Origin of the sequence: Kitasatospora sp. NPDC002227 (genome assembly GCF_040296285.1) — a bacterium.
Classification (GTDB): domain Bacteria; phylum Actinomycetota; class Actinomycetes; order Streptomycetales; family Streptomycetaceae; genus Kitasatospora.
In genome coordinates this window covers 1-57,313 of the sequence record NZ_JBEOWY010000004.1, presented here as the reverse complement: position 1 = coordinate 57,313, position 57,313 = coordinate 1, and the positions used below count along the sequence as shown (strand labels likewise).

Genomic DNA, 57,313 nt, shown 5'->3' with positions numbered 1-57,313 from the left:
GGGCGCTGCTCGGCGGGGAGTTCGAGCAGGTCGGCCTGCTCGGCGGGCTTGCTCTTGGAGCGCTGGATCTGCTTGGTCTGGCGCTTCTGCAGCAGCATCTGCACCTGGTCCGGCTCCAGCAGGCCCGGGATGCCGAGGTACTCCTCCTCCTCCTCGGAGCCGGGGTGCGCCTGCATCCCGAACTCCATGGCGTTGTAGAGCACCCGGTCGAAGACCGCGTCCGAGCCCAGCGCCTCGTAGGAGAGCTCCTCGCCACCGCCGTCCGGCCCGTCGTTGGCCTTCTCGGCCTCGGCGAGCAGGCGGTCCTCCTCGTCGAAGAGACCCTCCTCGCCCTCCTTCTTGGGCCGGTCGAGCACGTGGTCGCGCTGCAGCTCCATCTCGTTGGCGAAGCCGAGCAGCATCGGCACCGAGGGCAGGAAGACGGAGGCCGTCTCACCGCGCTTGCGGGCCCGCACGAAGCGGCCGACGGCCTGGGCGAAGAACAGCGGGGTGGAGATCGAGGTGGCGTACACCCCGACCGCCAGGCGCGGCACGTCGACGCCCTCGGACACCATCCGGACCGCGACCATCCAGCGCTCGTCGCTCGCCGAGAAGTCGGAGATCCGCTGCGAGGCCTCGGTCTCGTCGGAGAGCACCAGGGTCGCCTTGTGCCCGGTGATCTCGCGGATCATCTTGGCGTAGGCGCGGGCCGCGTTCTGGTCGGTGGCGATCACCAGGCCGCCCGCGTCCGGGATGGCCTTGCGGACTTCGGTGAGCCGCTTGTCGGCGGCCCGCAGCACGTTCGGGATCCACTCGCCCTGCGGGGCCAGCGCGGTGCGCCAGGCCTGGGCGATCAGGTCCTTGGTCATCGGCTCGCCCAGGCGCGCCTCCAGCTCGTCGCCGGACTTGGTGCGCCAGCGCATGTTGCCGCTGTAGCTGAGGAAGATGACCGGGCGCACGACGTGGTCGGCCAGCGCGTGCCCGTAGCCGTAGGTGTAGTCGGCGACCGACTTGCGCAGCCCGTCGGTGTCCTGCTCGTAGGTGACGAACGGGATCGGGTTGGTGTCGGAGCGGAACGGCGTACCGGTCAGTGCCAGGCGCCGGGTGGCCGGCTCGAAGGCCTCGAAGCAGGCCTCGCCCCAGGACTTGGAGTCACCGGCGTGGTGGATCTCGTCCATGATCACGAGGGTCTTGCGGGCCTCGGTGCGGTTGCGGTGCAGCATCGGGTTGACCCCGACGCCCGCGTACGTCACCACGATGCCCTGGTAGTCCTTGGACAGCGGCCCCGAGGAGTACGCCGGGTCCAGCCGGATGCCTATCCGGGCGGCGGCCTCGGCCCACTGCTTCTTCAGGTGCTCGGTCGGGGCGACGACCGTGACCTGCTGCACCAGGTGGTTGTGCAGCAGGTACGAGGCCAGGGTGAGCGCGAAGGTGGTCTTGCCTGCGCCGGGGGTCGCGACGGCCATGAAGTCGCGCGGCTGCTTCTCGATGTACCGGTCCAGCGCCCCCTGCTGCCAGGCCCGCAGCTTGCCCGCCGTACCCCAGGGGGCACGGCCCGGGAAGGCCGGGGAGAGGTGGTGCGAGGAGGGTGCGCCGGCAGCCTTCACGGGGCTGTGCGACTGGGCATCCGAGAACAGCGGAGCCATCGGGGAAGCGGGGGCAGTACTCACGGTCTCCGAGGGGGTCTTCGCAGGTCAGGGCCATGATCACGGCCAACCTTGCGGGCGGTTGACGGTCGGACAACCCGCCTAGCCTACCGGCCCGCCCCCGCCCGCGAACGCCGACACGAGCCCGGCCCGGGCGCCCCCGGCGGGCCCGGCGGCGCTGACCTGCGCAGTCCCCGGGCCCCTCGGTTCGACGCGGCGGGGACGCGAACGTCACACCGGCCCGGGACGTGACGCGCATCACCCGGACGGCCCCCGGAAAGCGGGTAAGAGCCGCGCCCCGGGCGACTCTCAAGGCTGCGAGAGCTTCATCCGGCGCAGCCGCCCCAGGCGGCGCACCGGATGCGGGAAGTCGTCGTCCGGGCGTCCGCGCCCCCGGGAGGAACGCATGTCCACGGTTGTCGAGCAGATCGTCCAGGCCCGGCTGATCCTCTCCGCCCAGCGCTCGGCGCTGCTGCGGGTCACCCTGCGCTACGGCAGCGAGGACCCGCTGGCCGTCCGGATGCTCTTCCCCACCGAGTACTCCCTCGACTCCGAGACCGAGGGCGACGAGATCACCTGGGTCTTCGCCCGCCACCTGCTCGCCGAGGGCCTCGACGCCCCGGCCGGCCTCGGCGACGTCCACCTGCGCCCCACCCTCGGCCGCCGCGTCATGGTCGAACTCCGCGCCGCCGAGGGCCTCGCCCTCCTCCAGTTCGCCGCGGCCGACCTGCGGCGCTTCCTCTGGCACAGCTACGTCGCCGTCCCCGAGGGCACCGAGACCGACCACCTGGACCCGGACCGCGCCCTGGCCGAACTGCTCGGCAATGCCTGATCACGCCGAGAGCTTGCGCATCAGCCGGACCCCCTGCCCGGGCGTCATGTGCGGCAGGTACGCCTTGCCGATCGCCCGGGTGATGCTCCCGAGCGCCGCCGGGTCCGGGTACGCCATGTACATCGGCCGGTACTCCGGCTGGAACTTCGCCTTGAAGGCCAGCAGCGACCGGAACCCGTACACGGGCTCGAGCACCTTCCCCATCCAGTCCAGCATCCGCTGCAGGGCCGTCGCCGTCCCGCCCCGCTCGGCCCGGGCCAGCGGGGCGCCCGACAGGCTGAGGAACCGCGCCCCCTCCTCCTGGAAGCCGAGCGCCGCCGAGGCGATCAGGAACTCCATCACGCCCCGGAACCCGTCGCTGCGCCGCCGCATGAAGTCCAGCGTCCACCCGACCGGCTCGCCGTTCTCGTACACCGGCATCCAGCTGGTCAGCCCGTGCACCGTCCGGTCCGCGTCCACGGCGACCAGCACCCGCACCGCCGGGTCCTCCAGCTCGGCCAGCCCGCCGAGGGTGAAGCCCATCTCGGGCAGCCCCTTGTCGGCGACCCACTCCTCGGAGATCGAGCGGACCTGGTCGCGCAGCCCGAGCGGCGCCTCGGGGTAGCTCCACCACTCGGCGGTGATGCCCTGCTTGGCGGCCTTGTTGAGCGAGGTCCGGATGTCCTGCCACTTCTTGCCGGTGAAGGCGAGCTCGGCCAGCGGCACCACGGTGTCCTCCGCCACCTGCAGCGAGCGCCAGCCGAGCGCCTCGGCGGCGGCCAGCGTCCGCGGGGTGACGCTGTAGAAGCAGGGCGTCCAGCCCCGCGCGTCGCAGTACCGGGCGAACCCCGCCACCGCCCGGTCCCGGGCCTCGGGCTCGCCGAACGGGTCACCCGTGGTGAGCGCGACGGTGGCGAACACCCGGTACGCGACCGCCGCCCGGCCGCTCTCCTCGAACCAGTAGTGGTTGCCGTCCCAGGTGCTCAGGAAGGAGAGCGTCGAGCCGCCGTGCTCGGTGAGCAGCGCCCGGGCCCGGGCGGTGTCCTCGGCCTCGACGTGCACCACCGGCCGCCGGAAGGCCAGCAGCAGCGCGACCAGGGTGACCGCCCAGAAGGCCACCCCGCAGTAGATCTCCAGCGACTGCGCGGTGCCGCCCGCCGCGATCGGGTAGTCCGGCACCAGGTCGTTGTAGGCGGGCGGCAGCAGTTCGGAGGGCAGCCCGCGCAGCAGCGCCCCCAGCGTGGCGTCCGGCTCGTACTGGTCCCGCACCAGCCAGCCGATCCCGACGTACGCGCCGCAGCTCAGCACCAGCGCCGCGCCGACCACGGCGGCCAGGCGGCGCAGGTCCCGCCGGGGCAGCCGCTGGTCGAAGCGGCGCCGGGTGGCGAGCAGCAGCGCGAGCATCAGCACCGGCAGCAGCAGCGCCTCGCCGATCAGCTCGAGGAGGTAGCGGGCGCCGCCGTCGTTGGCGAAGTCGTCGTAGTTGAGCACCAGCACCCAGCAGAGCACCGCGATCCAGGCCAGCTCGGTGACGGCGGTGACCAGCCAGGCGAACCGCAGCCCGCGCCGCAGCCCCTCGCCCAGCACCAGCAGCAGCCCCGGCACCAGGGCGGCCATCAGCAGGCCCGGCGAGTGGAAGAAGCGGTGGACGGAGTGCGCGCGGGCGCAGGCCCGGGCGGACTCCTCGCAGGCGGCGCCGACCTCGTCGGCGGTGGGTACGTGCGAGTAGTAGAGGTCGCTGAAACTGGCGAACGGCCCGGCCGCGTCCGCGTACAGCGAGGCGACCAGCGGCCCCAGCGCGGTGGCGGCCAGGCACAGGGCCACCAGCACCCGGGTCTCGGTCCAGGAGACCGCCCGGGGCACCTTCAGCTCCCCGCGCCGCGGCCAGGCGGCCAGCGCCAGCCCGACGGCCACGGCCCCCACCCGGCAGACGGACTGCAGGTGGCCGACGTACAGCAGCATCACCAGCGGCACCAGCACGACCAGCAGCAGCACCCGGCGCCGCCAGAGCACGCTGAGCCGGGCGGCGACGGCCGCGGCGAGGGCGAAGACGCCGACGGTGGGCCCGACCGCGATGTGGTCCTTGATCTGGTCGGTCCACTCCAGGTCGGCGGCGATGCCGAGCCGGACGGCGGCGGTGCCGAGCAGGGTGCCGAGCACCTGGCCGATCAGCAGGGCCCCGGCGGTGAGCGGGCGGCCGAGCCGGTGCTCGCCGAGCGGGCCGAACACCAGGAGCAGCAGCGTGGTGATGAGGTACGAGCCGATCCCGGAGCACCAGAGCACCGAGGTGACCGGCGTCCACCAGTGGCCCTCCCGCAGGGTGGGGATGCCGACCCCGATCTGGTCCAGCAGGTGCACCGAGGGCCCGGCACCGAGGCTGCCGGTGGCGCCGCCGACCACCCACAGCACCACCACGAAGGCGATGGTCAGCGGGGCGGCCCGCAGCTGGGTCCACAGCGGCCTCAGCACCCGCACCCAGCGGAGCCACCCCCGCTCGGGGCGGGGGCTGGTGGGAAGGGGCTCGGTCATCGGATAATTCCCGTCTGCTGGGCGAGCCAGGTCAGGTTGTCGCCGAGGCCGGCGCGGAAGGTGTTCCAGTCGTGGCCGCCGGGCACGGTCATGAACTTCGCCTTCATCCCGGCCTTCACGGCGGCGGCGTAGACCTTCTCGGCCTGCGGCTTGTACTCGCCGTCACTCGCGCCGACCACGAAGGCGGCGGCGGTGTCGGGGAAGCGCTGCCGGGCCATCACGTGCAGCGGGTCGACGGCGTCGAAAGCCGCTTCGTCGCCGCCGAAGGCCGCCTGCACGGTCTCGCCGTGGCTGCCCAGGGTGGGCTCCTCCTGGCCGGAGATGTCCAGGAAGGAGCCGTAGACCTGGGGTGCGTTGACGGCCAGCTGGAGCGAGCAGGTGCCGCCGAGCGAGAGGCCGCCGATGGAGCGGGCGGTGCGGCCGGTGGCGGCCTGCAGGTTGGCGGTGATCCAGTCGGGTACGTCCTGGGCGAGATAGGTCTGCGCCTGGGCGATCTTGGAGTTCATGCAGAGGCTGTTGCCCCAGATCGAGCCGGTCTGGTCGGCCACCACGACGATCGGGGCCAGCCCCTGGTGGGCGGCGGCGAAGGCGTCCAGCTGCTCGGGCAGCGAGCCGGAGTTGATCCAGTCGGCGGGCGAGCCGGGCTGGCCGGCCATCAGGACCAGGACGGGCAGCAGCGGCCGGGGGTCGGCTTGGTAGGCGGGCGGCAGGTAGACGTACGCGTCGCGGGCCTGGAAGCCGGACTTCACGCCGGGGATCGGCGAGGTGGAGACGGTGCCCTTGGCGGGCAGGTTCGCGGGCTTCTTCCAGACCTCGGCGAGCACCTTCCCCGGCGGCGTGGTCACCACGGCCGAGGCCCGGCCGGTGCTCAGCTTGCCGGTCTTCTCCAGCCAGGGGGCGAGCAGCACCCGCAGGGTCGGGTACTGGTCGTAGAAGCGGTTCACCTGCGAGGCGGACATCAGCAGCACCAGGGCCGCGCACAGCAGGGTGGTGCCCCGGCGGCGCCAGGACTGCCTCCGCAGCCGGAAGGCCGCCAGGACCAGGCCGAGGATGCCCAGGCCGATCCAGAAGGTCACCTTGTGCGGCAGCCCGTCGGGCCAGGGCTGCCACCAGTCGTCCACGGTGAACTGCAGCAGGGTGGTCAGCACGGCCGTCAGCAGCAGGGCCAGCGGCAGCCGCACCAGCCACCAGCGCGGGGAGCGGGAGACGGCCAGCGCCAGCAGGGCGGCGAAGCCGAGGACCAGCACGAGGGTCGGGATCACGCCCTCGGTCAGTGACCAGTCCAGCGGGTTCCACCCCGCGAGCTGCCGGTTCATCGGTGTCTCCTCCACAGCTCGTCAGGCCGGTACGCCGCGCACCAGGTGGGCGAAGACCACGACGTTGCCGTCGTAGCCCTCCTGCGCGCTGTAGCCCCCGCCGCAGGTGATCAGCCGCAGCTGGGAGCCCCGCCCGGGGCCGTACACCTTCTGGTCCGGGAAGTCCTTCTTCGGGTAGACCTCCACCGCGTCCACCACGAACCAGGAGGTGCCGTGGTCCGCCCCGGCCACCTCCAGCTGGTCGCCCCGGCGCAGGCTGCCGAGGCCGTAGAAGACGGCGGGCCCGTCCCGGGTGTCGACGTGGCCGGCCAGCACCGAGGTGCCGCGCTGACCGGGGGTCACCCCGCCGCGGTACCAGCCGGCCAGGTTGCGGTCGGTGTCGGCGGGCGGCTCCAGCCGGCCGTCGGCGTCGAGGCCGAGACCGGTGACGGGGGCGTCGACGCCCAGCCGGGGGATCCGGATCCTGGTCGGCACCGCGCGATCCCGCGGCGGGGCGTAGACCTGCGAGCCGACCGCGCCGAGCGCCTGGTCCGCGCCGGGCAGCGGCGGCAGCCGGCCGCCGCTCAGCAGCCAGGCCCCGGCGACCAGCGCGGCCCCGGCCGCGATCGTCCCCGGCCAGAGGCTCCTGCCCGCCCGGTGCTTCCCACTCTCCACTCACGTCAGTAGACCCACCGCGACGGGGAGCGGCACCTCCGGCTACCCCGAACGGGTCGGGCGGGCCCGGCGCAGGTGAGGCCTGGTCAGGAAGCCCTCGGCCAGGGCGCCCGCCACCGCCACGGCCGGCAGCTCGGAGGGCTTCTCGTACAGCAGGAAGCGCGGCTCCCAGACCGGCTGGTACCTGGCGTTGGCCCGGTAGAGGGACTCCAGCTGCCACCAGCGGGAGAGGAAGCGCAGCACCGAGCGCAGCAGCCGCAGCACCGGGCCGGCCCCGATCCGGGCGCCCTGCTCGAAGACGTACCGGAACATCGCGAAGTTCAGCGAGACCCGGGCGACCTCGAGTTCGCCCGCCCCGGCCCGCAGCAGCAGCTCGGTGACCAGGTACTCCACCAGGCCGTTGTCGGACTCCCGGTCACGGCGCATCAGGTCCAGCGAGAGGCCGTGCGCGCCCCAGGGCACGAAGCTGAGCAGCGCGCAGGTGCGGTCGTGCTCGTCCCGGCACTCCAGCATCAGGCAGTCGCCGTCGGCCGGGTCGCCCAGGCGGCCGAGCGCCATCGAGAAGCCGCGCTCGGTGCGGCCGTGCCGCCAGGCGTCGGCGAGAGTGGCCAGCTCGGCCAGCTCCTGCGCCGGGATGTCCCGGTGGCGGCGCGCCACCGCGCGGTAGCCGGCCTCGTGGACCCGGCGGTGGGTCTGCCGCAGGGTGCGCATCGCACGGCCCTCCAAGGTGAAGCCGGCGGGCTCCACCACCGCTTCGCCGCCGAGCTCGAGGGCCCGCAGCCCGACCCGCCGGTACGCCTGGCCGCCCCGCTCCCCCGCGCCGGTGACGGCCGGCACCCAGCCGTGCTGGCGGGCCTGCTCGCGCCAGCGCTCGATCGCCTGCGGCCAGGCCTCCGGATCGCCCAGCGGGTCGCCCGAGGCCAGCGAGACGCCGTTCACCACCCGGTGCAGCACGGCCGCCTTGCCGCTCGGCGAGAAGACCGCCGACTTGTCGCGGCGCAGCGCGAAGTACCCCAGCGAGTCACGGCCGCCGTGCCGGGCCAGGAGCTCCCGCAGCCGCTGCTCGTCCTCGGGGCTCTGCTGCTCGGCCGCCCGCACCGAGCGGAAGAAGACCCGCAGGGTGATCAGCATCAGCGCGGCGCCGAGCCCGTTGATCGTCAGGTCCACCCAGCTGGGCAGGTCCAGGTCCGAGTACTCGATGACGCCCGACTGGGTGACCAGCCGGAGCCCGACGTACTCCGCCGCGTCGCCCCAGCCGGGCACGTAACCGGCGTGGGTGGCCCGGACCAGGGCCGCGCAGAAGGCCACCACCGCCGCACCGCCGACCACCAGGACGGTCAGGCCCAGCACGACGTTGCCGCGCCCGCCGCGGGCGTGGAAGGCCGGGCGGCCGAGCAGCAGGGCGGCGAGCAGGCTCAGGGTGAGGCCGGCGGAGACCCAGTTGAAGGGGTGCGCCCTGTCCTCCGGGAGGGTGAGCAGGGCGGCCAGGAAGAGCGCACCGTAGCCGCCGGTCACCACGGTGGCGACGATCCAGGCCGGCCGCTTGCGCCGACGCACCATCACGGCGAGCAGGCCGGTGAACAGCGCGGCGGTGAAGCCCGAGGTCACCAGGACCGGGGTGAAGTACTCCCCGCTGTTCCTGCGCTGCACCTCCTGGCGGAACGGCTCGATCAGCCCGGTCACCAGGTTGAGCAGCGTGGCGATCCGCAGGTACCACTCGGCGGCGCCGGCGCACCGGCCACGCCAGGCGGGCAGCGGGGGCGGGACGTACGGCTCCCAGACCTCCGGCTCGGGCGGCGGCACGGTGGAGACGTCGGGGGTGCCGGCGATCGCGTCGTAGACGGCCGTCTTGGCCACGACCAGGCGGCGGTGGATCCGGGCCTCCCGGCGCTCGGCCCGGGCCAGCCGTTTGGGGCGGGAGCGGTAGCGCCAGCGGGCCCAGGGGCTGCGCGGGCGGGCCAGGCGGATCGCGCCGACGGCGGCCAGCGGCCAGAGCATCACCCCGAGCACGCCGGTCCAGAGCTTGCCCTTGACCAGGCAGACCATCACCAGCGCGAGCACCAGGCCGGCCACCGTCAGCTGGCCCGCCGTCAGGCCGCCCTGGAAGCCGCCGAAGGGCAGCTCGCCGAGCAGCAGCAGGGCGATCAGCGCGGCGGTGAGGATCACCGCGTCCACCGACTTGCGGCCCTGCTCCTTCCAGTACACGTCCTCCAGGTGCAGCACCAGGGCGAACTCGTCGAGCACCAGCCCGGCGCCGATCCCGAAGCCGAGCCCCAGCCAGTCGCGCAGCGGCCCGCCGTCCCCCCGGACGGCGAAGGCTCCCACCCCGCCGAGCAGCATCAGCACCTGCCCGAAGACCACGTGGTGGATGTGCAGGCCGCCGGGCGTGACGTTGCCGGGCCACCAGCTGGTGCCCCGGCGGATCATCCGGACGCTGAACCGGATGAACAGGAACGCCCCGATCAGCCCGACCAGCAGCAGGAACAGCGGCTGCCGCCCGGTGTCGGCGATCCGCTCCCGGTACGCGTCAAGGACTGCCTGCCACATCGCCGGTCACTCCTCGGGACGGACTCTGGGCACCGACGCTACCTCAGCAAGATCCACCGGCACGGGAGCGCCGCTACTCCGATCGGCGGTGCGTGCGGCGCGTCCCGGTACTCGGTCGAACATCCGGGCCCGTCCAGCCGGACTGTTCGTCAACTCCGTGCCATGCTCGGTAACTCATCCTCGGTAATTCATCTGATGAGCGGCCCGCCGGTGGGCCGTCGGCCGCACGACCAGAGGTGGACGTGACCATGGACGCACTCTCCCGCAGGACTCTGCTCACCGCCGGGGCCGCCACCGCCGCCACCCTCGCGGCCGGCTGCGGCTCGGCCAGGAGCAGTGAGGGCGAGCAGGCGGCCCCCAGCGCCGCGGCCGCCCCACCCGCCCACCCGGCGAGCCCGAGCCCCGCCCCCAAGCCGCCCGCCACCCTGATCGGCGACGGCTCCACCTCCGACACCGGCCCGCAGCCCGGCCAGCCGAAGGCCGTACCCCTCAAGGCGGGCGAGCGGCCGCCGCAGTTCGTGGTCTTCTCCTGGGACGGCGCGGGCGAGCTCGACAACAAGCTCTTCACCCGGTTCCGCCAGCTCGCCAAGGACCACAAGGCCTCGATGACCTTCTTCCTCAGCGGCATCTACACCCTGCCCGAGGGCAAGAAGGACCTCTACCACCCGCCGCAGCACAAGATCGGCGCCAGCGACATCGGCTACCTGAGCGACCAGCACATCCACGACACCCTGCAGCAGATCGGCGCCGCCTGGCTGGAGGGCCACGAGATCGGCACCCACTTCAACGGCCACTTCTGCGGCGCCAACGGCGGCGGCCGGTGGTCCCCCGAGGAGTGGGACAGCGAGATCGAGCAGGCCATGGGCTTCGTCATGAACTGGAAGACCAACACCGGCTTCACCGACCTGCCCGCCCTGCCCTTCGACTACCGCAAGGAGCTGATCGGCGGCCGCACCCCCTGCCTGGAGGGCCAGCGCGGGCTGCTCCCGACGGCGGCCGCGCGCGGCTGGAAGTACGACAGCAGCGGCCCGGGCGGGCTGCAGGTCTGGCCGCAGAAGTTCCAGGGCGGCGCCCTGTGGGACTTCCCGCTGCAGTCCATCCCCTTCCCCGGGCACAGCTTCCAGGTGCTCTCGATGGACTACAACATCATGTACAACCAGTCCGGCAACAACACCAAGGGCGACCCTGGCATGCACGGCGCCTGGCAGACCCAGGCCCGCGACTCCCTGCTGGCCGGCTTCGACCGGGCGTACAACTCCAACCGGGCGCCGTACTACATCGGCAACCACTTCGAGCAGTGGAACAACGGCATCTACATGAACGCCGTCGAGGCCGCGCTCACCACCATCGCCTCCCACCCCGACGTCCGGCTGGTCTCCTTCCGCCAGCTGGTCCAGTGGCTGGAGGCGCAGGACCCGGCGGTGCTGCGCAAGCTGCAGACCCTCAACCCGGGCGAGGCCCCCACCGGCGGGTGGGAGACCTTCCTGGGTGCTCCTGCGGTTGCTCCGGCTCCTAAGGCTTCGTCCTGACCGCGAGCACCGCCCCGGCCAGCGCCACGCCCGTCATCACCATGAAGATCACCGCGAACGCCGCCGCGGGCACCGCCCCACCGCCCGCGGCGGCGGCCGCCGAGCCGCCGCCGAGCGCGGCGAACAGCACGCCCGCCAGGCCGATCAGCAGCACGTTGCCCAGCGCGTCGCTCATCTGCAGCGAGGCCGAGTTGGCCCCGGCGTCCTCGGGCGCGGAGAGCTTCATCATCAGCACCGAGATGCTCGCCACCGCGAGCCCCATCCCGATCCCGCCGACCGCCCAGAACACCGCGGCCACCCAGACCGGAGCACCCGGCACCAGCACCAGCGCCGCCCCGGCGATCGCCACCGCCGTCAGCACGAAGCCCAGCCGGATCAGCGCCTCCCGGTGCTTCTCCGCCCCCGGGCGGCCCTGCAGCCAGGAGCCCAGCGCCCAGGAGAGCCCGCCGCTGGTCAGCGTCAGCCCGGCCATCGTCGGCGAGAGCCCGCGCTGGGTCACCATCATCAGCGGGATGAACGCCTCGGCCGCGAAGAACGCCCCGGCCGCCACCCCGCGCAACAGGATCACCGTCGGCAGCCCGCGCGCCGCCCGCAGTGTGCCGGGCGGCAGCAGCTTCACCACGGCCGGGAACAGCAGCGCCGCCCCGGCGGCCGCGGGCACGACCGCGAGCAGGTCCAGCCGCTGACCGGCGTACTGCAGCAGCCCCGCACCGAGCGCCGCCATCGCCGCGCGGGCGGTGCGCCGCCGGTCGATCTCCGCGCCCAGCCCGCTCGGCTGCTTCTTCTCCGCCCGGCGCAGCGCCGGGCCCATCACGGCCAGCGGCAGCAGGATCAGCACCGGAACGGCGAGGAAGACCCAGCGCCAGCCGAGGTGCTGGGTCACGGCGCCGGAGATCACCGGCCCGAGGATCGAGGGCAGCACCCAGGCCGCCGAGAAGGCCGCGAACACCGACGGCCGCAGCCGCTCGGGGAAGGCCCGCCCGACCACCACGTACAGCGCCACGATCACCAGCCCGCCGCCGAGCCCCTGGATCGCCCGCCCGGCCACGAACAGCCACATGTTCACCGCCGTGCCGGCCACCACCAGCCCGGCCCCGAACACCGCGATCCCGCTGAACAGCGGCGCCATCGGCCCGCGCCGGTCGCACCACTGCCCCGACACCACCAGCGCGAACAGCGTGCTGGTGAAGTACCCCGAGAACGCGAAGGCGTACAGCCCGAACCCGTCCAGCTGCCGGGCCGCCACCGGCATCGCCGTGTTCACCGCCGTGGCCTCGAAGGCCAGCAGCAGCACCACCGAGACGATCCCGAGCGTCAGCGCCCGGTACGGACCGCTGAGCACGCCCCCCTCCTCGGGTATGCCAGGGGTGGCGGGACGGTCGACCGAGGTGGGGGAGGCTGTGGACATGCCTCTCATGGTAAGTCCCGACCGCTTCTATGACTCCTGACCTGCGGGCTGATCCTGCCCTACCCCGCAGGTCCTGGTCCTGTTCCTCGCTCAGTGCAGCGCCTTGAGGCCCACCACGCCCGAGACGATCAGCAGCAGGCAGGCGATCCGGGCCGTCGTCACGGCGTCCCCCATCGCCGCCATCCCGTAGACCGCCGTACCGATCGCACCGATCCCGACCCACACCGCGTAGCCCGTCCCCAGCGGGATGCTCTTCATGGCGTACGCCAGCCCGCCCATGCTCAGCACCAGCGCCACCGCGAACACCAGGCTCGGCACCAGCCGCGAGAACCCCTTGGACGACTCCAGCGCGACCGCCCACACCGTCTCCAGCAGACCGGCGACCACGAGCACGACCCAGGCCATGACGACAACCTCCGCAGCAGCGACCGGTGTGACCGCCTGCTGCCGCCACTACCGGGATCCCACTGCGCCGTCTTGTCGTGCCGGGTACGACGCGCTCGTCCGGAGATGGCCTGATCCGGCCACCTGTCTCCGACCGTAGCACACCGTGAAACACAGAATTCATGAAAGAACATTGACGGGCCCGGTGGTGATTCGCCTATGATGAATTCACCGGAACAGCGAGAGACGGAAGAGGTGGAACATGAACAGCACGACGACGGCCCGCATCGCACGCCGCAGCTGTCCCACCCCCGCTCGCTGTTGTCGCGGCTGACGCCCCCGCCGCACTCCCCCTGCCCGGCCGTGTGCCCGAGTGGTTTAGGGAACCGTCTGCAAAACGGTTTACACGGGTTCGATTCCCGTCATGGCCTCCATTCATGTCGAATTCCCGACCTGCGCCGGTCGGGAATTCGGCATTCCCTTTTCCTTCTGTCGGTCATCAAAAAAGGCCTGGCCGCCTCGCTTGCGCGAGGCGGCCAGGCCTTTCTGCTCTTCTGGCTACTCGATCACCGGCGGGTTGGCCCCGCCGGTACGCCAGGTGTCCTCGTCCTCGACCAGGTAGTCCGGGCGGTTGCCCTTCGTCCCCTTCTTCTTGTTCGCCGCGCCGTGGCCGCCGGCCATGCCGTGCTGACCGTTGGCACCGTTGCGGCCCTTGCCGAGGCCCGAGCCGCCCTGGGTGAACGAACCCCGGCCCGTGCCGCCCTTGGCGCCACCGACCGTGCCGCCCGCCCGCTTGGTCAGACCGCTGCTCTTGCCGCCGGCGCCCTTGGCACCACCGGCACCGCCGCCCATGCCACCGGGGGCGTGCATCCCGCCGGCACCGGTCGCACCGGTCTTGCCCGCACCCGCACCAGCGCCACCGGCCCCGGCCGCACCGGCCGCACCGCCGACCCGGCCACCAGCACCGGCCCCACCGGTACCACCACCGGCACCGAGCCCGGACAGCCCGCCACCGGGCATCCCCCCGAGGCCGAGGCCACCCCCACCGAGGCCGCCACCACCCCCGAGGCCCCCGAGGCCGCCACCAGCGCCACCACCGAGGTCAAGACCACCACCCCCGAGGCCACCACCGCCCCCGAGCCCACCGATCGGCCCGGGCGACGTCACCGGCGGAGTCACCCCGTCAATCCCCAGCGTCGGCGGCGGCTGCACCCCGATCGGCGGCTGCACCGGATTGAACGGCGGCTGCACCGGCGTCCCGATCGGCGGGTGCCCGATCGGGTGCGTGACGGGCGGATGCGGCTGCCCGATCGGCGGCGGCGTAAGGATCGGCGGCCCCACGACCGGCGGATTCCCGCCCCCCGGAGGCGTCCCGCCACCGGGCGGGACGACCGGCTGGATGTGCGGGTTGTGCACCGGGGTGGGCGGACTGGGCGGCTCGCTGATCGGCGGGTTGTCGGGAGCCGGAGGGAAGCCCTTGCCCACGTCGTCTCCGCCTGTCCCTGGCGGGTCCATCAGCTTCGCTGCTTCGACGTACTGCGGGGAGAGGTTCTCCATGACAGCGATCGCGTTCTGGTGCGCGACCTCGCCGGCGGAGAGCTGGTCCTTGTTCTTCTCCAGCGCCTGCAGCCGAGGCATGCCCGCCGCCAGGTCGGCCTTGAACTGAGCGTCAGAGCGGTCGAAACCGTCAGAGACGAGCTTCCAGCCGCTGGAGAGGGTGCTCGGGTCGTGGATCTGGTCCATCGCCGACTTGGTCTGCTCCAGCGCCTTCCCCGCGTAGGCCATCGCGGAGGAGGTGTTCTGCGCGTGGGCGGAGGTGTTGAGCATGCTGACGTGGATGTCCTGGGCGCGACTGGAGAAGCCCTCCGCCGAGGCACCCTGCCAGTTCTGCATGGCGTGGGCGACAGCGCCCTTCAGGTCCTCGGCCGCCGCCTGGAGCTCCTCGTGAACAGCCTTCCAGTGATCGGCGATCTCGGTGAGCCGGCCATGGTTGGAGCTGCCGACCATGCCCTTGAGGTGGTTCAGGTTGTACTGCTCGAACTCGGTGTTCTCGGCGGCCATGTCAGACGGCCCTCCCGTTCGGCTGCTGCCGGTACATGTTGGCCCGGCCCTGCTCCTCGAGGTCCTGGTACGAGGTGGTGACGGTGTGCGTCTTGTCGCCGAAGTCGCCGATGAGCTGGTTCAGCTTGAGGCAGGTGTCGTCCAGGAACCGCTTCATGTTGTCGTGGGCCTCGAACAAGGTGCGGGCCTCGGCGAAGTCGCCACCGAAGTCACCCTGGCTGGCGACGGTGTTGTACTTCGACTTGTCTGCGGTCTGGCCGATGTTCTGCTGGAGGGTTCGCAGTCGTTTGACGACCGCCTCCAACTCGTCGGTGTTGACCTGGTATCCGTCTGACATACGGCTCTCTCCCCCTGGAGTGTCGAAACTTCCCCGTCTGGTGCTGGCTCCGGCGGGTGGCGCTGGCGGCCCGGGTGAGCGGGCGTCAGCTGGCAATCAGAGCATTCGATCGTAGCGCTTGGGCGAGCGGTGCTGACACACCCTCAGCGCTGATCGTTACCGCTCTGACCGTAAGGGTTCTGGTACGGCTGCTGGGGCGGGTAGCCCTGCGGCGGAGGCTGGTTCCCGTACTGCTGGTTCGGGTACGGCTGCTGGTACTGCCCGGGGTACTGCGGCTGCTGAGGCTGCCAGCCGGGCTGGCCGCCGTACGGCATCGGCGGCGCGGGGGGCGGCGTCTTCTTACGTCGTGCCACCACGAGGATCACGATCACCAGGACGACCAGAACGGCAAGGCCGATCCCAGCCCCAATCATCAAGCCGCTGGTCTTACTGTCCGTCGCCACCGACGACGGCGGGACGGGGTTGCTCGAGGTGGGGCCTGAAGGGACTGCACCACCAGGCGTGGCAGCAGCAGACGGAGAATCAGCCGCTGCACCACTGGGCTTGGCAAGAGGACCCTGTGCGGACCCAGCCGGGATGTCCATCGTCAGCGCTTCGTATGGCCGCACGATGCCGTAACCGTAGTGCGCGTCAGGCAGCTTGGCACCCTTCAGCGAGGCCGGAACAAGCGCAGACTTCACCAGGCGGTTGGCAACCTGTCCAGCCGTGAGGTTCGGGAACTTTGCCCGAACCAAGGCAGCCGTGGCAGAGACGAATGCGGTGGAATCCGAGGTTCCGTCAGCCATGCAGTATTGACTGCCGTCGCACGGACCAACACCAACAATGCCAACTCCCGGAGCTGCCAGCATGACCTGCGGGCCGAAGTTGGAGTTACGCCAAATGACATTGTTCTTGTCCGTCGCGCCGACCGCCAACAGGCCGGGCTCTCGAGCGGGACTCTCCAGCGAGGTGCCACTGTTCCCCGTCGAAGCCACCACAAGCACATCGTGCTGCGCCGCGTAGGAAAGGGCATCGCCGATCCTCGGATTGCTCATAGTGCCACCGACGGACATGTTGATCACCTTGGCGCCATGCTCCACAGCCCAGTGGATGTCCTCAGGCACCGCATCAGTGTTCGCAGCAGTGGACTTGTAGATCGGCAGAACCTTCGCCCCAGGCGCCAAGCCGACGACTCCCGCGCCGTCGCCGTGGCCGTGCCCGACGATGTGCCCCGCCATGGTCGTCCCGTGCCGATCAGTCGGGTGGCTGTCCAGCCCCTGACCGCTCGGGTCGTACCCCGGCAACACTGATCCGGCCAGGTCCGCCTGCGTCCCATTGACCCCGCTGTCGATGACAGCGACGATCACCCCGTCACCCTTGCTGATCTGCCAGACCTGCTCCATGTGGAAGTAATTGATCACCCACTGCGCGTCCCGCACCTGATCCGCCGAAGCAGCCGGCACCCCGGCCACCAGCAGACCCCCGACGAGCGCCGTGGCACCGAGCGCACGCACGAACCTGGTCAGCGTCATCCCTACCCCGTCACCCGTCATAGCCTGTCCGATCCGCTCCCCGTGACCGGCTCCGGTCAACGGAGCGGTCCCGGTGCGATCGTATCGCCCATCACTGCGGTGCGGGGACGCGCCCCGGACTCGCACACGGCTTCCACACCCGGGAGTTGAGGCTCCCTTGAGGTTCGAACGGGTTTCTGTGAAGAGGTCACGCAGGGACGGTGGCGTCCTCCGGCAGGATCGGCAGTCGGCCGACCGGCAGTCCGGTGGCGGCCCGTACCGCCGCAGCCACCGCCGCCGGGGCCACCACGGCCGGGACGGCGCTCACGGCCTTCGCGCCGAAGGTCGCGACCACATCCCGCTCCTCCAGCAGGGCGGCGACCCGCACCTCGGGCGTGTCCAGGGCGGTCGGCAGGCGGTAGCCCGTCAGGGACGGGTTGAGGAAGCGCCCGCCCTCCGTCCGCAGGTCCTCCAGCAGGGCCAGGCCCACGCCCTGGGCGACGCCGGCCTCGATCCGCTCCTCGATCTGACGCGGGTTGAGTGCCCGGCCCACGTCCTGCGCCACCGTCACGTCGACGACCCGGACCGCGCCCAGCTCGATGTCGACGTCCACGACGGCCCGCATCGCGCAGAAGGCGACCGAGACGAAGGCGTCGCCCTGGCCGTTCTCGTCCAGGGGCTCGGTGGGGTGCGGGCGGCACTGGGCGGTGGCCCAGAGTTCCTTGCCCTCCAGGGCCTCGCTCACCGGCATGCCCAGCACGCCGTCGTACGAAGTGATCTTGCCGTCCGCGATCGAGAGCAGTTCGACCGACATGCCGAAGTTGGCGGCGATCGGCTGCAGCAGCTGGTGGCGCACCATCAGCGCGGCCCGCTCCACGGCGCCGCCCGAGACCCAGGTGTGCCGCCCCCGCGCGGCGGGCCCGGCCTCCGACTGGTCGCTGTCCACCGGGGCGATGTACACCTCGGTGACGCCGAGCACGGACTGCACGATCTGCCGCGCCAAGGTGGCGAAGCCCTGCCCGGCGTCGACGGCGGCGCAGATGACGGTGGCGTGGTCGCCGCTGACCCGCACGGTCGCCGTGGAGACCTCGTCCTCGCCCTCGGCGCCCAGCATGTGCACCATGCCGAGCGCGTAGCCGATGCCGCGCCGCACGGCGGCCGGGTCCCCGGCGCCGCCCGGGCCGCCGGGGAGCAGCCACTCGCCCTCGGGCGAGTCCACCGGCAGGGCGGGCAGGGGCACCTCGCCGAGGGCGTCGATCAACGCGGCGACCGGCGCCGGGCAGGTGACGGCCTGTCCGGTGGGCATCGGATCCCCCGTCGCCATCGCGTTGCGGCGCCGGATCTCGAGCGGGTCGACCCCCAGCCGGGCGGCCAGCTGGTCGAGCTGGGACTCGTACGCGAAGCAGCTCTGCAGGGCGCCCTCGCCGCGCATCCGGCCGGCCGGCGGGTTGTTGGTGCGGACGGCCCAGGCGTCCACGAAGACGTTGGGGCACACGTACGGGCCGACCGAGAAGGCGGTGGCGGCGGCCAGGGCCTCGGCGGAGACGTCGGCGTAGGCGCCGCCGTCCAGCAGGATCTGAGCCTCGACCTTGACCAACCGGCCCTCGGCGTCGGCGTGGTGACGGTAGCGCAGCAGGGCCGGGTGGCGGGAGGTGTGGGCCTGGAAGGACTCCTCGCGGGTGAGGGTCATCTTCACCGGGCGGCCGGTGCGCAGCGCGAGCAGGGCGAGGGTGACCTGGAAGGAGAGGTCCTCGCGGTCGCTGGTGGCGCCGGGTACGCCGGTGACGACCAGCCGGACCCGGTCGGGCTCCAGGCCGAGGCAGGCGGCGGTGCGGTCGCGGTCGCCGTGCGGGTCGGTGGAGGAGAGGTGGAGCTCGACGCCGCCGTCGGGGCGGGGCACGGCGAGGCCGGCCTCGGCGCCGATCGGGGCCGGGTCCTGGCGGCCGACCTGGTAGAGGCCCTCGACGATGATCTCGCCGACCACCTCGGGGTCGCCGGTGCGCAGCGGGATGTGGCGCAGCAGGTTGCCGTCGGGGTGCAGCGGCGGGGCGCTGAAGGACTGCTCGGGATCGACAACAGGCTCGAGCAGCTCGTACTCGACCAGGATGGCGGCGGCGGCCAGCCGGGCGGTGTCGGGGTGGTCGGCGGCGACGGCGGCGACGGGTTCGCCCTGGTGGCGGACGATGCCGGCGGCCAGGATCGGGCGGTCCGCGACCAGCGGGCCGCGCGGGGCGCCGTCGGGCAGTCCGTCCGCGCCCGGCGGCAGGTCGTCGGCGGTGATCACGGCGTGCACGCCGGGGACGGCGAGCGCGGCGGAGAGGTCGACCGAGACGATCCGGGCGTGCGGGTGCGGGGAGCGCAGCACGGCGCCCCAGAGCAGGCCCTCGGCCCAGAGGTCGGCGGCGTAGGGGTAGATGCCGAGCGCCTTGGGGAGCGCGTCGCTGCGCGGGGCGCGGCTGCCGAGGCCGTACGGTTCGGCGTCCGGCGCCTCCTCGGCTGCCGGGGCCGGGGCGAGGTCGGTGGGCGAGGTCATGCTTGGTCGTCCTCAGAGGCCGAAGGAGCCGAAGTGGCCGAAGGGCCCGAAGGCTGGGCGTAGTCGTGGCCGACCGGGAAGCCGTGACCGGCCGGGTACCCCGGGTACTCCGTCCCGTGGGCGGGGGTGGGCACGTACGGGGTGCCGTGGGCGGGGGTGCCGTGGTGGCCGCCGTCGTGGGCGGTGCCGTGGGCCGGGGTGGCCTCCTGGCCGGGTTCGAAGCCCGCCTCGTGGCCGGGCGGGAAGGGGGCCCGGTAGCCGTCGGCGGCGGCGACGGCCGCTTCGAAGGCGCCGGGCTCGAAGACGCCGGTGTCGAAGCTGCCGGTCATGAAGGCCCCGGCGTCGAAGGTCCCGGTCTCGTAGACCGCGTCGTAGGAGGCGCCGCCGTACGGCCCGGTGGCGTAGACACCGTCGCTGTAGCCGCCCACGGCGGGCGGTGCGGCGGGGTAGGGCGGGGCGGCCGCGGGCTCGGGGGCGGCGGCGGTGTAGTCGACGCCGACGCCCGTCCCGGCCGCGGTGGGCTGGGCGGGGTGCGGTGCCTCGGCGGGCGGCACCTCGGCCTCGACCCAGAGCTCGGAGTCGGCGTACAGCGGCAGCTCGCCGGCCAGCGGCAGGTCCGCGGCCGCCTGCGCGGGCACGGCCGCCTGCTCGGGCGCGGCCAGCGCGTCCGGCTCGGGCTCGACCGACGGCTCGTCCTCCAGGGCCCGGCTGTCGGCGACGGTCCGGACGGCGGCCAGCACGCCGCGGTAGCCGGTGCAGCGGCAGAGGTTGCCGCACAGCGCCTGCCGGGCCTCGACCTCGGTGGGCCGGTGGTTGCGCTGCAGCAGGTCGTGCACGGCCATCGCGAGGCCGGGGGTGCAGTAGCCGCACTGCACGGCGCCCGAGTCGGCCAGCGCCTGCTGGACGTCGCTCGCGGTGCCGTGCGCGGAGAGCCCCTCGACGGTGGCGATCTCGCTGTCGCTGGCCAGCGCGGCGGGCACCAGGCAGCCGGCCACCAGCTGGCCGTCCACCTGCACCGAGCAGGCCCCGCACTCGCCCTGCTCGCAGCCGTCCTTGGCCCCGGCGAGGCCGAGCCGCTCGCGCAGCACGTAGAGCAGGCTCTCGCCGATCCAGGCGTCCGTCACCGGCCGCTCGACGCCGTTGACCCGCAGGGTGTACGAGGCGCACGGCCGCGCCTCAGGGGTGCCGAATCCGCCCAGCGGGTCCGACCCGAGGTCGACGTGGCCGAAGCCGATCGATTCCGTCGTCACTTCAGCGCCCTTCCCAGAGCCCGTCGCGCCAGCACCGATACGGTACGCCGCAGCCTGGCGGCGGCCGCAGCCCGCCCCTCGTCCGGGCCCAGCTCGGGCGGGGGCTCGGGGAGGCAGGCGGCGGCGACGTACTCGCCGAAGGCGGCGGCCGCCGCCGGGTCGATCAGGGTGGCGCCGTCCTCGCCGCGGGCGTCCCAGTCGATGCACCCGGCGACCCAGGCCTCGGCCTCCAGCGGCCGCAGCGGTACGGGGGCGACGGCGCCGACGGCGCAGCGCACGGCGCGCCGGGCGGGGTCGAGCACCAGGGCGACGGAGGCGGTGGCGCGGGCCGGGCCGCTGCGGCCGGTGGCCTTGAGGTAGACCTGCGGGGCGTGCAGCAGCGGCACCCGGATCCAGGTGATCAGCTCGCCGGGGCGCAGCGGGTCGAGGCCGGTGAGCAGGTGGCTGACCGGCACCTCGCGGGTGCTGCCGCGGGCGGCGAGGGTGGCGGTGGCCTCCAGGGCGGCGAGCACCGGGAGGGTGTCGCCGGTGGGGGCGGCGGTGGCGATGTTGCCGCCGAGGGTGCCGACGTTGCGCACCTGCGGCGGTCCCGCGGTGCGGGCGGCGTCGGCGAGGGCGGGGATGAGCGCGGCGAAGTCCGGGCGGTCCATCCGGGCGTGGGTGAGCCCGGCGCCGAGGACGGCGGTGCCGCCGTCCTCGTAGCGCCAGCCGCGCAGTTCGTTGATCCGGCCGAGGCCGAGCAGGGCGCCGGGGCGCAGGCGGCCGGCGTTGACGGCCTCCATCAGGTCGGTGGCCCCGGCCACGGGCACCGCTCCGGGCGTGGCGGCGAGCGCCTCGACGGCCTCCTCCAGCGAGGACGGCAGCATGATCGTCCGGTTCACCAGGATCCCACCGCGCTCCACTTGCTCTTCGCCTGCCCCGTACCCGCCCGACCCGCTGGACCGAACGGCCTGGCCCGTAGGGTACGGGCGATCGGTGCGGGTTGGGCAACTGTGGCACACAATGTGCGGAGATCAACTCCGGGGTCACCTGCAGGTGGGAAGAATCCCGGACGAAACCGGGCGCCTTCCGCCTCCGCGCGGTCGATACGGAACCAGATGTTCACCAGTTCTTGACGCTCGGCTCCGGATCAGAGTTCCGGTGATCAGCGTTTCGGCGATCAGAGCTCCGGCACCGGGCGGCCGGCCACGCCGGGGCGCCGCTGCCAGGGGCGCGGCCCGTCCGGGTGGCGGTACTCGACGCCGAGCGCGTCCAGGCGCCGGTAGTGGGTGGCCGTCCGGGCCTCGAAGCCCGCCCAGTCGCGGGCGGCCGGGTCGCGCGGGAGGTCGGACCAGGCGACTTCGGCGAAGGCGGCGAGCCGGGGGAAGACCCGGTAGTCCACGTCGCGGGCGTCGTCCATGAACTCGGTCCAGACGTTGGCCTGGGTGCCGATCACGTGAGCGGCCGCCGGCGTCCCGGCCAGCTGCGGCGGCACCGGCTCGAAGCGGTAGACGTCCTCCAGGGTGCGCACCCAGCCGACCGGGATCGGCTCGTCATCGTCCGAGGACTGCCGGTGGTCGAGGTAGACGTGCTGCTCGGGGCACATCACCACGTCGTGCCCGGCCTCGGCGGCGGCGATGCCGCCCTCGTAGCCGCGCCAGGAGGAGACGGCGGCGCCCGGTGCGAGACCCCCCTCCAGGATCTCGTCCCAGCCGATCAGGCGCCGGCCCCGCTCGGCCAGCCAGCGGTCGAAGTGCCGGATCAACCAGCTCTGCAACTCGTCCTCGTCGCGCAGCCCCAGCTCGGCGATCCGGGCCTGGGCGTACGGGCTGGCCTTCCACTGGTCCTTGGGGCACTCGTCGCCGCCGATGTGCACGAAGGGCGAGGGGAACAGCTCCAGGACCTCCTCCAGCACCCCCTCGAAGAACCGCAGGGTGGCCTCGGAGGGGTTGAGCACGTTGGGGCTGACCCCCCAGTCGGTCCAGACGCCGAGCGCGGCGGTGTCCACCACGTCGGTGTTGCCGAGCTCGGGGTAGGCGGCGATGGCGGCCTGGGCGTGGCCGGGCAGGTCGATCTCGGGCAGTACGGTGATCTGCCGCTCGGCGGCGTACGCGACGATCTCGCGCAGGTCGTCCTGGGTGTAGTAGCCGCCGTGCGGCCGGTCGTCGCGGCGGTCCGCGCTGCGGAACCCCACCATCGACCGCTCCCGCCAGGAGCCCACCTCGGTGAGCCGGGGGTGGCGGCGGATCTCGATCCGCCAGCCCTGGTCGTCGTTGAGGTGCAGGTGCAGGACGTTGAGCTTGTGCGCGGCCAGCAGGTCGACGAAGCGCAGCACGTCCGCCTTGGGCAGGAAGTGCCGGCAGACGTCGAGCAGGGCGCCGCGCCAGCCGAACCGCGGCGCGTCGGTGACGGTGCAACCGGGCAGCTGCCAGCCCTCCCGGCGCAGCGGCGCGCGGCGCAGGGCCTCGGGGCCGAGCAGCTGGCGCAGCGTCTGGGCGCCCCAGAACACCCCGGCGGCCGAGCCGCCCGCCACCTCCGCCCGGCCGCCCCGGACGGTCAGCCGGTACTCCTCGGGGGCCAGCGCCGCGTCCAGCGCCAGCTCGATGCCGGGGCCGCCCGGCGGGCCCGGCAGCAGCGGCAGGCCGGTGGCGGCGCCGAGCGCACCGCGCAGCCAGCCGGCCACCGCCTCGGCGCCGGGCCCGGCGGTCAGCGTGGTGTCGGGGCCGAGGGGAAGCGCCTCACCCTCGGCGTACTGCACGGCGAGCGGAGCGGGGAGGAGGTCCATGCGGACATCCTGCCCCGCTCACCCGCGATTGGCATAGACCAATGCACGCAGCCCGGGCGGACTACTTCTTGTCGTCGCCGTCCGGCTGCTCGATGCCGTCGAAGATCTCCTTGCACATCGGGCAGACCGGGTACTTCTTCGGGTCGCGCCCGGGCACCCAGACCTTGCCGCAGAGCGCGACCACCGGGGTGCCGGAGAGCGCGCTCTCCATGATCTTGTCCTTCTGGACGTAGTGCGCGAAGCGCTCGTGGTCGCCGTCCCCGTGCGAGGTCTGGGGGACGGGCTCGACCAGGGTGCCGGTGCCGAGGCCGCGATCGGGCTCAAGAGTGCTCATGGGTGCCAAGTCTATGGGCGCCGCTCAGGACCGGGCCAGCACCGACGAACAGCGCTGTCAGTTCGGCAGGTCAGTTGAGCGTCGGGTCGTCCGGGTACGTGGCGAGCAGGGCGAGCGGCCCGCGCTGGCGGCGCAGCACCGTGCGCCACAGCCGCTCCGGCTGCGGGTCGAAGACGTCGCCGGGCTCGCAGTCCACCAGGTACCAGGCGCCCTCGGCGATCTCGGCCTCCAGCTGGCCGGGCGACCAGCCCGCGTACCCGGCGAAGACCCGCAGGCCCCCCAGCTCCCCCGCCAGCACCTCCGGCGGCGCCTCCAGGTCGACCAGCCCGATCGCGCCGTGCACCCGCCGCCAGCCCAGCGGCTCGGCCTGCCCGGGCTCGCCCGGCACCACGGCCACCGCGAGCGCGGAGTCAAGACCGACCGGCCCGCCCTGGAAGACCACCGAGGGGCGGCCGGCCAGCGCCGCCCAGCCGTCGAGCACCCGCTCGACCTCCACCGGGGTCGGCCGGTTGAGCACCACGCCGAGCGCCCCCTGCGCGTCGTGGTCGAGCAGCAGCACCACCGCCCGGGCGAAGTTCGGGTCGGTCAGCACGGGAGTCGCGACGAGGAGCCGGCCGGTGTGGGAGGAGGCCGAGGTCATGCCGCCATAATCCCTTAACCCGGGCCGGTCGGCCGCCCCCAACACGAAACCCGCACCCCGGCCGTACCCTCACCCGGACGGCCGTACCGGACGGACGGCGCGCCCGAGGAGAGAGCACGATCACCATTAGGGCGCAAAGGAACCAATCGCCCGGCCATTACCATCTACAGGTGGTGGTGCGCCTTCGATCCGGTCCTGGCCGACCGTGCCCAGCCGCGCACCTGCCCGATCCCCGGCCCTTCCCCCTGGCATCCCGGATTGCGAGAACGATGACCGACGACGTCCTGCTGGTCCACGGCGGAAACCCGCTCGAAGGCGAGATCCGCGTCCGCGGTGCGAAGAACCTGGTCCCCAAGGCCATGGTCGCGGCCCTGCTCGGCACGGGCCCCAGCAGACTGCGCAACGTCCCGGACATCCGCGACGTCAAGGTCGTCCGCGGCCTGCTGCAGCTGCACGGTGTGACCGTGCGCACCGGCGATGAGGACGGCGAGCTGATCCTCGACCCCTCGCACGTGGAGAGCGCCAACGTCGCCGACATCGACGCGCACGCGGGCTCCTCGCGGATCCCGATCCTGTTCTGCGGCCCGCTGCTGCACCGCCTCGGCCACGCCTTCATCCCGGGCCTGGGCGGCTGCGACATCGGCGGCCGCCCGGTCGACTTCCACTTCGAGGTGCTGCGCCAGTTCGGCGCGACCATCGAGAAGCACCCGCAGGGCACCTACCTGGTGGCCCAGCAGCGCCTGCGCGGCACCAAGATCGAGCTGCCCTACCCCTCGGTGGGTGCCACCGAGCAGGTGCTGCTGACCGCCGTGCTGGCCGAGGGTGTCACCGAGCTGACCAACGCGGCCATCGAGCCGGAGATCGTCGACCTGATCTGCGTGCTGCAGAAGATGGGCGCGATCATCTCGATGGGCACCGACCGCACCATCCTGATCACCGGGGTGGACGAGCTCGGCGGCTACAACCACAAGGCCCTCCCGGACCGCCTGGAGGCGGCCTCCTGGGCGTGTGCGGCGCTGGCCACCAAGGGCGACATCTACGTCCGCGGCGCCCGCCAGCTGGAGATGATGACCTTCCTCAACACCTTCCGGAAGGTCGGCGGCGCCTTCGAGGTGGATGACGAGGGCATCCGCTTCTGGCACCCGGGCGGCGAGCTCAAGGCGATCGCCCTGGAGACGGACGTGCACCCGGGCTTCCAGACCGACTGGCAGCAGCCGCTGGTGGTCGCGCTGACCCAGGCCAGCGGGCTGTCCATCGTCCACGAGACGGTGTACGAGTCCCGGCTCGGCTTCACCTCGGCGCTCAACCAGATGGGTGCGCACATCCAGCTGTACCGCGAGTGCCTGGGCGCCACCCCGTGCCGCTTCGGCCGCCGCAACTTCCTGCACTCGGCCGTGGTCTCCGGCCCGTCCAAGCTGATGGGCGCCGAGCTGGTCATCCCGGACCTGCGGGGCGGCTTCTCGTACCTGATCGCCGCGCTGGCCGCCGAGGGCACCTCGACGGTGCACGGCATCTCGCTGATCAACCGCGGCTACGAGAACTTCATGGAGAAGCTGCGCGACCTGGGCGCCCACGTCGAGCTGCCCAGCGAGGAGCCGACCGGCGAGCTCGTCCCCGCGTAACGGCCACGACAGACGGCTGAGGCCGGTCCCCCGCTCGGGGGGACCGGCCTCAGCCGTCTGTCAGAGCTCCGTGAAGAAGAGCCTGGGCCTTACTTGCCCTTGGCGGCTTCCTTGAGCTTCGAGCCCGCGCTGACCTTGGCGCTGTAGCCGGCCGGGATCTGGATCGGGTCACCGGTCTGCGGGTTGCGGGCGGTGCGGGCGGCACGGTGGGTGCGCTCGAAGGTCAGGAAACCGGGGATGGTGACCTTCTCGTCGCCCTTGGCGACGACCTCGCCGACGACCTCGGCGAAGGCAGCCAGAACGGCGTCGGCGTCCTTGCGGGTCACCTCGGCGCGCTCGGACAGAGCGGCCACCAGCTCACTGCGGTTCATGTGTACTCCTGTGGTCTGTTCGCGTTGCGGCGTGCGGGGGCCCCATCGGTCGTCCCTCCGGGGGCACCCGGCTGGGCCGCTGGTCCGCACACTGTTGCTCGTTCAGGCGAGGGTTGGTCAGGGTCCGGGCTTGCACCCCGAAGCGCCTCAAACCGCACTGCCTGGGTACGAATCCTGCCCCGACCGGCACTGAGAAAGCCAATCGGGCCTTGGCCGGCCGACCCGAACAGCGCCCGCCGGACTGGGTGCTGACACCCCGTCGGCTCCGGCGTCCCGGAGCGGGTGGCTGTCGGGAGGACATGCCGAGAAGCCGAGAGGGACGTTCCGTACTTGTCGGACACGCCCACCCCGTTCAGGGCTACCGTACGCCCTGGCACCGACAAGCCCAAACACGCCCCTTCCCCTTGTGTCGCAAGGGGAAGGGGCGTGTCACACCCGACGGGGGTGTCAGTCGGTCAGACGAGCGATCCGCGACACGCCAGGAGCGACACTCCGGGAGCTTCCGGAGCGCCCCTCGGGTCAGAGCTTGACGGCCGGGAAGGCCGCCGTGTCGAGCGTGCCGACGATGCCCGGGGTGGGGCGTGCGGGGGCCTGCTCGGCGTCGCCACGGGCCGCCAGGGCGGCTTCCCGGACGGCGGCGGCCACCGTCTTGGCCACGTCCGGGTGGAAGACGCTCGGGATGATGTAGTTGGCGTTGAGCTGGTCGTCCGCGACGGTGGTGGCCAGCGCGCGGGCGGCGGCGATCATCATCTCGGTGTTGACGGTCTTGGACTGCGCGTCCAGCAGACCGCGGAAGACACCCGGGAAGACCAGCACGTTGTTGATCTGGTTGGGGAAGTCGCTGCGGCCGGTGGCCACCACGGCGGCGCTCTGGCGGGCCACCGCCGGGTCGACCTCCGGGTCCGGGTTGGCGAGCGCGAAGACGATCGCGTTCTCGGCCATGGTGGCCAGGTCGTCGCCGTCCAGCAGGTTCGGCGCGGAGACGCCGATGAAGACGTCCGCCCCGGCCACCGCCTCCTTGAGCGAGCCGGTGCGGCCCGAGCGGTTGGTGTGCTCGGCGATCCAGCGCAGCGAGTCGTTGAGGTCGTCCCGCCCGCTGTGCACCACACCGCGCACGTCGGCCACGGTGGCGTGCTCGACACCGGCGGCCAGCAGCAGCTTGAGGATCGCGGTGCCCGCGGCCCCGGCGCCGGACATCACCACCCGGATGTCGGAGATCGACTTGCCGACCACCCGCAGCGCGTTGGTGAGCGCGGCCAGCACCACGATCGCGGTGCCGTGCTGGTCGTCGTGGAAGACCGGGATGTCCAGGGCCTCGCGCAGCCGGGCCTCGATCTCGAAGCAGCGCGGCGCGGAGATGTCCTCCAGGTTGATCCCGGCGAAGCCCGGGGCGATCGCCTTGACGATGGCCACGATCTCGTCGCTGTCCTGGGTGTCCAGGCAGATCGGCCAGGCGTCGATCCCGGCGAAGCGCTTGAACAGGGCCGCCTTGCCCTCCATGACGGGCAGCGCGGCGGCCGGCCCGATGTTGCCCAGGCCCAGCACGGCGGAGCCGTCGGTGACCACGGCGACGCTGTTGCGCTTGATGGTCAGGCGGCGGGCGTCCTCGGGGTTCTCGGCGATCGCCATGCAGACCCGGGCCACGCCGGGGGTGTAGATCATGCTGAGGTCGTCACGGTTGCGGATCGGCAGCTTCGAGGACATCTCGATCTTGCCGCCGAGGTGCATCAGGAAGGTACGGTCCGAGACCTTGCCGAGGGTCACGCCGTCGATCGCGCGCAGCTTCTCGACGATCTCCTCGCCGTGCGCCACCGAACTGGCGGCGACGGTGACGTCGATCCGCAGCGAGTCCTGGCCGGAGCCGGTGACGTCCAGGCCGATGACCGAGCCGCCGGAGGACTCGACAGCGGTGGTGATCGAGCTCACCGCGTTGCCCGTGGCCGGGACCTCCAGCCGCACCGTGATCGAGTTGGAGACGCTTGGCACCGTGGCCATCGACCGTTCCTTCTTCCCCTGGCGAGATTTCAGACCTGCGAGTTCAACAGTCTGTTGAAGCGCTTGCTCAGCGCATGCTAGACCTCGATCGTCGCACCTACCAGTGGGTACTCAGAAATAACGTTCATTGATTGCACGGACCCGACAAAGACCTCCGGCCGGGCGGTGAAGGTTCGTGAAAATCTGCCGCGCCGGGCTGACACCCGGGGCCGATGCGTTACATTGGACGAGACACCGGCTCGATCCAAGCCCCCGGGCCCAACCTTAGTCGCTTCGAGCGACCACTTGCCGCGAGGCGAGCATGGCGGGTCGGTGTCACCAACGTACGACTGAGGCCCCCACCGCGCACGGTGGGGGCCTCAGTCGTCTCCTACGGGCGCAGCAGCGCCGGCCGGCCGTTCGAGTCCGGCAGGTCGTCCGGGCCGGAGAGCACGGTCAGGCGCTGGGTGGCGCGGGTCAGCGCCACGTAGAGGACCCGCAGGCCGGCCTCGGACTCGCCGGCGATGCCGGTCGGGTCGGCGACCACGGTGGCGTCGTACTCCAGGCCCTTGGCCTCCAGGCTGCCGAGCGCGACCACCCGCTCGCCCAGGCCCGCGATCCAGCCTTCGGCCTCGCTACGGCGGTCCATCGGCACGACCACGGCGACCGTGCCGTCCACCTCGGCCAGCAGCTTGGCCAGCTCGGCCCGCGCGGCCTCGCCGAAGGCGGCCGGTGCGGTCGAGGAGACGGCCGCGAACCGCGGCTCGACCCCGGTGGAGCGGACGGCCCGGGGCGAGGGGGTGCCCGGCGCGGCCAGCTCGAGCACGGTGGCGGCCACCTCGGCGATCTCGGCCGGGTTGCGGTAGTTCACGGTCAGCGTGTGGCGGCGGCGCGGCTTGCCGGACAGCACCTCGTCCAGGGCCGCCTGGGCCTCCTGCGGGTACGGCCAGGAGCTCTGCGCCGGGTCGCCGACGATCGTCCAGGTGGCCATCCGGGCCCGGCGGCCGATCATCCGCCACTGCATCGGGGTGAGGTCCTGCGCCTCGTCCACGATCACGTGCGCGTACTCGGTGCGCTCCACCGGGCCGCGCTCGCGCTGCTGCTGCCGCGACATCCGGTCGGCGTAGGTGGTCACCTCGTCCAGACCGCTGAGCAGGTCCACCGCGTCCACCTCGCGGACCTTCGGGCGGGCCGGCTCGCCGAGCAGCACCTGCAGCTCGTCCACCAGCGCCACGTCGTGCGCCGAGAGAGCGCCCTCGCCGCGCGGGCCGAGGTGGCGCCAGGAGGCGGCGAGCAGCTTCGACTCCTCGGGCGTGACGGCCCGGCGGGCGATCCGGTTGGTGTGCCGGGGCTGCTTGAGGGTGGCGAGCACCGAGCGCGGGGTGACCACCGGCCACCAGGCGTCCAGGAAGTCCAGGAAGACGGCCTCGTCCGAGACGTACTCGTCGAAGGCCTCCTTCTCCTCCTGGCGCTGCTCGCGCTGGTAGTGGTCGGTGGGCTTGGGCAGGTGCTTGACCAGCTCGGACCAGAGCGCGTCGAGAAGCAGCCGGCGGGCGCGCGGGCGCAGCAGGTTGAGCGGCGTGCCGCCGCTGCCGACCACGTTGCCCCGCACCGTCTTCAGCCGGGCGGCGTCCAGGCGCAGCACCTCGCCGCGGGCGAAGACCTTCAGCTCCTGCGGGGCGCCCAGCTCCAGGGCGGCACGGGCCGCCCGGCGCAGCAGCTGGGTCATCCGGGCCGAGCCCTTGACGTGCGCGGTCTCCGGGGTGTCGTAGCGGCCCGCCTCGATCCCGGCCACCAGGGAGCCGACGGCGCGGATCGCCACCTGCCCCTCCTCGCCGAGCGAGGGGAGCACGCCTTCGGTGTACGAGACGAGCAGCGCGGTCGGGCTGACCACCAGGATGCCGCCCGCGTAGCGGCGGCGGTCCTGGTAGAGCAGGAAGGCGGCGCGGTGCAGGGCGACGGCGGTCTTGCCGGTGCCGGGGCCGCCGGTGACCAGGGTGGCCCCGGCGGCGGGGGCCCGGATGACCTCGTCCTGCTCCTTCTGGATCGAGGAGACGATGTCGCGCATCGAGTGGCTGCGGGCCCGGCCGAGCGAGGCCATCAGCGCGCCGTCGCCGACCACGGCCAGCTCGACCCCGTCCAGGGTCGGGGTGAGGTCGGGGCGCAGCAGGTCGTCCTCGACGCCGATCACCTTGCGGCCCTTGGAGCGGATCACCCGGCGCCGGATCACCCGGCCGGGCTCCACCGGGGTCGACCGGTAGAACGGCGCGGCGGCGGGCGCCCGCCAGTCGATCACCAGCGGGCCGAACTCGGCGTCCAGCACGCCGAGCCGCCCGATGTGCAGGGTCTCCGCGACGGCCGGGTCGGCCGGGTCCAGCGGGGTGGCGGACGGGATGCCGTGCTCCTCGGGCCCGTCGGCCTGCTGGAGGTCGATCCGGCCGAACAGGAAGTCCTCGAACTCGCTGTTCAACCGGTGCAGGTGGGCGCCCGCCCGGTACACCTGGGCGTCCCGCTCGGCGAGCGCGCCGGGCGTACCGACGTGCACCTTCTTGACGGCGTCCTCCAGGACGTACTCGGCCTCGGCGAGCTTCTCCTCCAGGCGCTGGTACACCACGTCGAGGTGGTGCTGCTCGCCCGCGATCTCGCGGTCCCGGACGGTGTCGGCGTTGGTGATGTCTGAGCTGTGCATGGCCTCGGGTGGGGGAAGCGTAGAAGCGGACAGATGATCCTACGCCGTGCCGACGCTCTCCGGGGCACTTGCACTGTCCAGGGGCGCGGGGAACTGCGCGCAGCGGGAGGCCGCAGGCCGCTCAGTGGCCGGTCGCGCAGTTCCCCGCGCCCCTGGTGGTGCCTAGTACTTGTCGCCGATCGGGTCCGCCGCCAGGCGGTAGCCGCGCTTGACGACGGTGGCCACCAGGCCCGGGGTGCCGAGGGCGGCACGGAGGCGGGCCATCGCGGTCTCGACGGCGTGTTCGTCCTCGCCGCCACCGGGGAGCGCACGCAGGAGTTCCGCGCGCGGCACGACCCAGCCGGGGCGTCTGGCGAGGGCCCGCAGGAGGGCCATCCCGGCCGGCGGGACGGGCCGCAGTTCGCCGTCGACCAGCGCGCCCTGCCCCCGGATCTCCAGGTGGTGCCCGGCCACCGTCAGGTGGCGGGAGCGGGCGGGCAGCTGCGCGGTGAGCGTCTGGACCAACGCCCCCAGCCGCATCCGCTCGGGCCAGACGGTGGGCACGTCCGCCTGCTCCAGCGGCGCGGCCGTCACCGGCCCCACGCAGACCGGCAGCACCTCCCGCCGCAGCGCGGCCAGCAGCGGCTCGGTCAGCCCGCGCTCGGCCGCCCGGTCGAGCAGGCTGATCGCGGCGGGGGCGCTGGTGAAGGTCACGGCGTCCAGCGCCCCGCCGCAGCAGGCGTCGAGCAGCCGGTCCAGCGGCGCGAGGTCGGCCGGGGGCAGCCAGCGGTAGACCGGCACCTCGACCACCTCGGCCCCGGCCGCCACCAGCGACTCCACGAAGCACCGCAGCGGCGCCCCGTGCAGCTGCACGGCGATCCGCCGCCCGGCCACCCCGCGCCCGAGCAGGTACTCCATGACCTCCACCGAGGACTCCGACTCGGGCGACCACTCCTCCCGCAGCCCGGCGGCCCGGATCGCCCCCTTGGCCTTGGGCCCCCGGGCCAGCACCACGGCCTTGCCGAGACCGGCCAGCAGTTCGTCGCCCAGGCCCCAGCCCTCGGCGGCCTCGATCCAGCCGCGGAAGCCGATCCCGGTGGTCGCCACCGCGAAGTCCGGCGGGTCCGCCGCCAGCGCGCGGGTGGCGGCGAGCAGCTCGGCGTCGTCGGCCAGCGGCACGATCTGCAGCGCGGGGGCGCGCAGCACGGTCGCGCCCCGGCGCTGCAGCAGGGCGGCGAGCTCGTCGGCGCGGCGGGCGGCGGTGATTCCAACGGTGTACCCGGCCAGCGGCGGCACGGGGTCGGTGGTCACCTGGGTGGCGTCGTCCATGGTGGCTGTCCTTCAGGTGCTGCCCCTCCGGCTGCGGCGGGCCGGAAGGTAGGTGGGAGGCCAATCCTCACGCCCGCCGGTCACACCGACGGGTCGCCCGGATTTCCGAAGGGTTTCGCGGTACTCCGTCAGATTCGGTCACACTCCGGCCGGCACCGGCTGCTCCGCCACCACCGCGCTCGGCCGCCGGAGGTAGACCGCCCAGGTGAGCGCGGCGCAGACGGCGTACGCCACCAGGAAGGCGGCGAAGGCGGGCGCCCCGCTGTGCGCGGTCAGGAAGGACTCCCGGAAGGCCAGGTTGATCAGCAGCCCGCCGAGCGCGCCGACCGCGCCGATCACCCCGATCGCCGCCCCGCTGACCCGCCGGGCCCGGGCGGTCGCGGCGGCCGGGCTCTCCCCCGCCGCGATCCGGTCCTGCGCCTGGGCGTCGAACACCCCGGGGATCATCTTGTACGTCGAGCCGTTGCCGAGCCCGGCGAAGACGAAGAGCGCGACGAAGCCCACCAGGAAGACCGGCAGCGAGCGCAGCGCGGACGCGCAGGTGACCACCGCCCCGGCGGCCGCCATCGCGCCGAAGTTGCCGAAGGTGATCCTGGCCCCGCCGAACCGGTCGGCCAGCCGGCCCCCGACCGGGCGGATCAGCGAGCCGAGCAGCGGGCCGAGGAAGGTGAGCTGGGCGGCCTGCAGCGGGGTGCGGCCGAACTGGGTCTGCAGCACGAGCCCGAAGGCGAAGGAGAAGCCGATGAAGGAGCCGAAGGTGCCGATGTAGAGCACCGCGAGCAGCCAGGTGTGCCGCTCCCTCACGACCTCGCGCAGCGCGCCGGTGTCGCCCCTGGTCACCGCCAGGTCGTCCATGAACAGCGCCGCGCACAGGGCGGCCAGCACGATCAGCGGCAGGTAGACCGCGAGCACCAGCCGGGGGTGCCCGGCGCCCGCCCAGCCGATCACGCCGAGCGCGACCAGTTGGATCACCGGCACCCCGATGTTGCCGCCGCCCGCGTTCAGCCCGAGCGCCCAGCCCTTGTGCCGGGCGGGGAAGAAGGCGTTGATGTTGGTCATCGAGGAGGCGAAGTTGCCGCCGCCGAGCCCGGTCAGCGCGGCCACCAGCAGGAAGGTGCCGTACGAGGTGCCGGGGTGCATCACGGCCGCCGCCGCGAGGGTCGGCAGGAGCAGCAGCGCGGCCGAGACCACCGTCCAGGTCCGCCCGCCGAAGCGGGAGACCGCGAGGGTGTAGGGGATGCGGACGAAGGAGCCGACCAGGGTCGGCATGGCGACCAGGAAGAACTTGCCCGCCGGGTCGATGCCGTAGCTCTTGTCCATGAAGAGCACCAGTACCGACCACAGGCTCCAGATCGAGAACCCGACGTGCTCCGAGAGGATCGAGAACCACAGATTGCGGTGCGCCGTTCTACGCCCTTCGCGGGCCCAGAACTCCTCGTCCTCCGGGTGCCATTCCTGAATGCGGCCCATCGCCCTACTCCCCTGCCTCGGCTGCTCGGTACGACCGACGCTAGGCAGGGGGCGTTTCGGCCACGGCCGCGTGCGGTGACACGGACGGAACCGTCCGCTCACCCGGGCCGCGCAGGGCCTGTGAGGCGGGAAGCACGAGAGCCGCCCACCGGAATCGGCGGGCGGCTCTCGTACATATCGGAACATGGGGTGGTGGAGATGCCGGGAATCGAACCCGGGTCCAGTGGAGTGGATTCAGGACTTCTCCGAGCGCAGTCCGCTGTGCTTTTCTCGGCCCTGGCAGTCACGCGGACAAGCCGCCAACAGGCCCAGCTACTGTTTGATTTCCCATCCGCCCTCGTAGCCCGGGCGGACGGTTGAGTTCCCTAGATTATGCCAGGATCCGGATCGGGAACGCTCCGGGCTGACACCACGCTACTCGCTGCTTAGGCAGCGAGCGCGAAGGAATCGCGCTTAGTGTTGGCGATTATTTTTTTGCGACAGATGGTTAACGAGATCATCGTCGCCTTCCTCGGCTCGCTTCTCCTGTTTCGACGTCCCCTGTCGAAACCGATCATCCCCATGTTTTTTTGAGAAACATCAGCCGCAGCGACTTTCACCGGTGCGGTGTTGCTGGAGCCATCGTACGCGCTGTGACCACCGAGGGTCCAGCTCATTAACAGCCGCGGGTCAGGCCCGCTGCCGGCGGCGGGCCGCCGCGACGGCACGGGCCGTCTCGCGGGTGTCCTGCTTCTCGCGCAGGGTCTGCCGCTTGTCGTAGAGCTTCTTGCCGACCGCGAGGGCCAGCTCGAGCTTGACCCGGCCGTCCTTGAAGTACATCGAGAGCGGCACCAGGGTGTGGCCGGTCTCCTTCGTCTTCGCCTCCAGCTTCCGGATCTCCATCTTGTGCAGCAGCAGCTTGCGCTTGCGCCGCGCGGAGTGGTTGGTCCACGTCCCCTGGGTGTACTCGGGGATGAACACGTTGTCGATCCAGACCTCACCGCCCTGGGTGTAGGCGTACCCGTCGACCAGGTTGGCCCGGCCCTCGCGCAGCGACTTCACCTCGGTGCCGGTGAGCACCATCCCGCACTCGAAGGTGTCCATGATGGTGTACTCGTGCCGCGCCTTCTTGTTCTGCGCGATCAGCTTCTGTCCCGTTTCCTTTGCCATAGCGTCGGCCATTCTCGCATCCACCCGAGGCCGTCGTCAGCCCCATTTGTCTCAGCCGCGCCGACCGAGCCCCGCCAGCACCCGGAGCGCGAGCGCCTCCGCGCGCTCCCCCGTGGGCACCGGGACGTCCGGGGTCAGGCCGGTGCCCTCGGGGCTGCGGCCGGCCGGGGTGAGGTAGCGGCCGACGGTGAGCTCGAGCACCGAGCCGTCGGCGAGTTCACTGGGCTGCTGCACGGTGCCCTTGCCGAAGGTCCGCGAGCCGACCAGGACGGCCCGGCACCTGTCCTGCAGCGCGCCCGCGAGCAGTTCCGCTGCGCTCATCGTGCCGCCGTCCACCAGCACCACCAGCGGGGTCGCGGTGTCCCCGCCGGCCGCGGCCGTCAGCTCCCGCCGCTCGCCGCCCGCCTGGTACGAGCCGACCGGCCCGCCGTCCAGGAAGACCGAGGCCACCGCGGCGGCCTCCTCGACCAGCCCGCCGGAGCTGCCCCGCAGGTCGAGCACCACCGCCCGGGCGCCCTGCGCCGCCGCCCGGACCTGCTCGGCCACGCCGTCGGTGAAGGCGGCCACCGCGATCCGCACCACGCCCGGCGCGAGCGGGACCGCCGTGACCTCCTGGGCCTGCAGCAGCTGCCGGTGCAGCACCACCTCGCGCACCGGACCGCCCCGGCGCTGCACCGCGAGCTCGACCGTCGAGCCGGCCCGCCGCTCGCCGTCGCCGCGCAGCCGGGCCACCACCTCGGTGACCGGCAGCCGGTCGGTCCGGACCCCGTCGATGTGCAGCAGCCGGTCCCCCACCTCGACCCCGGCCGCCGCGGCCGGCCCGGCGGGCCGCACCTGGGAGACCTCGGTGGCGCCGTCCTGCGCCCGGCCGACCGAGAGCCCGACCCCGAGGTAGCGCCCCAGCAGGTAGTCCGCGTACTCCTGCGGGCTGTAGTACGCCGCCCAGCGGTCCCCGCTCGCGCCGAGCAGCCGCTCGGCCTCGGAGCGGGTGAGCCGCGCGCCGGACAGCCGTGGGCCGGGCAGGGTGTCCTGCGAGGCCGAGCGCCCGGCCGGCGCGAGCGGCTCCCCCCAGGCACCGGCCAGCGCCCCGCCGAGCAGCACCACCCCGAACACCAGACTGAGCGTGGCCCCCTGTCGCACCTGCCGTGACATGGATCGGAGTCTAGGGGCCGCAGCCCCGCGTACGACAAGGGCGCGGGCCCGCTCGTGGAAGCGGGGCCCGCGCCCTGTGTCAGGTCGCCGGGAGAAGGCTCAGACCTTGAGGTACTTCCGCAAGGTGAAGAAGGCCGCGATCCCGGCCATGCCCATGCCGATGACCACCAGCAGCGGTATCACCGCGAGCACCGAGGAGATCCCGATGAACTGGATGAACTGGACGCGCTGCGCCAGGAAGTTCTGCACGAAGTAGTGCCCGCCGAGCAGCAGCGCGGAGGCCATCACCGCGCCGAGCAGCGCCGCGAAGGCGGCCTCGGCGATGAACGGCATCTGCACGTAGAAGTTCGAGGCACCGACCAGGCGCATGATGCCGGTCTCGCGGCGGCGGCTGAACGCGGACACCCGGACGGTGTTCACGATCAGCAGCAGTGCCACGAAGAGCATCAGCACCATGATCACGAAGGCGGCGGTCTGCAGACCGTTCAGCAGGCCGAACAGGTTCTCCAGGATCTTCCGCTGGTCCTCGACGGACTTCACCCCCGCCTTGCCGGCGAAGGCGCTCTGGATCACGTCGTACTTCGTCGGGTCGTCGAGCTTGACCCGCCAGGACTGCGGCATCGCCTCCGGGCCCACCGCCTGCAGCAGCGGGTTGTCCGGGTTGGTGTCCTTCCAGCGCTTGTACGCCTCGGTCGAGCTCTCGAAGGTCGAGCTCTGCACCAGCTGGGTCATCGAGTCCAGCTGGGTCTTGACGTCCTTGATCTGCAGGTCGGTGGCTGCGCCGTTGCTGCACTGCGGGGACGTCTTCTGGTCCGCCTTGGTGCAGAAGTAGATGCTCACCTCGACCTTGTCGTACCAGTAACCCTTCATCGAGTTGACCTGGTCGCGCACCAGGAGGCTGGCACCGGCGAGGGCGAGCGAGAGCGCGACACTGACCACGACCGCGATGGTCATGGTCAGGTTGCGGCGGAGACCGACACCGATCTCCGACAGAACGAACTGGGCGCGCATGCTTTTCTCACTCCAGGGTCTACGGGTGGGGCAACGAGGCGGGCGGGAGGTCTAGTGCTGGTAGCCGTAGACGCCGCGGGCCTGGTCGCGGACCAGCAGCCCCTTGTCGAGCTCGATCACTCGCTTGCGCATCTGGTCGACAATGGCCTGGTCGTGCGTGGCCATCAGGACCGTCGTGCCGGTGCGGTTGATCCGGTCGAGCAGCTTCATGATGCCGACCGAGTTCTGCGGGTCGAGGTTACCCGTGGGCTCGTCGGCGATCAGGAGCATCGGGCGGTTCACGAAGGCCCGGGCGATCGCCACACGCTGCTGCTCACCACCGGAGAGCTCGCCGGGCATCCGCTCCTCCTTGCCGCCGAGGCCGACCAGGTCCAGCACCTCGGGCACGACCTTGTTGATCGCACTCTTGGGCTTCCCGATCACCTCCAGGGCGAAGGCCACGTTCTGCGCGACGGTCTTGTTCGGGAGCAGGCGGAAGTCCTGGAACACGGTGCCCAGCTGGCGGCGCATGTGCGGCACCTTCCAGTTGGACAGCTTGCCCAGGTCCTTGCCCAGCACGTGCACCTCGCCGGTGCTCGGCCGCTCCTCCCGCAGGCACAGCCGCAGGAAGGTGGACTTGCCGGAGCCGGAGGAGCCGACCAGGAAGACGAACTCGCCCTTCTCGATCTCCAGCGAGACGTTGTCCAGCGCCGGACGGTTCTGCTTCGGATAGGTCTTGGAGACGTTGTCGAATCTGATCACGGCTGCATCACGGGGGCCATCCTAGGCCGAAGGCCCGCCGGCCCCGGGGGCTCCCAGGCCACCGAGGCCTTGACTATGGACCGTTTTGTCCCGTTCTGACCCGAATAATGCGAGCCAATTCACAGCCGGGACACCGTCATTCCCTGCCCGAGTGGCCCGAGCTGTCCCGGCCCGAGCGCCGGACGGCCGCGAACCTGGCACAGTGGTAGTCGAAGGGGCAGGAACCAGAAGCCCGCCCGGAGCGTTGGCTGTAGCAGCGAGGAGGAGATCGCATGACCTGCGACCATCTGGTGTGCGCCAACTGCAACGGCCGCGTGAGCGAGGGCCGCTGCGCGGTCTGCCGCGCCAACCGAGCCCGGCTGCAGGAGCAGCAGGGCCCGTTCGCCGCGCTCACCCCCACCACCCTGCTCGCCCTGCTGGTGGCCCTGCTCGCGATGGCCTTCATCGCCCACCAGGTCCTGGCCTGAAGCTCGTAGGACACGAAGAAGGCCCCCGGGAACTCTCCCGGGGGCCTTCTTTCACACGGTCTTACTCGCCGCTGGTCTCACGCTGCTTGCGCCAGCGGATACCGGCCTCGATGCTGTGCTTGATTTTCATCGAAGCCGGACTCCTCACGCCTCAGTTCGAGGTTTCCCTCTGCTTGCGCCAGCGGATTCCGGCTTCGATGAACCCGTCGATGTCACCGTCCAGCACGCCCTGCGGGTTGCCGACCTCGAACTCGGTGCGCAGGTCCTTGACCATCTGGTACGGGTGCAGCACGTAGGAGCGCATCTGGTTGCCCCAGGAGCTGCCGCTGTCCTTGAGCGCGTCCATCGCGGCCCGCTCCTCCTGGCGGCGGCGCTCGAGGAGCTTCGCCTGGAGGACGTTCATCGCGGAGGCCTTGTTCTGGATCTGCGAGCGCTCGTTCTGGCAGGAGACCACCACACCGGTCGGGATGTGCGTGATGCGCACGGCCGAGTCGGTGGTGTTGACGCCCTGGCCACCGGGGCCGGAGGCGCGGTAGACGTCGATGCGCAGCTCGGACTCGTCGATCTCGACATGGTCGGACTGCTCGACCACCGGGAGCACCTCGACGCCCGCGAAGGAGGTCTGGCGGCGGCCCTGGTTGTCGAAGGGCGAGATGCGCACCAGGCGGTGGGTGCCCTGCTCGACCGAGAGGGTGCCGTAGGCGTAGGGCGACTTCACGGAGAAGGTCGCGGACTTGATGCCGGCCTCCTCCGCGTACGAGGTGTCGAGCACCTCGGTCGGGTAGCCGTGCCGCTCGGCCCAGCGCAGGTACATGCGCATCAGCTGCTCGGCGAAGTCGGCGGCGTCCACGCCACCGGCCTCGGCCCGGATGTTGACCAGGGCCTCACGGGCGTCGTACTCGCCGGAGAGGAGGGTGCGGACCTCCAGCTCCTCGACGGCCTTCTGGACGGCCGTCAGCTCGGTCATCGCCTCGGCGAGGGTGTCCGCGTCGTCCTCGGCCTCGGCCAGCTCGAAGAGCACGCCGAGGTCGGAGACACGGCTGCGCAGGGCAGTGACCTTGCGGAGTTCGCCCTGCAGGAAGGAGAGCCGGCTGGTGACCTTCTGCGCATTGGCGAGGTCGTCCCACAGGTTCGGGGCGGCTGCTTCCTCCTCCAGAATCGCGATGTCGGCCCGGATCTTGTCCAGGTCGAGGACGGCCTCGATCGACCCCATGGTCGTCTCGAGGGACTTGAGCTCTTCAGAAGGATCGACGGCTGCCACGCCACCAGCCTAATGGATACGCAGGCAGCCGGTTGCAGCGCCCGGGGGCGCGGGGAACTGCGCGAACCCGGAAGAAACAGACCCGCACCCGGCGGCGCGCCTCGCTCCGTGGTGGTCCGCCGCGAACGCCGCATACGCCGCAGCCGCCCCCGCGAGCAACAGCACGACCGCCACCAGCACCGCCAACATCCGCCGCCGCCGCACCAGAGCCTTCCGCCCCTTCCGGTGCCCGGCCGGAGCAGTGGCCCGCTGTGCCTGCGACTGGGCCGCGTACGAGGCCAGCTCCTGCGCCGAGGGCCGCCGCAGGCTGGTGTGCGTGTCCCGCGTGGAGTCCGGCGACGGCGTCGGCACCAGCGGCACGGCGGGCCCGCGCCGGCGGCGGTGGGTGCCGGGGCCCGCGTCGATCTCGGCGTAGACGGCCTCGCCGGGGGTGAGCAGCTCCTCGGCGGGGGGCTTGCCCTGGGCGGGGACGGCCAGCGGCGGCAGGCCGGCCAGCGCGGGCAGCTGCTCGCGCAGGCGGGTGGCCAGCTCGGCGGCGCGCAGCCGGGAGGCGGGGGCCTTGGCCAGGCACTCGGCGATGATCCGCCAGAGGCCGTCCGGCAGGCCCGGCACCGGGGGCACGCTCTCGGTGACGTGCCGCCGCAGCACGGCGCCGGTGTGGCCGCCGCCGAAGGGGGTGAAGCCGGCCAGGAGTTCGTAGAGCACGGTGGCCAGCGCGTAGATGTCCACGGCGGCCCGCGGCTCCAGGCCCTCGATGATCTCGGGGGCCAGGTAGTCGGGGGTACCGATGATCCGGGTGGCCCGGGTACGGCGGGGGGCGTCGACCAGGCGGGCGATGCCGAAGTCCGTGAGCTTGGCGCGGGGGGCGCCGCCGGGGCCGGGCGGGGCGGCGAGGTCGAGCATGACGTTCTCGGGCTTGACGTCCCGGTGGACGATCCCGGCCGCGTGGGCGGCGGCCAGGCCGTCGGCCACGTCGGCGATCACCGAGACGGCGGCCTGCGGGGCGAGGACGCCCTCGCGTTCGAGGCGGGAGCGCAGGTCGGTGCCCTGGACGAGTTCCATCACCAGGGCGAGGTCGTCGCCGTCCACCACCATGTCGCGCACGCCGACCACCCGGGGGTGGTCGAGGCTGGTGAGCGCGGCCCGCTCCTGGACGAAGCGGCCGACCAGCACCTGATCGGAGGCCAGGTCCTCGCGCAGCAGTTTGACGGCCACCGGCCCGTCCGGCCCGTCACCGAGCCAGACCGTCCCCGCGGAGCCTCGGCCGATCACCTGGTGGACGGTGTACCGGCTGCCGATCTTGCGTGCCAATGCTGCTGCTCCGTAGGCGGCGGGAGCGCACGGCCCGTCGGGTGCGCTCGGTAGGTCGGTCCGTCAGCGACCAACCTACGCGCCTCGGAGGGCTCCGGGGCCCGTCGAAGGCCCTCCTGGGGGCGGAAAAATCGTGAACTGTCGACAAAGCGACAAGATCACTGCCCGCGCGGACCTCCGACGGACCGTCAGCCGCCGGCCTTGTGCAGCCAGTCCGTCGCGGTGTGGAACCAGCCCTGCACATCGGCCCAGTACTGCGGCAGCGGCGTGAAGTTCCACAGCGCCACGGCGGCCACCGCCAGGATCAGCAGCACCATCAGGCAGCCCTTGAGGCAGCCCAGGCCCGGGATGTACATCCGGTTCCGGCTGCGCGGGCGCGGCTCCCGCTCACGCGGGGCCGGCTCGGGCTCGCGGTAGGCCGGCTCCCGGCGCAGCGGCTCGCGCGGCGCGGGCTCCCGGTGCTGCGGCACCGGCGGCTCGGCCCTGCGCTGCGGCGCGGGGGCGGCCGCGTACGGCTGGGGCGGCGGGGCCTGCTGGTAGCCGGGCTGCGGCGGCGGCGCCTGCTGGTAGCCGGGCCGCTGGCCGTAGGGCGGCTGGCCCTGCTGGCCCTGCCCGTACTGCGGCTGCGGAGGCTGCGGCGGCCGGCCGTACCCCTGCGGCGCGCCCTGGCCGTACTGCCCCTGCCCCTGCGCCTGCCCGTAGGCGGGTGCCTGGCCAGGCCCGCGGTACGGCTGCGGCGGCTGGTACTGCGGGCGCGGGGCGCCCGACTGGTACGGGCGCGGGGCGACCTGCGGCTCGGCGAAGTCCTGCTGGTCGAAGTAGCCGATCTCGGTCTGCTGGTTGCGGTCGCGGGCGGCGCGCAGCTGGGTCTGCCACGGGTGCGGTGTCTCGGCGCCGGGAGCGCCGGCCGGGGCCGCGGGCATCGGGGGCATCACCTGGGTACGGTCGGCGGCGGGCGGGGCGCCCATCACCTGGGTGCGGTCGGCGGCCCCGACCGGCTCGGCACCCATCACCTGGGTGGCGGCCGAGGGGTCGTACCCGGCGGCGCCGGTGGGCAGCACCTGGGTCGGGTCGGACCAGGCCTGCGCCTCCAGGGGCGCCTCGGCGGCCGGCCGCGGGTCGGGGAGCAGCAGTGCGCCGACGGCCAGCGCGGCGTCCACCGCGGCGGGCGAGGCGTGCACGCCGACCCCGGCCGCGACCACCCGCAGCGCGTTTGCCAGCGAGACGGCGCTCGGCCGCCGGGCCGGGTCCTTGCGCAGGCAGTGCTCGATCACCGTCCAGAGCGGCTCGGGCATGGTGCGCGGGCGCTCGGGCTCCTGCGCCAGGTGCGCGTGCAGCACGCTCAGCGGGTTGTCGCCCTGGAAGGGCGGGCGGCCGGTGAGCAGCTCGTAGAGCATGATCCCGGCGCCGTAGACGTCCACCGCCGAGGTCTGCGGGCGGCCGTCGGCGGACTCGGGCGCGATGTACGCCGGGGTGCCGACGAACTCGTGGGTGCGGGTGATGCCCGGGGAGTCGGCGAGGCGGGCGATGCCGAAATCGGTGAGCAGCGGGTGCATCTGCTCGACGCCGTCCACCGTGACGGTGGCCAGCATCACGTTGGCGGGCTTGAGGTCGCGGTGCACGATCCCGTCCGCGTGGCTGGCGGCCAGCGCGTCGGCGACCTGGGCCATCAGCAGGGCGGCGGCGATCGGCGAGAGCGGCCCGCTCTCGCGCAGGTAGCGGAACAGGTCCGGGCCCTCGACCAGGTCCATCACCAGGGCGAGCAGCTCGCCCTCCACCACCAGGTCACGGACCCGGACGATGTTGGGGTGGTCGAGCCGCAGCAGCACCGAGCGCTCCCGCAGGAAGCGCATGACGATGTCCGGATCGGCCGCCAGTTCCTCGCGCAGTATCTTGATCGCGACCGGACGGCCCGGCTCGATCCCGGGCACGGCGACGCCATCGCGCACCCGCGCGCGCCAGACGGTGCCGGTGGCACCGCGCCCGAGGCTCTCCTCGAGCAGATACTTGCTGCCGACTGGCCGCACCTGTGAGCTCCTGTTGTCGCCGGGCTGCCGGGCCCGTGTTTCCGGCAACTCTAACCGCGTACGGCGGCGAATCCGAGGTGCGGCGGCCGGTGCCCCGGGCCCTCGACGGCCGCCCGCCGGGGCGTACCTTGACCTGACAGGGTGTCGGCTCCACCATGTCGATCATCGCAAGATCGTCAAATCCGGTACCGTGCGCGGACGGTCGGTGCCTGCTGGCAAGATGGCAGCACCACACCTGCGGGCTCCGGCCGAGCGGTACGAAGAAGGGACCACGGGCGAGATGCAGATCCGGCTGACCGTCCTCCGACCGCGCAGCGGCCAGACCTCCCAGGCCGCCACCGACGTGCTCGTCACCGCCCCGGTCGGCACACCGCTCGGCACCGTCGCGGGGGCGCTCGCGGGCGCGGTGGGCGTACGCGGCCCGCGCTCCGCGACCCATGTGCACCTCTACGCCGGGGCCCGCCGCCTCGACGAGCAGGCGCTGCTGGGCCACCCGCCGCTGCTGGACGGCGCCGTGCTGAGCCTGAACGAGCCGGACCCGGACGCCGAGGAGGCCGCCCGCCCCGCCAGCGCCGAGCTGCGCGTGGTCGGCGGGCCGGACGCGGGCGGCGTGCACCGCCTGCACGGCGAGCAGATCAGCGTCGGCCGCTCCAGCGAGGCCGACGTACCGCTGGACGACCCGGACGTCTCCCGGCTGCACCTGGCCCTGCACCTGGCCGCCGACGGGCAGGTCACCGTGCAGGACCTCGGCTCCACCAACGGCACCACCCTGGACGGGCGCTTCCTGCGCGGCGAGCCCGCCGAACTGCCCGAAGGCGCACTCCTGCGGCTCGGCGAGTCCACCCTGCAGCTCGCCCGCCCCGAGCCCGCCGAGCCCCGCCCGGCCGCCCCGGACGGGCAGGGCCACCTCGAGCTGGCCGCCGCCCCGCCGGCCCGGCCCGCCACCGCCGCGCCCGCACCCGCCCCCGAGCCCGAGCAGCCCACCGCCCCCGGCCGGGCCCGCTCGCTGCTCGGCCGCCGCCGCCCGCGCACCCCCGAGGCCCCCAGCCCCGCCCAGCAGCACACGGCCGCCGCCACCCGGCAGGCCGCCGCACTGCGCGAGCGCCACCCCGACCCGGCCGCCCTGCTGCTCGCCGCGCTCACCCCGGGCCCCCGGCTCTGGGAGCGCGGGCCCCACCACCCCGACTCGCTCACCCTGCGCCTGGGCACCGCCGCCCGGCCGGGCGGCCCCGGCACCGCCCCGGGCACCCTGCTGCCGGACGTCCCCGTCGCGGTCGAGCTGCGCGCCGTCGGCAGCCTGGGCCTGGCCGGTCCGCGCGACCGTCTCGCGGGGCTGGCCCGCGCCGTGATCGCCCAGCTCGCCGCGCTGCACCCGCCGAGCGCGCTGAGCCTCGTGCTGGTCAGCGCCGGCGAGCCGGCCGTGGCCGACTGGTCCTGGGCGCTCTGGCTCCCCCACCTGCTCCCCACCCACGGGCAGGACTGCCGTCGGCTGGTCGCCCTGGACCCCGCCCAGGCCGAGGCCCGGCTCGCCGAGCTCAGCTCGCTGGAGCCCGCCGCCCGGCCGCCCGCCACCGTCGTCCTGGTCGACGGGGACGTGGGCAGCCCCGAAGCCCGCCGCCTGCTCGAACTGCTGCTGCGCCAGGGCCCGGCCCTCGGCGTCTTCCCCGTCTGCCTGGCCGAGCACCCGGACGACCTGCCCGCCGTCGGCGCCACCGCCGTGGTGACCGGCGAGGTCGCCACCCAGCTCACCCTCACCACCCCGGCCGGGCGGGTCGAGGAGATCGCCCTCGACGCCGTCTCCGCCGCCTGGGCCGAGCGGCTGGCCCGGGCGCTGGCCCCCCTGCGCGAGGCCACCCCCACCAGCCGGGGCCCGCTGCCCGAGGCACTGCGCCTGCTCGACCTGCTCCACCTGGACAGCGTCACCCCCAGCAAGCTCTCCGCCCGCTGGGCCGCCCTGCCGGTGACCCCCGGCACCGCCACCGCCCTGCTCGGGACCACCCGGGACGACCTCTGCACCGTCGACCTGGCCGACCCCGACCTGATCGACCCCGCCGAGGGCGGTGGCCCCCACCTGCTGGTCGGCGGCGCCAAGGGCTCCGGCAAGACCGAGCTGCTGCGCACCCTGGTCGCCTCGCTCGCCGTCTCCGAGCGGCCCGAGCGGCTCGCCATCCAGATCGTCGAGGCCCGGGCCGCCACCGAGGGCGGCGAGCTGCAGGGCTGCGCGGACCTGCCGCACGTCACCGCCCATCTGGACGCGGCGGCCGACCCACGCCAGGCGATAGTCACCGCCGAGGCCCTGCTGGACGAGCTGACGCACCGTGAGGCCCTCTTCGGTGAGCTCGACTTCACGGCCTGGCTCTCCGAGCTCCGGCTGTCCTCCCCCTCGCTGGTGACGGCCGGCGGCGGTCCCGGCGGCCTTCCGCTCGCCGCTCCCCGCAAGGCTCCGGAGGCCCGGGGCGACGCACCCGCCCGACAGGTCATCGTGGTGGACGACTACGACGCCCTGCTCGCCCCGACCTCCCCCGCCGGCCGCCCGCTGGCCCGTTCGCTCGCCGCCGTCGCCCAGCGCGGCGGCCGTGTCGGCATCCACCTGGTGGCCACCACCGGCGCCCCCGAGGAGACGGCGGGCACCGAGCTCGACGACCTGGCCCTCCTGCGGATCGCGCTGCGCGCGGCCGACCCGGCCGACTCCGATCTGCTCATCCACCTCTCGGACGCGGCCGCCCTGGCCCCCGACACCCCCGGCCGCGGCTACCTCCGCCGTCCCGACGGCGGCGTGACCGCCTTCCAGACCGCCCGCGTCAGCGGCCGCATCCCCCGCACCGCCACCCTCCGCCCCACCGTGGTCGCCATAGACCCCACCCAGCTCGGCGCCCCGCCCACCCACCGCCCCGTCCGCGAACTGGGCAACGGCCCCACCGACCTGGCGCTGCTCGCGAGCGCCCTGCAGCGCGCCGCTGTCAGCTAGGCAACCCCGTTCAGTTGCAACACCAAGGGGCGCGGGGAACTGCGCGAGTCGGAAGGCGACCGGCCGTCACCTTCCGCACCCGCGCAGTTCCCCGCGCCCCTGGTGGTTCCGCTCAGCGCGCAGCGCGGAGCAGCGTGCGAATGACTCGCATCGCCACCGACAGGCTCGACAGCTCGTAGTTGTCCGAACCCCTTATGTCGTCGAGCGTGGTCTTCGCCCGGCTCAGCAGCGTCGCGTTGAGCTCGGCCCAGGCGTCGTACCGCTCCTCCGGCGAGGAGCCCTCCGTGCCGCAGCCGAGGATGTCGGCCGTCAGTGCCGCGTGCGCCGCGAACAGGTCCTCACGGATCGCCGCACGGGCCATCGAGGACCAGCGGTCGGTCCGCGGGAGGTCGATGATCCGGTCCAGCAGGTGGGTGATCTGCAGGCGGTCGGCCAGGTCGTAGTACAGCTCGGCGACGTCCATGACGTCCGCGCCCGAGCGGTCGGCGACCCCGACGATGTCCAGCGTCGGGAAGGCGGAGGAGAGCCCCGCGATCCGCGTCGCCAGTGCGTCCGGCACGCCCGCCTCGGCGAGCTCCTGGTAGACCGACTCGAACCAGGCCAGGTCCTCGCCGCGCAGCGGCTTGGGCAGGCTGCCCCAGACCTGGTTGGCCCGGTCGCGGAAGAACTCGATGGTGCCCGCGATGTCCAGCGGCTGGCGCCGGTTGTTGAGCATCCACCGGGTGGCCCGCTCGACCAGGCGGCGCGAGTGCAGGCGCATCTTGGTCTGCGCGGCGGCGGAGACCAGGTTGTCCAGGCCCTCGACCTCGTCCCAGATCTGCTCCAGGCCGAAGACGGCGCGCGCCGCGGCGTGCGTGCGGGCGACCTCCTCGTAGGTCGCGCCCGTCTCCTCGCGGAGACGGAAGGCGAAGGTGCAGCCACCGCGGTTGATCGTGTCGTTGACGATCAGCGTGGTGATGATCTCCCGGCGCAGCGGGTGCTTGTCGATCGCGTCGGCGAAGCGGGCCTGCAGGGCGGTCGGGAAGTACTCGTGCAGCGTGGTGCGGAAGTACTGGTCGTCCGGCAGGTCGGTGGCGAGCAGCTCGTCGGCCATCGTGATCTTGGTGTAGGCGAGCAGCACCGACAGCTCGGGCTGGGAGAGCCCGCGCCCGGCCTGCTGGCGCTCGCGGATCAGCTTGTCCGCGGGCAGGTACTCCAGCGCGCGGTCGAGCTGGCCGGCCGCCTCCAGGCGGTTGATCATGCGGGCGTGGACGTCGACCATGCTCGCGGCCTGGGCCACGGCGTTGGCCAGCACGACGTTCTGCGCGTAGTTGTTGCGCAGCACCAGGTGGCCGACCTCGTCGGTCATCTCGGCGAGCAGCGTGTTGCGCTGCTTGACCGTCATGTCGCCGTCGGCGACGACCTGGTTGAGCAGGATCTTGATGTTGACCTCGTGGTCCGAGGTGTCCACACCGGCCGAGTTGTCGATCGCGTCGGTGTTGATCCAGCCGCCCGTCTCGGCGGGGCCGCCGACGGCCGCGTACTCGATGCGGCCGAGCTGGGTGCAGCCCAGGTTGCCGCCCTCGCCGATGACGCGGGCGCGGACCTGGCCGCCGTTGACGCGGATCGAGTCGTTGGCCTTGTCGCCGACCTCGGCGTTGGTCTCGGCCGAGGACTTGACGTAGGTGCCGATGCCGCCGTTCCAGAACAGGTCGACGGGCGCCTGCAGGATGGCCTTCATCAGCTCGGCCGGGGTGAGGCGGGTCTCCTCGATGCCCAGGGCCGTGCGCACCTGCGAGCTCAGCTGGATCGACTTGGCGGAACGCGGGAAGACGCCGCCGCCGGCCGAGATCAGCGACTTGTCGTAGTCGTCCCAGGAGCTGCGCGGCACGTCGAACAGGCGGCGGCGCTCGGCGAAGGAGACGGCCGCGTCCGGGTTCGGGTCGAGGAAGATGTGGCGGTGGTCGAAGGCGGCGACCAGGCGGATGTGCTCGCTGAGCAGCATGCCGTTGCCGAAGACGTCACCGGACATGTCGCCGATGCCGACGACGGTGAAGTCCTGGGTCTGGGTGTCGACGCCCAGCTCGCGGAAGTTGCGCTTGACCGACTCCCAGGCACCGCGGGCGGTGATGCCCATGCCCTTGTGGTCGTAGCCCGCCGAGCCGCCGGAGGCGAAGGCGTCGCCCAGCCAGAAGCCGTAGGACTCGGCCACGCCGTTGGCGATGTCGGAGAAGGTCGCGGTGCCCTTGTCGGCGGCGACGACCAGGTAGGTGTCGTCCTCGTCGTGGCGGACGACGTCCTTGGGGTGCACGACCGCACCGGCGACCAGGTTGTCGGTGATGTCGAGCAGCGCCGAGATGAAGGTCTTGTACGAGGCGATGCCCTCGGCCAGCCAGGCGTCGCGGTCGACCGACGGGTCCGGCAGCTGCTTGGCGACGAAGCCGCCCTTGGCGCCGACCGGCACGATGACGGTGTTCTTGACCATCTGGGCCTTGACCAGGCCGAGGATCTCGGTGCGGAAGTCCTCGCGGCGGTCGGACCAGCGCAGGCCGCCTCGGGCGACCTTGCCGAAGCGCAGGTGCACGCCCTCGACCTGGGGCGAGTAGACCCAGATCTCGAAGGCCGGGCGCGGCGCCGGGAGGTCCGGGATGGCCTGCGGGTCGAACTTCATCGACACGTAGGAGTGCCACTCGCCGGTGTCGGAGTGCTGGAAGAAGTTGGTCCGCAGGGTGGCCTTGATCAGGTGCAGGAAGGAGCGCAGGATGCGGTCCTCGTCCAGCGAGACGACCTCGTCCAGGGCCCCGGCCAGCTCCTCCAGGATGCCCTCGGTGAGCTCGGCGGCACCGGACTGGTGGCTCGGGCTCAGGCGGGCCTCGAAGAGGTTCACCAGCAGGCGGGTGGCGTGGACGTTGTTGCGGAGCGCGTCCTCCATGTAGTCCTGGGAGAACGTGCTCCCGGCCTGGCGGAGGTACTTGGCCAGCGCGCGCAGCACGACGGCCTGGCGCCAGGTCAGCCCGGCGGTCAGGACCAGCTCGTTGAAGCCGTCGTTCTCCGCCTTGCCGGTCCAGGTGGCCGCGAAGGTGTCCTGGAAGCGCTCGCGGGCCTCGTCGGTGAGGCCGGTGGCCTCGCGCAGCTTGAGGCCGAAGTCGTAGACCCAGGCGGTGGTGGCGTCCGAGCGGGTGAGCGCGTACGGGTGCTCGTCGAGCACCTCGACGCCCAGGCGCTGCAGGACGGGCAGGACCTCGGTGAGCGAGATCGGGCCGCCGACCCGGTAGATCTTGAAGCGGCGCTCGTCGTCGCCGGCGCCGACCGGCTGGTAGAGGTTCAGGCGGAAGTCGCCCTCGCCGCTCAGCGACTCGATCTGCTTGACGTCGGCCACGGCGGCGCGGGCCGGGAAGTCGGCGCGGTAGCCGTCGGGGAAGGCGGTGGCGTACTTGCGGCCGAGCTCGGCGGCCAGCTCCTCGCCCAGCTCGATGTGCAGCTGGTCGTGGAAGTTGTCCATCCAGAACCGGGCGGCCTCGGCCAGCTTGGCCTCGATCTGCTCGATCTCGGCCTCGCTGAGCTGCTGCAGCTCGCTGCCCTTCGCGACCCGCACCACGAAGTGCAGACGGGTCAGCACCGACTCGGTGGAGTAGATCGTGTAGTCGACGGTGTCGCCGTTGAGCTCGGTCTTCAGGATCTTGGTCAGGCTCTCGCGGACCCGGGTGTTGTACCGGTCGCGCGGCAGGTAGACCAGCGCCGAGAAGTAGCGGCCGTACTCGTCCTGGCGCAGGAACAGGCGCAGCTTACGGCGCTCCTGCAGGTAGAGGACGCTGGTGGCGATCGAGCGCAGCTCGTCGGCCGGGGTCTGGAAGATCTCGTCCCGGGGGAAGGTCTCCAGGATCTGCAGCAGGTCACGCCCGTCGTGGCTCTCGCTGGAGAAGCCGGAGCCGTCGAGCACCTCCTGCACCTTGCGGCGCACCACCGGGATGCGGGAGACGGACTCGGTGTACGCGGCGGAGGAGAGCAGGCCGATGAAGCGGCGCTCGCCGATCACGTTGCCGGCGGCGTCGAACTTCTTGACGCCGACGTAGTCAAGGTAGGCCGGGCGGTGCACGGTGGCGCGGCTGTTGGCCTTGGTCAGGACGAGCAGCTTCTTCTCGTGCGCCTTGGCCCGCACGGGGGCGCTCAGGCGGCCGAAGGCCTCGCTGACGGGGTGGTGGTCGGTGTCGTGGCTGAGCGGGTCGGAGCGCAGCACGCCGAGGCCGGTGCCGGGGACGGCCCGCAGCACCTCCTCGCCCTCGTGCTCGGCGAGGTCGTACTCGCGGTAGCCGAGGAAGGTGAAGTGGTCGTCGGCCAGCCAGCGCATCAGCTCCCAGGCCTCGCCGACCTCCTGCTCGGCCAGGTGGGCCGGGGGCTGCTCGGCGAGCTCGTCGGCCAGGCGCAGGGCCGAGTCACGCATCTTGGACCAGTCCTCGACGACCTCGCGGACGTCACCGAGCACCCGGCGCAGGTTGGTCTCGATGGTGCGCAGGTCCTCGCGGTCCGTCTCGCGGTCGATCTCGATGTGCATCCACGACTCGACCACGGCGTCGGCGGGCCACTCGACCCCGGCGGCCTGGTTGCGGGAGCAGGCGTCGATGTCGAGGATCTCGAGGAGCTTGCCGGAGATGTCACGGCGGACGGCCAGCTGCGGGTGGATCACCACGTGGATGCCGCGGTCCTGGCGGGTCAGCTCGTTGGTGACCGAGTCGACCAGGAAGGGCATGTCGTCGGTGACGACCTCGACCACGGTGTGGCCGCAGGACCAGCCGTTCTCCTCGACACTCGGGGTGTACACCCGGACCTCGGCGGTACCCTGCGGGCGCTTGAGGCCCAGCCGGTAGTGCGAGGCGGCCGCGCCGTAGACGTCGACCGGGTCCCGGTCGACCAGGTCCTCGGGGGCCGTGTGGAGGTAGTAGTGGTGCAGGTACGCGGCGAGCGCGCCGTTGCTCAGCCCCTCCCCGGGCGCCGCACCCCCCACCTGGCTGTTCTCAGCGGCAGTCGCTGCCTTCGTGAGCAGGTCCGCCTTGGCTGCGTCCAGCTTGGTCTGCATGACTTCTTGGCTCCTGTCGCGCGCCGTTGCGTGACTCGGTGGTGGTGGGTGATCACCGCCGGGTCTGCCGCAATCCTCCCTCACGGATCGGACGAAAACCGCGCATGCCACGCATGGAACGACCTTCGTCCGGGTACATGAGGACTTTTGCCCTGCGGAGCCACCCGACGACGCCAGTCAGCCTAACCGGAGGAAACGAAGGTGTCAGGGGACAGAGAGGCACAAAGCCGTAGGAAGATCGTTCCTCGCTGGACACCTTGTCCAATCCTGCCCGTGAAGCTGTCAGTCTCTGCCAGCTCTACTCATCGGTTCACCTCATGTGCGGGTAGGTATGACCGGTCGACGGCAGCAGCGTCTCCGCGACCGTCCGGGTGTCGATCCACGGCCGCAGCTCCGCACCCGGCCGGGCCGGCAGGCCGTTGACCTGCAGTCGGGCCGCCGCGTACCGCAACCGCTCCACCGCCCCGGTGATCGCCTGCCCCTCCCGCGCCAGCACCGAACCGCACGGCGCGGCCGCCACCCGCCCGAGCTGCTCCGCCCAGTCCTCGTACACCTGGACGGCGAGCACCGGGCCGGGGGCGTCGTCCGCACCGACCAGCACCGTCGGCCGGACGAACCAGCCGATCGCCTCGTCGTACTGGCCGCCCGCCGCGATCTCCACCGCCCGCTCCAGCGCGGCCGTGGTCCGCCGGTACGCCTGGCGGTCGGGCAGCGCGCCCATGAAGTTGGTCAGATCGGTGACGTCCCCGACCGGGAGCGCGTCCACCTCGGCCGCCAGCCCGTCCTTGACCTGCTGCCAGAGCCCACGCGGCAGGTACGCCCGCCCCAGGCTCTGCTCGCCGAACGCCCCCCGGATCAGCACCGACCGCAGCACCGCCGGATCGGCCGAGCGGTGGGCGACCAGGAAGCCCCGGCCCGCCGGCTCGGCGACGGCCCTCGCGCGCCCGCCCGGGTGGTGGCCCTCGCCCGAGTACACCCCCGCCAGCGCCGGGTCGGCCAGCAGGGCCGGGGCGAGCTGCTGCCCGTCCCCGGTCACCAGGTTGACCACCCCGGGCGGCAGGCCGGCGGCCTCCAGCAGGCGCATCAGGTGGTGCGCGGCGAGCAGCCCGGCGGGCCTCGGCCGCCAGACCACCGTGTTCCCCAGCAGCACGGGCGCCGTCACGGCCTCCGGTGACGCGGGCGCCGCCACGTACACGAACCCGTCCAGCGGCCGGTGGTCCGCCCGTCGCCACTCCCCCGGCGCCGACGCCGGCTGCTCGGCCAGCAGTTCCTTGGCCTCCCGCACCGCCCGGCGCCAGCCGTCCACCAGCCCGCACACCGCCAGCTCCGCCTGCCGGGCACTGCGCGACTCCCCCAGCACGGCGGCCGCCACCACCGTCTCCCGCCAGGGCCCGGCCAGCAGCTCCGCCGCCCGCAGCAGCACGGCGGCCCGGTCGTCGTACGCCGTCGCCCGCCACTGCGCCCCGGCGGCCAGCGCCGCGTCCACCGCCAGCCCGGCGTCCTCCCGGGTCGCGTTCCCGTACTCCCCGAGCCGGGCGGCATGGTGGTGCGGCTGCACCACCTCCAGCCGCTCGCCGCCGCCGAAGCGCCGCTCGCCGCCGATCACCATCGGCAACGGCGGCCGCTCGGCCGCCAGCTCGTCCAGCCGCCGCTCCAGCGCCGCCCGCTCGGGGCTGCCGGGGGCGTAGTCGCGCACCGGCTCGGCGGCGTGCTCCGGCACCCTGGTCACGGCGTCGATGGGCATGGCGGGGGCTCCCTCGGGTCTGGCGGCGCGTCAATCCAGATTGACGGCATTTCACCCGGTTCGTCCCCGCCGACACGCCCGGCAGCAGGTGCGGCTCAGGCCACCAGGCGCTCCGCCAGCTCCACGGCCTCCGCCAGGCTGTCCACCACCGGCACCCCGAGCACCTCCAGCTTGGCCCGGGTGTGCGAGCCGCCGGTGTACAGCACCGCCTGCGCGCCGGCGTTCAGCGCCGCCTTCGCGTCGTCCGAGGCGTCCCCGATCAGCACCGTCCGCCGCACGTCCACGCTCTCGCCGAGCGCGGCCAGGTGCCGCAGCAGGTACCCGGCCTTCCCCGTCCCGTCGGAGGGCCCGATCCGGCCGTCCACCCGCAGGAAGTGCGCCTCGATCCCCCGCTCCCGCACCTGCGGCACCAGCCGCTCGTGCTCGTGCATCGACAGCAGCGACTGGCTCCGCCCCGCCGCCCCCCACCCGGCCAGCAGCTCCGCCGCCCCGTCGGTCAGCCCGCAGGCCGGACTCAACTCGGCGTACCGCTCCTGGAACGCCAGGTCCAGCACCCGCCACTCGTCCGCGCTCGGCGCCCGCCCCAGCAACCGCTCGTAGAACCGCGGTATCGGGAAGCAGTACAGCTCCCGGTACGTCTCCAACGTGATCGGAGCCACCCCGATCGTCGCGAAGGCGGCATTGCTCGCCGCCACCACCGCACCCATGTCGTGCAGCAGCGTGCCGTTCCAGTCCCAGACGATGTGTGGTGTCCCCATCCGGTCAACGGTAACGCCCTGCCCCGGCCCCGATCCGGGCCGGGGCAGGGCGTCGGCGGGTCAGCGCGGGGTGCCGGTGAGGCAGGCGACGGAGTCGGAGACCGTGGTCCGGGTCCCGGCGTAGTCGTAGACGATGGCGGTGACCGAGACATTGGCCCCGGAGCGGTTGCAGGTGAGGTCCAGCTCGCTCGGACCGGCGGCGACGATCTGGTAGTAGCCGCTCGGGAACCAGCTGGCCGAGAACGGCGCCACGCCCGTTGCGTTGATGGTGCAGGTGACCGAGCCCAGGCTGTTGTTGATCGGCTCGGCGAAACAGCTCATCGAGGCGGTCACGGCGGCCGGCCGGATCTGCACGGCCTGGGCGGTCGGCGCGGCGACCAGCGCGGTCGTACCGGCCAGGGCGGCGGCCGTCAGGGCACGGGAAACGAAGGTGCGCATAGGGAACTCCCGAAGCGTGGTGAGGGTGACGTGTGGGGTGTCTCGCGTGCGGCCGCCCCGCGACTCTGGCAGCTCGCCGGTCCTCGCGTACAGAGCCCTGGAGCCCTGGTCCGGATTGACGCGAACCACCACCGTCTCCGGCCCTCACAACCCCCTCCGCCGCCCTCCCGCCGGGCTCCGCCGCAGGTCAGGGACACCTGACACAACTTCAGCTGATATGAATTCAAGCCAACTTGCTATTCACTTCAGCTGGCCCGCCAGTTGATTCGGAATGCTTTGCCCCACTTCGCCGTGGCGGGTGAGGACGCACTCCGTCACGCCGGACACACTGACGCTCGACGGTTTCCGAACTCGCCGGTGTGGCACACTCGTTGGAGTGACGAGTCGGATCGTGATCGTGAACGGACTGCCGGGTTCCGGCAAGAGCACTCTCGGGTCGGCACTGGCCGGTGAGCTGGGTGCGCACTGGCTCTCGAAGGACTTGGTCAAAGAAGCACTGGCCGACGCCGTCCCGCCGGACTTGGAACCGCATCTCGGCAGGGTGGCCATGCAGACGGTCTGGAACCTGGCCGCTGCCGCATCAGGGCTCGTGCTCGTCGACTCCTGGTGGTTCAAGCCGCGGGACTTGGAGCACGCCGCGCGCGGGATCGCCACCGCCGGCGCCGACCGGGTCGTGGAGGTCTGGTGCCGGGTGCCGCCGGAGCTGGCGAGGAAGCGCTACGAAGCGCGCAGCCGGCATGCCGTGCACCACGACGACCGGCCGATGGACGAGCTGTGGGCGGCCTGGGCGGCGGAGGGCGTACCGCTCGGCCTCGGACGGGTGATCGAGGTCGACACCGACCGGGAGGTCGACATCGCCCGGGTCGCGGCCACGGTGACCGCGGAACTGGCCTAGTCGCCCCCGGCCGAGGGCCGGGCCGGCCGCCGTGACCCGTCGGCCGGCTCAGGCCAGCAGGCCGGGGATCTCCTGGGTCGCGAACCAGAGCAGCTCGTGGTCCTCCGCACCGTCCACGGTGAACTGCGCGTCCTGGTCGCCCTGGTCCGCCGCCGCGATGGCCCCGGCGGCGGCCGCGACGTCCGCCTCGGCCTCCGCGACGTCCGCGTGCACGGCGGCCGCCTTGGCCAGGCGCAGCTCGCCCTTCAGGCTGACCCGGCCCAGCGCGGCCTGGTTCTCGTACTCGTCGCCGTCGTACGGCAGCACCACCGACTCGGCCACGTCCGCCGCCACCACGACCCGCCGCCGGGCCGCCCCCGGAGCCGCCGCGAGCAGCCGCAGGGAGGCCTCCGCCGCCCGGCCCAGCGCCGCGTACTCCAGCTCCTCCAGGTCCTCGCTCACGTACCACTCGCGCAGCGCCGGAGTCACCGCGTACGCGGCGGTGCCCTCGAGCAGTCCGCCGGAGTGCGCGGCGGCCAGACCGTCCAGGGTGGTGGGCACGTACACGCGCATCAGGGTGCTCCGGTTCTGCTGGGTGATCCTGAGTGATCCTGAGTGATCCTCAAGGGTCAAGCCTAGGCCCCCCAAGGCCTAGCGGGCGGGCAGCCCCACCCGGCTGGTGCGCAGGGCGGCCTCGAGCACCTCCACCCGGCGGGCGGAGTCCATCATGTTGGGGCCCATCACCACCAGGTCCTCCAGGGTCGGGGCGAGCAGCCGGACCCTGGCACCGGTGGCGCGCAGCTGCGCCGCCTCGCGCAGCAGCTGCCGGGTCACGGTGCGGCGGTAGCGGCTGACCAGCTGGGCCAGCACGCCCTTGGGGCGGTCCCGTTCGCGCCAGCCGCGCAGCGCCGCGAGGGTGCCGCGCTGCCGGTCGTCCACCGGCCAGGCGGGGCGCAGGGCCATCGGGGCGAGGACGTAGATCTCGTCCAGGCCCCGGGGAACGAGCAGGTCGGCGTTGGTGGCCGACCAGCAGCCGCCGTCCACGTACCGGCGGCCGGCCACCTCCACCGGGGCGAACCAGCCGGGGATCGCGCAGGAGGCCATCACCGCGTCCGCGACCTCCGCCTCCGGCGCGTCCGGATCGCCGAAGGTGACCCGCCGCCCGGTGCGGTAGTCCACGGCCACCACCCGCAGGCCCGAGCCCGGCAGCCGGCCGTCCGCGCCGACCAGGCGCCGCACCAGCTCCCCCACCGGCGCCACCGACCCGCGCCCGGTCGGCACGGCGGCGGAGACCATGGTCAGGAACGGGTAGTCCCGCGGATGCCGGACGGCGTCCCGCAGCAGCCCCGGCGAGCCGATCCCCGCCTGCGGCCGGGGCGGCAGGGCACCGCCCACCGCCGTGTCGTAGTCGAACTCCACCCCGGCCAGCGGCCCCGAGACGACGGGCCGGCCCAGGTGGTGGTCGCGCAGCTCGGCGGCGCCCACCCCGGCGGCCAGCATGGTGCCCAGGATCGACCCGGCGGAGGTCCCGAGGATCACCTCGGCCTCGCCCGGCCGCCAGCCGGTGGTCTCCTCGATCGCGCAGAGCGCCCCGATCGTCCAGGCCGCGCCGAGCATCCCGCCCCCGCCGAGCACCAGCCCGCGCCGCACGCCGTCCGCCCCCGGGGCGGCGTCCTGCGCCGGGGCCACCGCCTGCACCGACCGGTTCGCCATGCCCACCCGCCTCTCGGTACGCCTCCCTGCATCCTCCGCCCTACCGGCCGGTAGCACGGCCACTGCCACCGTCCCGCCACCAGAATGTCGCCCGGTGTACGTCCCCCTTCGTGCGCCCCCGCCCGGCCCAGCCGCGTCAACCGGCCGAACCGGCCCCGGCCCCCCGGACGCCCGCCCCGGCCCGGGCACCACCCGAATAGGTGACACCCCCGCGGCCCGCCGACGCCGCGACCGGGGTCGTTGTGACCCTCCCCGCACCCGGGTAGCAAGGAGGCAGCCAGCACCCAGGAGGTCCCCGATGCTCGAACCCGGCACCGTACGGCACCTGACGCCCCGCCAGGGCCCCCGCGTCCGGCCGCTCGTCCACCCGACCGGCCACCCGGCACACCCCGCCGCCGGCCGCCGCCCGGTCCGCACCCCGCACGAGCACACCCGGCCGGCCCACCAGCCCGCGGCGGCGCGCACCGAACCACCCCGGCAGCCGCGCCACCCCCGGGCCGCCTGCGCCCCCTCCCGCGGCCACCACGGCGAGCTGGCCAGCCGCTTCGCCCAGCGCCTGGTCGAGGTCCTCACCGGCCTGCGCCCGCCCGGCCAGCTGCAGCGGCACACGACCGTCCCGGCCTACCGCCAGCTCACCGCCCTGGCCCGCAGCGGCCCGCTGCGCCCCCGCGGCCGCACCGGCCACCACCGCCTGGGCCGGGTCCACGACTCCGTCCCCGGCCCGGGCGCCCTGGAGGTCTGCGTCCGCGTCGAACTCGGCCCCCGCCACCACATGGTCGCCTTCCGCCTGGAGCAGCACCGCCGCACCGCGCAGTGGCAGTGCGCCGCGGTGGAGGCCCACTGACGGGAAGCACGACAGGGGCGCGGGGAACCGCGCGACCGGCCCGCCACGGAGGTGGCTGGTCGCCAGCGCGGCGGGCTCCGGCTCGGGGGCGGCGGGCTCGGCGAAGTGTTCGAGGTCCACCCCGTGGTCGAGGAACACCGCACGCTCGCCGGTGAG

General features: G+C 72.9%; 41 protein-coding genes, 1 tRNA gene, 1 other RNA gene, 1 pseudogene and 1 riboswitch (1 of these 45 cut by a window edge). Of the genes and pseudogenes, 8 read left to right on the top strand and 36 right to left on the bottom strand.

The genetic code is table 11. The annotated features are described in order from the left end of the window. Nucleotides 1–1,625, bottom strand: the 5' portion of a protein-coding gene (locus tag ABT095_RS05180; RefSeq protein WP_350527906.1) for a DEAD/DEAH box helicase. The gene continues 211 nt to the left of window position 1, outside the view; the window shows 1,625 of its 1,836 coding nt (coding positions 1–1,625); it begins with the start codon at nucleotides 1,623–1,625; its stop codon lies beyond the left edge, outside the window. A 406-nt stretch (nucleotides 1,626–2,031) separates the two neighbouring features. Here ABT095_RS05180 and ABT095_RS05175 point away from each other — a divergent pair, with 406 nt between their 5' ends. Continuing rightward, the gene (locus ABT095_RS05175) at nucleotides 2,032–2,457 is read left to right on the top strand and encodes an SsgA family sporulation/cell division regulator (RefSeq protein ID WP_350527905.1); all 426 of its coding nucleotides are present in this window, start codon (nucleotides 2,032–2,034) and stop codon (nucleotides 2,455–2,457) included. On the opposite strand, the gene ABT095_RS05170 is transcribed toward ABT095_RS05175, so the two are convergent. The 4 genes from ABT095_RS05170 to ABT095_RS05155 are packed head-to-tail and all read right to left on the bottom strand — an operon-like array spanning nucleotide 2,458 to nucleotide 9,482. Beyond that, on the bottom strand, nucleotides 2,458–4,965 hold the full coding sequence (locus tag ABT095_RS05170) for a phosphatidylglycerol lysyltransferase domain-containing protein (RefSeq protein WP_350527904.1): 2,508 nt from the start codon (nucleotides 4,963–4,965) through the stop codon (nucleotides 2,458–2,460). Beyond that, nucleotides 4,962–6,281, bottom strand: a complete 1,320-nt coding sequence (locus ABT095_RS05165; RefSeq protein WP_350527903.1) for an alpha/beta hydrolase — start codon at nucleotides 6,279–6,281, stop codon at nucleotides 4,962–4,964. The genes ABT095_RS05170 and ABT095_RS05165 overlap by 4 nt, the downstream gene beginning before the upstream one ends. A gap of 21 nt (nucleotides 6,282–6,302) precedes the next feature. Next, entirely contained in the window at nucleotides 6,303–6,935 is a 633-nt protein-coding gene (locus tag ABT095_RS05160) for a class F sortase (protein ID WP_350527902.1), read from the bottom strand. 42 nt (nucleotides 6,936–6,977) lie between these two features. Next, nucleotides 6,978–9,482 carry a phosphatidylglycerol lysyltransferase domain-containing protein gene (locus tag ABT095_RS05155; protein ID WP_350527901.1) on the bottom strand — a complete coding sequence of 835 codons (2,505 nt, stop codon included), beginning with the start codon at nucleotides 9,480–9,482 and terminating at the stop codon, nucleotides 6,978–6,980. Nucleotides 9,483–9,730: 248 nt separating this feature from the next. On the opposite strand from ABT095_RS05155, the gene ABT095_RS05150 reads away from it, so the two are divergent. Next, a complete protein-coding gene (locus tag ABT095_RS05150) occupies nucleotides 9,731–11,011 on the top strand; it encodes a polysaccharide deacetylase family protein (RefSeq protein WP_350527900.1) in 1,281 nt (426 codons plus the stop codon). On the opposite strand, the gene ABT095_RS05145 is transcribed toward ABT095_RS05150, so the two are convergent. Next, a complete protein-coding gene (locus ABT095_RS05145; protein WP_350527899.1) occupies nucleotides 10,995–12,419 on the bottom strand; it encodes an MFS transporter in 1,425 nt (474 codons plus the stop codon). The genes ABT095_RS05150 and ABT095_RS05145 overlap by 17 nt on opposite strands. A gap of 90 nt (nucleotides 12,420–12,509) precedes the next feature. Then, entirely contained in the window at nucleotides 12,510–12,824 is a 315-nt protein-coding gene (locus ABT095_RS05140; RefSeq protein ID WP_350527898.1) for a DMT family transporter, read from the bottom strand. Between the two features lie 61 nt (nucleotides 12,825–12,885). Next, nucleotides 12,886–12,951, bottom strand: a riboswitch (guanidine-III (ykkC-III) riboswitch). Between the two features lie 211 nt (nucleotides 12,952–13,162). Between ABT095_RS05140 and ABT095_RS05135 the strand changes: the two genes are divergently transcribed. After that, nucleotides 13,163–13,237, top strand: a tRNA-Cys gene (locus ABT095_RS05135). A 124-nt stretch (nucleotides 13,238–13,361) separates the two neighbouring features. On the opposite strand, the gene ABT095_RS05130 is transcribed toward ABT095_RS05135, so the two are convergent. The 10 genes and pseudogenes from ABT095_RS05130 to ABT095_RS05090 all read right to left on the bottom strand — a co-directional run bounded on the left by ABT095_RS05130 (nucleotide 13,362) and on the right by ABT095_RS05090 (nucleotide 24,212). Further along, on the bottom strand, nucleotides 13,362–14,864 hold the full coding sequence (locus ABT095_RS05130) for a WXG100 family type VII secretion target (RefSeq protein WP_350527897.1): 1,503 nt from the start codon (nucleotides 14,862–14,864) through the stop codon (nucleotides 13,362–13,364). A gap of 1 nt (nucleotide 14,865) precedes the next feature. Then, nucleotides 14,866–15,201 (bottom strand): DUF2563 family protein, encoded by a 336-nt coding sequence (locus ABT095_RS05125; RefSeq protein WP_350527896.1) that lies wholly within the window; start codon nucleotides 15,199–15,201, stop codon nucleotides 14,866–14,868. A gap of 143 nt (nucleotides 15,202–15,344) precedes the next feature. Further along, a complete protein-coding gene (locus tag ABT095_RS05120) occupies nucleotides 15,345–16,712 on the bottom strand; it encodes a S8 family serine peptidase (RefSeq protein WP_350527895.1) in 1,368 nt (455 codons plus the stop codon). Nucleotides 16,713–16,899: 187 nt separating this feature from the next. After that, on the bottom strand, nucleotides 16,900–19,224 hold the full coding sequence (locus tag ABT095_RS05115) for a xanthine dehydrogenase family protein molybdopterin-binding subunit (protein ID WP_350527894.1): 2,325 nt from the start codon (nucleotides 19,222–19,224) through the stop codon (nucleotides 16,900–16,902). Next, on the bottom strand, nucleotides 19,221–19,553 hold the full coding sequence (locus ABT095_RS38835) for a hypothetical protein (protein WP_502884818.1): 333 nt from the start codon (nucleotides 19,551–19,553) through the stop codon (nucleotides 19,221–19,223). Before ABT095_RS38835 ends, ABT095_RS05115 begins: the two co-directional genes overlap by 4 nt. Then, nucleotides 19,550–20,396: pseudogene (locus ABT095_RS38830) on the bottom strand ((2Fe-2S)-binding protein); the annotation flags it as partial. The pseudogene ABT095_RS38830 and the gene ABT095_RS38835, both read right to left, overlap by 4 nt. A gap of 74 nt (nucleotides 20,397–20,470) precedes the next feature. Next, on the bottom strand, nucleotides 20,471–21,340 hold the full coding sequence (locus tag ABT095_RS05105) for an FAD binding domain-containing protein (protein WP_350528060.1): 870 nt from the start codon (nucleotides 21,338–21,340) through the stop codon (nucleotides 20,471–20,473). 293 nt (nucleotides 21,341–21,633) lie between these two features. Then, nucleotides 21,634–23,238, bottom strand: a complete 1,605-nt coding sequence (locus tag ABT095_RS05100; RefSeq protein WP_350527893.1) for a beta-N-acetylhexosaminidase — start codon at nucleotides 23,236–23,238, stop codon at nucleotides 21,634–21,636. Between the two features lie 61 nt (nucleotides 23,239–23,299). Then, entirely contained in the window at nucleotides 23,300–23,572 is a 273-nt protein-coding gene (locus tag ABT095_RS05095) for a DUF3039 domain-containing protein (RefSeq protein WP_350527892.1), read from the bottom strand. Between the two features lie 70 nt (nucleotides 23,573–23,642). Further along, nucleotides 23,643–24,212: a YqgE/AlgH family protein gene (locus ABT095_RS05090; RefSeq protein WP_350527891.1), complete on the bottom strand. Its 570-nt coding sequence runs from the start codon at nucleotides 24,210–24,212 to the stop codon at nucleotides 23,643–23,645. 269 nt (nucleotides 24,213–24,481) lie between these two features. Here ABT095_RS05090 and murA point away from each other — a divergent pair, with 269 nt between their 5' ends. Further along, the gene (murA, locus tag ABT095_RS05085; protein ID WP_350527890.1) at nucleotides 24,482–25,834 is read left to right on the top strand and encodes a UDP-N-acetylglucosamine 1-carboxyvinyltransferase; all 1,353 of its coding nucleotides are present in this window, start codon (nucleotides 24,482–24,484) and stop codon (nucleotides 25,832–25,834) included. 89 nt (nucleotides 25,835–25,923) lie between these two features. Here the strand turns inward: murA and ABT095_RS05080 are convergent, their stop codons facing one another. The 10 genes from ABT095_RS05080 to ftsE form a co-directional block, all read right to left on the bottom strand. Beyond that, entirely contained in the window at nucleotides 25,924–26,205 is a 282-nt protein-coding gene (locus ABT095_RS05080; RefSeq protein WP_104816345.1) for an HU family DNA-binding protein, read from the bottom strand. A gap of 519 nt (nucleotides 26,206–26,724) precedes the next feature. Continuing rightward, entirely contained in the window at nucleotides 26,725–28,200 is a 1,476-nt protein-coding gene (locus ABT095_RS05075; RefSeq protein WP_350527889.1) for an NAD-dependent malic enzyme, read from the bottom strand. A 370-nt stretch (nucleotides 28,201–28,570) separates the two neighbouring features. Beyond that, complete coding sequence (locus tag ABT095_RS05070; RefSeq protein WP_350527888.1) at nucleotides 28,571–30,868, bottom strand: HelD family protein; 2,298 nt, start codon at nucleotides 30,866–30,868, stop codon at nucleotides 28,571–28,573. Between the two features lie 162 nt (nucleotides 30,869–31,030). Continuing rightward, a complete protein-coding gene (locus ABT095_RS05065) occupies nucleotides 31,031–32,176 on the bottom strand; it encodes a uroporphyrinogen-III synthase (RefSeq protein ID WP_350527887.1) in 1,146 nt (381 codons plus the stop codon). Nucleotides 32,177–32,314: 138 nt separating this feature from the next. Continuing rightward, a complete protein-coding gene (locus tag ABT095_RS05060; protein WP_350527886.1) occupies nucleotides 32,315–33,646 on the bottom strand; it encodes a nitrate/nitrite transporter in 1,332 nt (443 codons plus the stop codon). A 190-nt stretch (nucleotides 33,647–33,836) separates the two neighbouring features. Then, nucleotides 33,837–34,207, bottom strand: a transfer-messenger RNA (tmRNA) gene (gene ssrA / locus ABT095_RS05055). A gap of 108 nt (nucleotides 34,208–34,315) precedes the next feature. Next, nucleotides 34,316–34,795, bottom strand: coding sequence for an SsrA-binding protein SmpB (gene smpB, locus ABT095_RS05050; protein WP_350527885.1), 480 nt, complete (start codon nucleotides 34,793–34,795; stop codon nucleotides 34,316–34,318). A 51-nt stretch (nucleotides 34,796–34,846) separates the two neighbouring features. Then, a complete protein-coding gene (locus ABT095_RS05045) occupies nucleotides 34,847–35,947 on the bottom strand; it encodes a S41 family peptidase (RefSeq protein ID WP_350527884.1) in 1,101 nt (366 codons plus the stop codon). A 99-nt stretch (nucleotides 35,948–36,046) separates the two neighbouring features. Next, the gene (ftsX, locus tag ABT095_RS05040; protein WP_350527883.1) at nucleotides 36,047–36,958 is read right to left on the bottom strand and encodes a permease-like cell division protein FtsX; all 912 of its coding nucleotides are present in this window, start codon (nucleotides 36,956–36,958) and stop codon (nucleotides 36,047–36,049) included. A gap of 51 nt (nucleotides 36,959–37,009) precedes the next feature. After that, entirely contained in the window at nucleotides 37,010–37,699 is a 690-nt protein-coding gene (gene ftsE / locus ABT095_RS05035) for a cell division ATP-binding protein FtsE (RefSeq protein WP_104816353.1), read from the bottom strand. A 272-nt stretch (nucleotides 37,700–37,971) separates the two neighbouring features. Here ftsE and ABT095_RS05030 point away from each other — a divergent pair, with 272 nt between their 5' ends. Continuing rightward, nucleotides 37,972–38,166 (top strand): hypothetical protein, encoded by a 195-nt coding sequence (locus ABT095_RS05030; protein ID WP_350527882.1) that lies wholly within the window; start codon nucleotides 37,972–37,974, stop codon nucleotides 38,164–38,166. A gap of 151 nt (nucleotides 38,167–38,317) precedes the next feature. Here ABT095_RS05030 and prfB read toward each other — a convergent pair whose 3' ends face one another. From prfB to ABT095_RS05015, 3 genes are all read right to left on the bottom strand, one after another. Continuing rightward, complete coding sequence (gene prfB / locus ABT095_RS05025) at nucleotides 38,318–39,427, bottom strand: peptide chain release factor 2 (RefSeq protein WP_350527881.1); 1,110 nt, start codon at nucleotides 39,425–39,427, stop codon at nucleotides 38,318–38,320. Nucleotides 39,428–39,436: 9 nt separating this feature from the next. Then, entirely contained in the window at nucleotides 39,437–40,738 is a 1,302-nt protein-coding gene (locus tag ABT095_RS05020; protein WP_350527880.1) for a serine/threonine-protein kinase, read from the bottom strand. A 188-nt stretch (nucleotides 40,739–40,926) separates the two neighbouring features. Further along, on the bottom strand, nucleotides 40,927–42,765 hold the full coding sequence (locus ABT095_RS05015; protein ID WP_350527879.1) for a serine/threonine-protein kinase: 1,839 nt from the start codon (nucleotides 42,763–42,765) through the stop codon (nucleotides 40,927–40,929). Nucleotides 42,766–43,045: 280 nt separating this feature from the next. On the opposite strand from ABT095_RS05015, the gene ABT095_RS05010 reads away from it, so the two are divergent. Continuing rightward, on the top strand, nucleotides 43,046–45,733 hold the full coding sequence (locus ABT095_RS05010; RefSeq protein ID WP_350528059.1) for an FHA domain-containing protein: 2,688 nt from the start codon (nucleotides 43,046–43,048) through the stop codon (nucleotides 45,731–45,733). A 112-nt stretch (nucleotides 45,734–45,845) separates the two neighbouring features. Here the strand turns inward: ABT095_RS05010 and ABT095_RS05005 are convergent, their stop codons facing one another. The 4 genes from ABT095_RS05005 to ABT095_RS04990 form a co-directional block, all read right to left on the bottom strand. Beyond that, nucleotides 45,846–50,786, bottom strand: a complete 4,941-nt coding sequence (locus tag ABT095_RS05005; RefSeq protein WP_350527878.1) for an NAD-glutamate dehydrogenase — start codon at nucleotides 50,784–50,786, stop codon at nucleotides 45,846–45,848. A 310-nt stretch (nucleotides 50,787–51,096) separates the two neighbouring features. Continuing rightward, a complete protein-coding gene (locus ABT095_RS05000; protein WP_502884817.1) occupies nucleotides 51,097–52,530 on the bottom strand; it encodes an aldehyde dehydrogenase family protein in 1,434 nt (477 codons plus the stop codon). Between the two features lie 95 nt (nucleotides 52,531–52,625). Next, nucleotides 52,626–53,288 (bottom strand): HAD family hydrolase, encoded by a 663-nt coding sequence (locus tag ABT095_RS04995; protein WP_350527877.1) that lies wholly within the window; start codon nucleotides 53,286–53,288, stop codon nucleotides 52,626–52,628. 60 nt (nucleotides 53,289–53,348) lie between these two features. Next, entirely contained in the window at nucleotides 53,349–53,726 is a 378-nt protein-coding gene (locus tag ABT095_RS04990; RefSeq protein WP_350527876.1) for a hypothetical protein, read from the bottom strand. Between the two features lie 376 nt (nucleotides 53,727–54,102). Here ABT095_RS04990 and ABT095_RS04985 point away from each other — a divergent pair, with 376 nt between their 5' ends. Further along, complete coding sequence (locus ABT095_RS04985) at nucleotides 54,103–54,621, top strand: P-loop nucleotide/nucleoside kinase family protein (protein WP_350527875.1); 519 nt, start codon at nucleotides 54,103–54,105, stop codon at nucleotides 54,619–54,621. A 48-nt stretch (nucleotides 54,622–54,669) separates the two neighbouring features. Here ABT095_RS04985 and ABT095_RS04980 read toward each other — a convergent pair whose 3' ends face one another. Next, the gene (locus ABT095_RS04980; protein WP_350527874.1) at nucleotides 54,670–55,173 is read right to left on the bottom strand and encodes a DUF6912 family protein; all 504 of its coding nucleotides are present in this window, start codon (nucleotides 55,171–55,173) and stop codon (nucleotides 54,670–54,672) included. Between the two features lie 78 nt (nucleotides 55,174–55,251). Further along, on the bottom strand, nucleotides 55,252–56,313 hold the full coding sequence (locus ABT095_RS04975) for a patatin-like phospholipase family protein (protein WP_350527873.1): 1,062 nt from the start codon (nucleotides 56,311–56,313) through the stop codon (nucleotides 55,252–55,254). 298 nt (nucleotides 56,314–56,611) lie between these two features. Between ABT095_RS04975 and ABT095_RS04970 the strand changes: the two genes are divergently transcribed. Continuing rightward, nucleotides 56,612–57,157 carry an Rv3235 family protein gene (locus ABT095_RS04970; protein WP_350527872.1) on the top strand — a complete coding sequence of 182 codons (546 nt, stop codon included), beginning with the start codon at nucleotides 56,612–56,614 and terminating at the stop codon, nucleotides 57,155–57,157. Nucleotides 57,158–57,313 lie beyond the last annotated feature (156 nt).

Excerpts from the sequence above, each read along its gene's own strand:
- smpB (WP_350527885.1), bottom strand. The coding sequence starts at position 34,795 with ATGGCAAAGGAAACGGGACAGAAGCTGATCGCGCAGAACAAGAAGGCG.
- ABT095_RS05100 (WP_350527893.1), bottom strand. The coding sequence starts at position 23,238 with ATGGACCTCCTCCCCGCTCCGCTCGCCGTGCAGTACGCCGAGGGTGAG.
- ABT095_RS05155 (WP_350527901.1), bottom strand. The coding sequence starts at position 9,482 with ATGTGGCAGGCAGTCCTTGACGCGTACCGGGAGCGGATCGCCGACACC.
- ABT095_RS05150 (WP_350527900.1), top strand. The coding sequence starts at position 9,731 with ATGGACGCACTCTCCCGCAGGACTCTGCTCACCGCCGGGGCCGCCACC.
- ABT095_RS05030 (WP_350527882.1), top strand. The coding sequence starts at position 37,972 with ATGACCTGCGACCATCTGGTGTGCGCCAACTGCAACGGCCGCGTGAGC.
- ABT095_RS04990 (WP_350527876.1), bottom strand. The coding sequence starts at position 53,726 with ATGCGCACCTTCGTTTCCCGTGCCCTGACGGCCGCCGCCCTGGCCGGT.
- ABT095_RS05005 (WP_350527878.1), bottom strand. The coding sequence starts at position 50,786 with ATGCAGACCAAGCTGGACGCAGCCAAGGCGGACCTGCTCACGAAGGCA.
- ABT095_RS04980 (WP_350527874.1), bottom strand. The coding sequence starts at position 55,173 with ATGCGCGTGTACGTGCCCACCACCCTGGACGGTCTGGCCGCCGCGCAC.
- ABT095_RS05075 (WP_350527889.1), bottom strand. The coding sequence starts at position 28,200 with ATGGCCACGGTGCCAAGCGTCTCCAACTCGATCACGGTGCGGCTGGAG.
- ABT095_RS04975 (WP_350527873.1), bottom strand. The coding sequence starts at position 56,313 with ATGGCGAACCGGTCGGTGCAGGCGGTGGCCCCGGCGCAGGACGCCGCC.
- ABT095_RS05000 (WP_502884817.1), bottom strand. The coding sequence starts at position 52,530 with ATGCCCATCGACGCCGTGACCAGGGTGCCGGAGCACGCCGCCGAGCCG.
- ABT095_RS05070 (WP_350527888.1), bottom strand. The coding sequence starts at position 30,868 with ATGCACAGCTCAGACATCACCAACGCCGACACCGTCCGGGACCGCGAG.
- ABT095_RS05130 (WP_350527897.1), bottom strand. The coding sequence starts at position 14,864 with ATGGCCGCCGAGAACACCGAGTTCGAGCAGTACAACCTGAACCACCTC.
- ABT095_RS05080 (WP_104816345.1), bottom strand. The coding sequence starts at position 26,205 with ATGAACCGCAGTGAGCTGGTGGCCGCTCTGTCCGAGCGCGCCGAGGTG.
- ABT095_RS05125 (WP_350527896.1), bottom strand. The coding sequence starts at position 15,201 with ATGTCAGACGGATACCAGGTCAACACCGACGAGTTGGAGGCGGTCGTC.
- ABT095_RS05095 (WP_350527892.1), bottom strand. The coding sequence starts at position 23,572 with ATGAGCACTCTTGAGCCCGATCGCGGCCTCGGCACCGGCACCCTGGTC.
- murA (WP_350527890.1), top strand. The coding sequence starts at position 24,482 with ATGACCGACGACGTCCTGCTGGTCCACGGCGGAAACCCGCTCGAAGGC.
- ftsX (WP_350527883.1), bottom strand. The coding sequence starts at position 36,958 with ATGCGCGCCCAGTTCGTTCTGTCGGAGATCGGTGTCGGTCTCCGCCGC.
- ABT095_RS05065 (WP_350527887.1), bottom strand. The coding sequence starts at position 32,176 with ATGGACGACGCCACCCAGGTGACCACCGACCCCGTGCCGCCGCTGGCC.
- ABT095_RS05120 (WP_350527895.1), bottom strand. The coding sequence starts at position 16,712 with ATGACGCTGACCAGGTTCGTGCGTGCGCTCGGTGCCACGGCGCTCGTC.
- ABT095_RS04995 (WP_350527877.1), bottom strand. The coding sequence starts at position 53,288 with ATGGGGACACCACACATCGTCTGGGACTGGAACGGCACGCTGCTGCAC.
- ABT095_RS05045 (WP_350527884.1), bottom strand. The coding sequence starts at position 35,947 with ATGTCACGGCAGGTGCGACAGGGGGCCACGCTCAGTCTGGTGTTCGGG.
- ABT095_RS04970 (WP_350527872.1), top strand. The coding sequence starts at position 56,612 with ATGCTCGAACCCGGCACCGTACGGCACCTGACGCCCCGCCAGGGCCCC.
- ABT095_RS05090 (WP_350527891.1), bottom strand. The coding sequence starts at position 24,212 with ATGACCTCGGCCTCCTCCCACACCGGCCGGCTCCTCGTCGCGACTCCC.
- ABT095_RS05060 (WP_350527886.1), bottom strand. The coding sequence starts at position 33,646 with ATGGGCCGCATTCAGGAATGGCACCCGGAGGACGAGGAGTTCTGGGCC.
- ABT095_RS05140 (WP_350527898.1), bottom strand. The coding sequence starts at position 12,824 with ATGGCCTGGGTCGTGCTCGTGGTCGCCGGTCTGCTGGAGACGGTGTGG.
- ABT095_RS05165 (WP_350527903.1), bottom strand. The coding sequence starts at position 6,281 with ATGAACCGGCAGCTCGCGGGGTGGAACCCGCTGGACTGGTCACTGACC.
- ABT095_RS05115 (WP_350527894.1), bottom strand. The coding sequence starts at position 19,224 with ATGACCTCGCCCACCGACCTCGCCCCGGCCCCGGCAGCCGAGGAGGCG.
- ABT095_RS38835 (WP_502884818.1), bottom strand. The coding sequence starts at position 19,553 with ATGACCGGCAGCTTCGACACCGGCGTCTTCGAGCCCGGCGCCTTCGAA.
- ABT095_RS05105 (WP_350528060.1), bottom strand. The coding sequence starts at position 21,340 with ATGCTGCCGTCCTCGCTGGAGGAGGCCGTCGAGGCGCTCGCCGCCACG.
- ABT095_RS05010 (WP_350528059.1), top strand. The coding sequence starts at position 43,046 with ATGCAGATCCGGCTGACCGTCCTCCGACCGCGCAGCGGCCAGACCTCC.
- ABT095_RS05145 (WP_350527899.1), bottom strand. The coding sequence starts at position 12,419 with ATGTCCACAGCCTCCCCCACCTCGGTCGACCGTCCCGCCACCCCTGGC.
- ABT095_RS05175 (WP_350527905.1), top strand. The coding sequence starts at position 2,032 with ATGTCCACGGTTGTCGAGCAGATCGTCCAGGCCCGGCTGATCCTCTCC.
- ABT095_RS05170 (WP_350527904.1), bottom strand. The coding sequence starts at position 4,965 with ATGACCGAGCCCCTTCCCACCAGCCCCCGCCCCGAGCGGGGGTGGCTC.